Source organism: Parasutterella muris (genome assembly GCF_009767915.1).
GTDB classification, from domain to species: domain Bacteria; phylum Pseudomonadota; class Gammaproteobacteria; order Burkholderiales; family Burkholderiaceae_F; genus Parasutterella; species Parasutterella muris.
The window spans coordinates 1-42,273 of the sequence record NZ_WSRP01000026.1; the positions used below are offsets into that span (position 1 = coordinate 1).

Below are 42,273 nucleotides of genomic sequence, written 5' to 3' on the forward strand. Positions count from 1 at the left end.
CAGGGATTACTCTTTAAACAGTAAACTTTAACTAGGTTTAACAACATCAAGTAGTCAACCGATTTCAGGAAATGACAACACTGAAAATTAGCTCCGTTCGAACGCTGAGAATCGTCGTTCGAACCATTGAGAATACCGTTCGAATCGTTGAGAGAAATCATGCTCAATTTGAAATGATCCACCCATTTCTGGACGGCAATGGAAGAATGGGAAGATTATTAATTACTTTGTTTTTAGCAGATAAAAAGATTTTAAGCACACCTTGTTTCTATATGAGCGCATACCTTCAATCTCATAGTGACAGGTATTACGAAACCATAGGAATGATTTCTAAAGATGGCGATTGGAATCCCTGGATAGAATTTTTCTTGAACGGTGTTATAGAACACTGCACAGCGAATGTTAACCTGTTAATTAACATGACAAGATTGTACGAAGAATCAAAAGAAAAGTTTGTAAATGCCACGAACTCCTCATTTGCGATAAATTCGTTAGATTACATTTTCGCTAATCCAATATTTTCCATCCCAGGTCTCAGGAAAAAATATAAACAGAATCTATCGCAGCAAGTTGCCTCTCACTTAGTAAATAAATTCACTGCTGTCCAAAATAATTTGATTTTAAAACTTGCCATCTGAATTTATCGGGGTTTACCGTCGCCGGAGTCTAAATGGTGAAATCAACCCCCTCTCCAAGAAAATAGACAGCCCTGTGACGATTCCGGAGGACTCTCCCATTCCTTTATATCCGGCTTGTTAAGCCTATGTTCTAGCGATTTACAGGTCATAAGGTTTAACTTGAAGTATCTGGCTAATCTGCAAAACGTCCAGTTATACTTGGAACGGCGCCTCAATAGCTCCAGCAGAAGTATGGCTATGGCAGCTGTCCAAATCTGTGTCATAACTGCGTTCTCTGTTGTCCCTACGAACGATTTAATGACCAGATTCTGTTTTATGCGTTTAAAGAACAACTCAATTTGCCAACGGTCCTTATACAAGTCGGCAACTTCGGGAGCAGTTAACTCCTTGCTGTTGGTGAGGAACTCAAACCAACGATCGGTTTTTTCGTCATACCATTGGACCACTCTGAATCGCATATCTTCGCAATGCTTTCGTGCTTGAGTACCGGTAAAGCTCATCTTGTAGAGTCCCCATTTCTTATCAGGATCCTCTTGTATAAGACCTTTCCTCAAAGGTGTATGTACGGCATTATCTTTAAGGCGAGTTACAAAAGTTACGCCTTTTTCACTGAGCCTTTTAAACAGGCTGTAATCGTTGTAGCCTCGATCCATCACTACGATGGATCCCTTTGGAATATTTTCCAGAATGCTCTTTGCACCTTTAATGTCGCTTACTTTGGCCGGGGTCTCAACAATGACCTCCGGTAAGCATAGGTCGTTGTTCAAAAGCGTATGCAGCTTTATTCCGCCTTTTCTTCTGCGATGGTGCGCCCACTCAAACAAACGCAGACACAAGCTTATTGTCGTTGAATCCAGCGAATAAACGGGCTTTGTAAAACGTTCGCTAAGGCGCCCTTGGATTTCATGACGGAATTTATCCGGTAATACGTAATAGAAGTCCTCGTAAAGCTTGTAAGGGCGATTCTGGTTAGCGTAGCCTAAAGTAGAGCGGCATGCCGCTTTTGCTCCGATATGATTAAGTTTGCCTAGACTCGAAAAAAGACCGTCAGAAATTTCCCTAAGTGACTCTGCCCCCGTCAGTTGGCAAAAAAGCATTGCAATAAATTGACTCCAGCTTGAGAAGCCTTTGGATGCCTTGTCTGACTGATGCTTGTTGACTAAATGTTGAAATTCAAGTTTGCAACCCATTGACTGGACAAGTTGCGCAAACATGGATATTGTTGCTCTTTGCATGCCGAATCCTTCGATTTTTTATTGCTGGGAACTTTAAATTTATCGAAGATTCGGCATCTTTGCATCTAGACGTTCCGAAAAAATTTATTTTGGACAGTAGTGAAATAAATTAGTTTCTGCGAACCTAATCGAAAAGGTATATTCGGGGGTTGGCAGGCGTCCGTCTGTCTATAGATTCCCCGCTTTGCTTAAATTGTTATCTTAAAATCTAAATTCGTCTTCATTTAAATCCTCGGAAAAATCCAAGGCTTTGCCTTTTCTGGCCGTCCACACAGTGGCTTTTTTATTTCAGGACGCAGCTAAAATTAGAGGTAGAGATTAACGGGTCAGAAGAGCTGATTTCGAGAACTTCCGGCTAGGCGTGCCCGACGGAAACCCTCAGCTGAAGGCCGAGTGCACTTAGAACCGGGAAAGGTGTTGCTATCATGGCGTCTATTGAAAGTTAAAACTTACACGAAAAGAAATTAGAATGTTCAGTGCTCCGCTCAGCGGATCAAAAAATTCAAATGTGCCAATAAATGTACCAATTTGATTTATGCGTACATTAACCTATTGATTTATTAGTGTCGTTCGAAGCCTGCCGCCCGAGCACTTTTTAAATTAGCTCGTTAAACGATCTTTTTAGTGCCAACATTTTTATAAATTATTTAAAATCAGATGGATAAATTGTTCTATCTTTCTGATTTCAAAATTTTCTCCAGAGTTGTTTCCCAAAGCAACGCTCATAACTGAAATACTCGGCCCGGAACGTGCTAGCCTCAAGCATCGTTTTGGAGGTATTCATGTCCTGCATTCTTTTCCCGTCGCCGATTTTTGGGCCGATTCATTCTAGAAGACTCGGACTGTCTTTAGGCGTTAATCTTCTTCCGCCGTCGGCAAAGGTCTGTTCCTTTGACTGTGTGTACTGCGAGTGCGGTTTAAACGCTAAGAATGAGACCAAGCCGAAGCTTCCGACCAGGGAAGAGGTCAAGACTGCGCTTGAAAAGAAACTGGCTGCACTCTTGTCAAAAAACATGATCCCGGATGTCATTACATTTGCCGGAAACGGTGAGCCGACCTCGCATCCGAAGTTCCTCGAGATCATCAGCGATACGATTGAACTCAGAGACAAATATGTACCGAACGCCAAAATATCGGTCCTATCGAATTCCACCTTTGTGAATCGCCCTTCGGTTATGGAGGCGCTTCAATTGGTCGACAATCCGATTATGAAGCTCGATACTGTGAATGAGGATTTCATTCATCTGGTGGATCGGCCTAATGCGAAGTATGACGTCGAGGAGATCATTCGATGCTTGGAAAACTTCAAAGGGGATGTGATCGTTCAGACCATGTTCCTCAAAGGCAGTGTCGACGGAAAAGAAATCAACAACACGACGGATGAATACGTTCAGCCGTGGCTGAAGGTTTTGGATCAAATCAAACCCCGCGAGGTGATGATCTATACGATCGATCGTGAGACACCGCTGAAAACTTTGAAAAAAGCTTCTCCGCAGGAGCTGGATCGGATTAAAGATATTTTGGAGTCAAAAGGTTACAAGACGTTGGTGGCCTATTAGCGTTTATGCTAAATGTCATAAAGCTGTCATAAAGCAAGTTTAAATTACCCTCATAGAATTTTTATGAGGTGTTTATGTCTGAATCGCTTCCAATTAAGACGAGACTCTTATTGGCGGGAGCTTCTTTGCAGCTGATCTCTCTGGCTAAAAAAGCCGAGAAATCGAAAAAAGAACAGGTCAAGCCGGCTATGTCGACAAATATGAAGCTCGCGAAAGCATAAAAGAAAGCGTTCAATACGCTGTTTCGATAAGTAAGCCGTAAGGTGTTGTTCCTTGCGGTTTGTTTTTTTCTGCGCACAAAAACACGGCTTCCGTATTGCGCCTAATAGAAATAAAGTGTTTTAGCGGTTAAAGTTATTCGAATGTGCGCCCCACAGGCGGACCGCAGCAATAATAAAATTCCGGGAGTATCCATGAATCCGCGAACGCTATACGAGAAACTGCTCGATACACACACTATCCGCAAATACGACGAAGACGGCAGCGAACGTCTGCTGTTTATCGATCGGACAGTGGTCAATGAATACACATCCCCTCAGGCCTTTACGTTGCTTCGGGAGAACAAACTTAAAGTTCGTCGGCCCTCTGCGACACTCGGCACGATTGATCACGTGAATCCTTCCGCTGCGGATCGCCCGATTTATCCGACCGAAGAAAACGCGAGAAAACAAGTACAGTACCTCGAGGAAAACGGTCAGACATTTGGCCTCGAGGTTTACAACAACGACAGTCCGAATCAGGGGATTGAGCACGTCGTCATGGTTGAGCAGGGCAGAGTACAGCCCGGCATGGTCATCGGCGCCGGCGACAGCCACACAGCGATGTACGGCGCGTTCGGATGTCTGGGCTTCGGCATCGGCACATCCGACATTTACCATTACCTTGCGACGTCCGCTCTGAATTACAAATGTCTAAAAAATATGCGCGTGCATCTGGTCGGTAAAAAGCCCTCAGATGTCAGTGCCAAGGATTTGATCATTCATGTCGTGCGCGAACTCGGTGCGGGAGGATGCGGCGGCTGCTGTGTGGAATTCACCGGCGAGGCGGTCCGTGAATTGAGTCCCGAAGGACGTCTGACGTTCTGCAATATGGCGGTTGAATGCGGAGCACGCTCTTCTTTGATCGCGCCCGATGAAAAGATTTTTGAATATCTTAAAGGTCGTCCGTACGCGCCAAAAGGCGAGAATTGGGACAAGGCGGTTGAATACTGGCGGACCTTGAAGTCTGACGAAGGCGCGGTGTTCGATAAAGAGGCTGTGATCGATGTCTCCGGCGCAAAACCGATGGTGACATGGGGAACCAGCCCTGATCAGGCTGTCTCGATCGACGAAGTGATCCCGGATCCGATGCTTGAACAAAATCCGGACAGAAGAGCCGATATGCAGCGAGCGCTCTCCTACATGGGACTGAAAGCCGGAGAAAAAATTGCCGGCATCCCGATCACCCACGCGTTTATCGGTTCCTGCACGAATTCCCGAATCGAAGATCTTCGCGCAGCGGCCTCCGTACTCAAAGGCAGAAAGGTACACCCCGGTGTCACCGCCGCGGTTGTGCCGGGTTCGATGCAGATTCGAAAGCAGGCCGAAGAAGAGGGCTTGGACCAAATCTTTAAAGACGCGGGATGGCAGTGGAGGAAATCCGGCTGTTCGCTCTGCCTGGCGATGAACGGCGATATCCTTCAGGCAAACGATCGCTGCGTGTCGGCGACCAACCGTAATTTTGAGGGCCGCCAGGGCGTCGGTACGCGTACGCACCTTGCCTCGCCTCAAATTGTGGCGAGCTCAAGTATTAACGGCTGCATCGCGGATTTCAGGAGCTAACCATGGATAAATTTATACAGCTGACGGCCGCGGCGGCTCCTATGCCTACGGCAAATATCGATACAGATGTGATAATGCCGAAGGCTTTTCTCAAAAGAATTGATAAGGACGGCGTCCTTGAAGGACTCTTTCATGACGTTCGTCTGAATCCTGACGGAACGGAAAATCCGGATTTTGTACTGAATCAGACTCCGTATCGACAGGCCGAAATTATCGTCACGGGACCGAACTTCGGATGCGGATCTTCTCGTGAACACGCGGTTTGGGGACTGAGAAAACGCGGCATCCGTGCGCTGATCGGCTCCTCTTTTGCCGGAATTTTCTTTGACAACTGCGCAAATAACGGACTGCTGTGCGTGGTGCTTCCGCAGGCGCAGGTCGATGAACTTCTGCGGGTTTTGGAAAACTCGGATAATAAGACGGTCTCAATCGATTTGGTTCATCAGACCGTGACGACTCCGGGCGGGAAAAATCTGAGTTTCGAGATAGAACCGCTTCGAAAAGATAAACTATTGAACGGATTGGACGCTGCGGCTGAAACGCTCAGACGCGAGAATGAAATTGAAGCGTTCGAAAAACAGTATTACAGCAGCTTCCCGTGGCTTGCAGAATCGGAGTAATTGCGAATGAACATTTTGATATCGAATGATGACGGATACTTGGCGCCGGGCATCCAGGAACTTGCCCGTCACATGAAACGCTTCGGACATGTGACGGTCGTGGCCCCGGAACAGAATCACAGCGGCGCAAGCAACTCTCTGACGCTAACCCGTCCTCTTTCGATTCGGCAGGTTCAGGACGATGTCTATTTCATTAACGGTACGCCAAGCGACTGCGTACATATTGCACTGACGGGGCTTTTGAAAGAAAAACCGGACCTGGTGCTGAGCGGCATTAACTGCGGTCAGAATATGGGCGACGATGTCCTGTACTCGGGAACTGTGGCCGCAGCCATGGAAGGTTATCTGTTCGGCTGCCCCTCGTTCGCGTTTTCTCAGGTGAAATCCGGCTGGTCTTACTTGGATTCGGCCGCTCAGACGGTAGAGCGGATTATTGAGAATTATCTGGATAATCCGCTTCCTGCGCCTTTCCTTTTGAATGTGAATATTCCCAACACGACGATTGATCGCTTAAACGGTGTTGTCGTAACGAGACTCGGACGCCGCCATTCGGCGCAGTCTGTGATTGAACAGATTAACCCGAGAGGAGAAAAAATCTATTGGCTCGGGGCGGCAGGAGATGCTAAGGATGACGCGCAGGGGACGGATTTCTGGGCGACGTCACACGGTTATATCAGTATGACGCCCCTGCAGGTCGATATGACAAATTATGCGACTTTAGACAGCGTTAAAAATTGGTGGAACAAATTCCCGGCGTAATGAAGGTAAACAGATCGCGCATTTGCGTTTAAACTTTATCTTTTTGCGGCGTGCATTAGAAGTTGGTTAATGGAGGAAGAATGAGTTGGTTGAAAGTTTTAGCCCCGGCTGCTGTAGCTCTTATTGCGGCGGGATGTTCCTTTACCGGGGGAAACGCTCCGATTTCAAACGGACCGACGACGACAACTGTATATACCGTAAAGCCCGGTGACACGCTCTACGCGGTGGCTCGCCGCTACTCTTTGGACCCGGTCGCGGTGGCCCGTGAAAATGGTCTGTCAGACCCAAGCAAACTGAGAGTGGGTCAGCAGATCAAACTCTCGATTTCTTCTGGCGTGCGGCAGGATATCGAAAGAATTCAGGCGCATCAGCAGGAAAAAACTTCCGCTTCGGCCTCAGCCGCGGCAGCGGCCTCCGCAGCAGCTAAACCTGTGACAGCTCAGAAGACAGAAACTCAAACGTCTTCTAATTCTTCAGCTGCGGAATCTTCCTCCTCATCTGCGTTTATCTGGCCGGTCAAGGGCAGAATCGTCCAGCCGTTCAGTACGCTTAATAAAGGCATCGATATTGCAGCCTCTGCCGGCACTCCGGTGAAAGCAGCCGCGGACGGCGATGTGGTCTTTGTCGGCAACGTCAAGGGCTACGGCAATCTCGTGATCCTTCGCCATACCAAAGAGCTCGTGACTGCATACGGACGCAACGGTACCATTACTGTGAAACAGGGTCAGAAAGTGACTAAGGGACAAAAGATTGCGGACGTGGGAGCATCTGATGACAAAGAGTCTCGTGTCCACTTCGAAGTACGTCGCAACGGAAAATCTCTGGATCCCACTACAATCCTCCCTAAACAGTAATTCGTCATTGGAAAGGATTGTCTGATGGTCCGCGCAAGAAAAGAAAGAGAAAAATTTACCGTCATTGTTGAAACACTCGATCAGGAAGGCAGAGGTGTTTCCCATCGCGACGGCAAGGTCGTTTTTATCGAGGGAGCCCTTCCGGGCGAAGAAGTGACTTACGAGCGGTATCGCAATAAGCCTTCTTTTGAACTCAGTTTCGCAACGGATCTTTTGACCGAGTCTCCGCTCAGAGTTACACCCAAGTGCCCTTATTTCGGCGTCAAGGACGGCAGCTGCGGCGGATGCGCTATGCAGCACATCGAGCCGCGCGCGCAAGTTGCGGTGAAACAGAAAGTTTTAATGGATGCGCTTTGGCATATCGGTCGAGTACGCCCTGAACAGGTGATCCCGCCGATCTTCGGACTGACCTGGCATTATCGACACCGCGCAAGACTCTCAGTGCGTGACGTCGCGAAAAAAGGTACGGTGCTCGTCGGTTTTCATGAAAAACGCTCCAGCTATATCGCGGATATGAAAAGCTGTGAGATCCTGCCGAAAAAAGTCAGTAATCTCCTTGTTCCTCTTCGTGATCTGATCGCCTCTTTAACCATTCGTCAGAAACTCGCGCAGATTGAGGTCGCCTGCACGGAAGACTGCACCGCTTTTGTGTTCCGTATTCTGGAGCAGCCAAGCGCGGAGGACGAGGCAAAAATCAAAGCCTTTGAAAAAGAGCACGACGTCGTTGTTTGGTATCAGCCTAAGGGCCCGGACAGTATTTATCCGCTTGAGCTGGAAAATGCGGATCGACTCAAGCTTCGCCACCGCGAAACGAATGTTGCCATTACATTCAAACCGACAGACTTCACTCAGGTGAATCACGTCCTCAACGAACTGATGGTTTCCCGTGCGCTGAGAATGCTGAAGCTGGATCATGACTGCAAGGTTGTCGATTTCTTCTGCGGACTGGGCAATTTCACACTGCCGATCGCGACAAAAGTCAAACAAGTCATCGGTATTGAAGGCAGTCAGGCGCTCGTTGATCGGGCTAAAGAGGGTGCTGAGCAAAACGGCCTCGCTGATAAGACAGACTTTGTCGCAAGAAACCTCTTTGACTGGAAGGACGAAGACTGGGACGCAATTTGGAAGTCTATAGGCGGAATTGATCGGGTGCTGATTGATCCGCCGCGAGAAGGCGCAATGGCAGTCTGTCAGTCCTTTGCTAATACCGAGCAGAGACCGAAACGCCTGGTCTACGTTTCCTGCAACCCCGCGACGCTTGCAAGAGATGCCGCGATCCTCGTCAGAGAGGGCGGATGGCATTTGAGAAGCGCTGGCGTCATGAATATGTTCCCGCATACGGCGCATGTAGAAAGCATTGCAGTCTTTGAACCCGGTCCTAAACCGGTACAGCAGGATCCCATCGAAGAAATGGAACTGCAGGAGATCAGCGAAGAAGCTCAGGCTGAAGACGCTCAGACCAACGGAAGTTGATCGGAATGTCTTTGTCGCTGTTTCTCTTACTGTTATGGCCGCTTATAAAGGCGATTCTGATTCTGCTCGCATGCGTTTTCACTATCGCTTGGCTGCTTAAGATCTCGAGCAAAGATCTGACATGGGGAATCAGCGCTGTAGTAACGGTTACGCTGATGCTTCTGCCGATTTGGTCCTACAGCATGAATCGGGATACAACCGAGATTCTGAAGCTTACGTTTTCAGGATGGTCGGTCCCGGGTATTCCTGTCTTTACGCAGATCAGCTGGGCTCTGACGGGCGGAGCAATCGCATCCTCACTGTTTGTGAGTCTGATGCTGTATTTTCTGCGTGACAGAACTGTTAAGCCGCTCTCGGTCCTGTTTCTTTGGATCGGTCTGGGACTGAATCTGCTTGCGCAGGCGGCTCTTCCGGTCCTCATATTCGGCTCCTACGGCTACACGATGATTTCGGACACTTTTGTACCGCTTCTCATGCAGCTGGTTATGACGATTGCCTGCACGATCGCACTGTGTTTCGATGAATCGATGAATCGCATCTACACTAAAACGCCACCCAAATAAAATGGAAGAAAGCAGTTTTTTTAATTATTGGTTTACATTTTTCTTTGCGCTCGGATTTTGTTTCTGGTTCCCAATGTACGTGGTTAAGACACGCGGAAAAGGATTGCCCGACTGGGGACTGGCCTGCTGTATCGTTCTGCTTTTTCTTTTCCTGCCGCTGCTCTCGCTGAGTTTTATCCGTGATGTGTTCCCGGCTTTATGGCTTGGAGTGGAAAACGGCGGCTTGGACGCCGTTAATACGGATATGCTCTCTGAGTCGCTTTCTCAAATGAGCACCCTTGAACAAACCTGTATCGGTCTGTCCGTTCTCGGCATCATCGGTTCAATGATTCTCAACGGGTTTTCGGCTTGGATGCTTTATACCCGAAGAGTCCGCCGCGGGCTCCTGACCGCGTTCCGACTGATGTGGATTTCCGCGCTGGTAATTGTTGTCTCAGTCGGGGTGCTTCCGCTTATTCTTCTCGGCGCTCAGGGCTTCGATTTGGTCCGGCAGAGCGCCCTTGCGCTTGCCGGATACGTTGTCCTCTTATTGGGTATCACTGCCTACTTAAAAACGAATAAAAATATAGCCTCTTACTATCCGTTGGAAAGAGACGATAAGTAGACGACATGGAATATTTTCTCAGTATGCGGGGCGCGGCCGCATTTCTATCAATGGGTCTTTTCAGCCTGTGGCTGGCGAGGACGCTGAAGATCAGAAGACCCGGAATGCCATCATGGGTCGCACTGGTGCTGGCTTTTATTCTGCTTTTTGAACCTTCGCAGCTTGCCTTTATCCTCTGGGACGTGCATGAGAAACTCACGGAAAACGGAGCGCTGATGATTAAGGCCTATACGTTCCTGAAGGCCGGCGCTCTTTTATACGTCCTCTTTATTGTCACGTCGATATTCTTTTCGTGGCAGTTCTACCTGAGACCAAGCCCTCTGACGCTGCGCTCTCTTCGATTCGGACTTTTTCTTCCTATCGCCTTTGCGGCAGTCACCTTCCTTGAAGCGCCGAAAATGATTTGGGGAGAACGCGCTTACTTGGTGGTTCTGGAGACGGATTGGATTGTTATCTGGGTAGCGGTTCTGAATTTAATTGTCCTGGCGCTCACTTTTATTCAGCCCGGAAAAAGTAAGTAAGAAGCCGTTTCCGTGAAAAATGCGGACTCGGTGGAAACTTTGAGCATGATAAAATTAAAAGATTGCCGTAAGGCAGAGACGGAGGGGAGGCGGATTGGTCCGCTTTTCCTTGTTTTATTTTTTTATAACTCTTTAAGAGATTGAAATGGCAGTTGAACGCACACTTTCTATTATCAAACCCGACGCAGTTGCGAAAAATGTAATCGGACAGATTTACAGCCGCTTTGAATCCAACAATCTGAAGATCGTTGCTTCCAAGATGAAATGGCTCTCCCGTCAGGAAGCCGAAGCTTTCTACGCTGTTCACCGCGAACGCCCCTTCTTCAAAGACCTCGTTGACTTCATGGTTTCCGGTCCTGTCCAGATTCAGGTTCTTGAAGGCGAAAACGCCATTATGAAAAACCGCGAACTGATGGGCGCAACCGATCCGAAGAAGGCTGCTAAGGGCACAATCCGCGCAGACTTCGCTCAGTCCATCGACGCCAACGCCGTTCACGGTTCCGACAGCCCCGAAACAGCCGCTGTTGAAATCGCGTTCTTCTTCCCGCAGATGGACATCTACGCAGGACGCTAATCCAAATGACAGTTTCGGAAAAGGATACGCAAAAGGTTAATCTGCTCAACTTTGATGCTGAGGGATTAAAGAAATTCTGCGAGGATTTGGGCGAAAAACCCTTCCGCGCAAAACAGCTTGAGCGATGGATTCATCGCCGGGGCGCCTCTGACTTTTCCGAAATGACGGACCTCGCAAAATCTTTTCGGGCAAAGCTCGAGAAGGTCGCCGAGGTCCGCGGCCCTGAAATCATCCGGGATAAAACGGCTTCTGACGGAACGCGCAAGTGGCTGCTTTCGGTCGGAAACGGCAATGCGGTGGAAATGGTGTACATCCCGCAGGACAATCGCGGAACGCTTTGTGTTTCTTCACAGGCCGGATGCGCGATGAACTGCCTCTTTTGTTCAACCGGAAAACAGGGTTTTAATCGTAATCTGAAAACGTCGGAAATCATTGGTCAGCTCTGGCACGCAGAACATACGCTGCGCAGAGATCTGGAAATTACCGATGAAAACGAACGAGTGATTTCCAACGTTGTCATGATGGGCATGGGAGAGCCGCTTCAGAATTTGGACGCGGTGATTCCGTCGCTGCGCCTGATGCTCGACGATAACGCCTACGGCTTGTCCCGCAGAAGAGTAACCGTTTCTACATCAGGCCTTGTCCGTCAAATCGACAAACTCGGCGAACTTTGTCCTGTCGCACTGGCTGTCAGCCTGCATGCGCCTAACGACGTGCTGCGCGACAAAATTATGCCGATCAATAGAAAACATAATATTGAATCTCTTCTGGAGGCTTGCAAGCGCTACTTAAAGGTCGCGCCAAGAGACTTTATAACGTTCGAGTACATCCTGATCGGCGGCGTTAACGATTCCGTCGCGCAGGCTAAAGAACTGATTACTCTGGTGCAGGATGTCCCGTGCAAGTTTAATCTGATCCCTTTTAATCCGTTCCCAGGGTCCGGACTGAAACGCAGTGAGCCGGAGGCGGTGCAGGCCTTTGCCGATCGATTGAACGGCGCCGGCATTGTCACAACCGTGAGAAAGGTGCGCGGAGACGATATCGACGCAGCCTGCGGACAGCTCGCGGGTGAGATTAAAGACCGCACAAGACTCGCCGAAAAGAGGGCAAACAGAGAGATAATTATCAAAGAGATTTCGCAAGAAAAGGAAAAAGAGGAGCATCATGCCCGAAGGAATCCAAAATCAGGAAACGAACGTCGGGAGTGATCTCCCTCCCGAAGCGACGACTTACGGCGGACTGCTGAGAATTGCCCGTGAGGGAAAAGGACTCACGGTTGATCAGGTCGCCTCTCAGCTTCGCATCTCTCCGGCTCAGATCGAAGGGCTGGAGGCAGATGACTATAAAGTTTTTCCGACCCCTGTTTATGCTCGGGCCCATTTGAGAAGCTATGCCCGCCTGCTCGGCGTAGATGACAATAAAGTCATCGATATGTTTAATGTTGCGTTGCGCCCGGAAGATCGTGATCCCCGCACGTTTATTCGTAAAACGACCCAGGATTTGGCGCCGTATCAGGACGCTCAGCCGAAAAATGTCGGCGGTAAGGTGGTCGCGGGACTTCTTTTCCTCGCCGTGCTGATCGCGGCGGGCTATTTCGGTTATCAGTACATCCCGTCCATGCTGGCCAACTCAGACTCGGAAACTCAGACAGCCGCGGCTCCTGCAGCTTCTGCGCCTGCGGCGCCCGAGGCCAAGGAGCAGGAGGTGCCGGCTGCAAAACAGGAAGTTAAGACAGAACCTGAAGCTGAAAAGAAGGCTGAAGTCGCTGCTCCGTCTTCCGAAGCTGCTGCGGCAGCCGCTCCTGAAGAAGCAAAAGCAAAGCAGGAAGCTGAGCTGAAAGAGCGTCTGCAGAAGGAAGCTGAAGAAAAAGCAAAACAGAAGGCTGAAGAAGAACGCAAGGCTGCTGAAGCTAAAGCTGCTGAAGAGAAGGAAGCCGCTGCTCAGACAGTTGACACTTCCGAGCCGATGAGACTTGAGTACAACAAGACGGAAGATCGCTGGGAACTTCCGTACTCTGCTAAGGGCGAAGTTAAGATTAAGCTCGAAGGCAAAAACGGCGAATGCTGGTTTGGTATCTATAAAGACAATAAGCTGGAATTCAACACTCAGCTCAAAGCCGGACAGAGCAGAGAGTACTCCGTTGCGCTTCCCTTTAAGGTCTCTGTAGGCAACCGCCAGAACGGCGCAGTGCATTTGGACGGCCGTGCGGTTAACCTCGATGCAAGACCGAACAGTACTTCTACTGTGTTTACGGCTTACCAGAAGTAATTAAATGAATACGGAAGCAAAAGAACCGATGAAGGTTCAGTGGCTCGGCAATGTCGTTGAAATCGGCGCCGGCCGCCCAGTCGTCGTTCAGTCTATGACCAACACGGATACGGCCGATGTTGAGCGTTCCGTCGCGCAGGTCCTGGAATTGGTCCGGGCCGGAAGTGAACTTGTCCGTCTGACGGTCAACACTCCGGCTGCTGCGAAGGCAATTCCCGAAATTCGCAGGCGTTTGGATGCGGCCGGATGCTTTGTTCCGCTTGTCGGTGATTTTCATTACAACGGACATAAGCTGCTGAGCGAATACCCTGAATGCGCTCAGGCCCTTTCGAAATACCGTATTAACCCGGGAAATGTCGGTAAAGGGGAGAAGCACGCTGAGAATTTCGAGACCATGATCCGGCTCGCGCTGAAGTATGATAAACCGATACGCATCGGCGTGAATTGGGGCTCTTTGGATCAGGATCTGCTCGCGCGCATGATGAGCGAAAACCAGAAATTGGAAAATCCTCTAAGCGCAAAGGCGGTTCTGCGTGAAGCGCTGGTTCAGAGTGCTGTTCAGAGCGCGGATGCTGCTGTGGCCCTCGGTATGAAACCGAGCCAAATCGCGATTTCTGCTAAAGTCAGCGGTGTCACGGATCTGATCGCGGTTTACCGCGAACTTAAAAAACGCTGCGGCTATATTCTGCACCTTGGCTTGACCGAGGCAGGAATGGGACTGAAGGGTACGGTCAGCAGTACCTCCGCGCTTTCCGTTCTTTTGCTTGAAGGTATCGGAGACACGATCAGAGTTTCTCTGACGCCGGAACCGGATCAGCCCCGAAGCGCTGAGGTTGAACTCGCCTGTGAAATTCTGCAGGCGCTCGGAATGCGCAGCTTCACGCCCCAGGTCGTTTCATGTCCCGGCTGCGGACGCACCAGCAGCTGTCTGTTTCAGGAACTTGCTAAACAGACTCAGACTTATATCAAGTCCCGTCTTCCGCAGTGGCGCAAGTCTTATCCGGGCGTAGAAAACATGACGGTTGCAGTAATGGGATGCGTGGTGAACGGCCCCGGCGAAAGCAGGCATGCCAATATCGGTATTTCGCTGCCGGGCGCAGGCGAGAGCCCTGTCTCGCCCGTCTATATGGACGGTAAGAAGTGGGGCTCGCTCAAAGGTCCGACGCTTTCTTCGGATTTCCACGCACTTCTGGAAGATTACGTTAAAAGAACTTACGGAAAAGAATAGAAATGGCACAAGAGAAAATTCAAGCGATCCGCGGTATGAGCGATATGCTCCCTTCGGACGCGCCGCTTTGGCACTTCTTTGAGAAAAAAGCGATCGGACTGGCTAATCTCTACGGTTATCAGCAGATCCGCACTCCGATTGTTGAACAGACTCGTCTGTTTAAACGCGGTATCGGCGAAGTGACCGATATCGTAGAAAAAGAGATGTATTCCTTTGTGGACTCTCTGAACGGAGATAACCTTTCGCTTCGTCCTGAGAACACCGCGTCCGTCGTGCGCGCCTGTATCGAACACAACCTGCTTTACGATGCACCGCGTCGTCTCTGGTACATGGGGCCGATGTTCCGTCACGAAAGACCTCAGAGAGGCCGCTATCGCCAGTTCCACCAGTTCGGTATGGAAGCGATGGGCTTTAAGGGTCCGGATACAGACGCTGAACAGCTTCTGATGCTGAACCGGCTTTGGAAAGAACTCGGTATCGCGCCGGTACGTCTTGAACTGAACTGCTTGGGTCAGCTTGAAGAAAGAAAGGCCTATCGTGAAATTCTGATTCGCTACTTTGAAGAACACAAGGAAATTCTTGACGAAGACGCGCAGCGCCGTCTTTACAGCAATCCGCTCAGAATTCTCGATACAAAGAATCCGGATATGCAGGATTTGGTCAATAACGCTCCGAAACTTTATGATTCGCTCGGCGAAGAATCCAAAGCGTTCCTTTCTTCTCTTGAAGATATTCTGAAAGCAGAAGGCGTGGACTACACAATTAATCCGCGCTTAGTCAGAGGTCTTGATTACTACAATCTGACCGTGTTCGAATGGGTAACCGATAAACTGGGCGCTCAGGGAACCATCTGCGGCGGCGGCCGTTACGACCCGCTGATCGGCATGCTCGGCGGCAGAGATGCGCCCGCCTGCGGCTTTGCGATGGGCATTGAACGCGTGCTCGAACTGATGAAAGAGTGCGGCGTACATCCCGAAGAAAGAGAATGCGATGTCTACATAGTTTGGGACAAGGCCCTCTATCTGAACGCGATCGGTGCAGCTGAAAAACTCAGAGACGCCGGAATCCGCGTGATCGTCCACTCGGGCAGCATGAAGTTTGCCAACCAGTTGAAGAGAGCTGACGCTTCAGGCGCGCTCTATGCGCTTGTCATCGGCAGCGACGAAGCCGCTGCCGGTAAGGTCGGCCTTAAAGCTTTGCGTGAAGGTATTGCCGGCTACGGTGAACAGAAAACGCTGACCATTGAAGAAGCTTTGGAATTTGTCAGCAAAAACATATAATTGCGTTGTTCTTCCGAATCCTTGTATTTGAGGGCTCGGAAGATTCGTATTGAAAATTAATAGACCCGGAGATACATCGATAATGGCCTATGATTTAGAAGAACAAGAGTCCCTTGCCGAGATTAAAGCGTGGTGGGATAAGTGGGGAACGCTGATCCTTTCAGTGGTTACCGCGGTTTGCTTAGCGGCTGCTGCGATGCAGGGCTGGAGATGGTATCAGGCCAAGGAATCGGCTGATGCCGGGACACTTTATGCCCAGATGATTCAGGCGGTGAACGCAAAGGACAACGGAAGAGCTCAGGCAATTAATGAGCGTCTTCATACGGACTACGCCTCCACGGCTTATGCCGGAATGGGCGCACTTCTTGCCGCCCGCTCCGCCGAAGAAGCCGGCAAGAAAGACGAAGCCGTTAAATCTCTGACTTGGATCACGGATTCCGATAAGTATCCCGAACTTAAGACGATTGCAGCGGTTCGTTTAGCCGGTGTTTACCTTGATGAAGGCAAATACGACGAAGGAATTAAGCTGCTTGACAGCCTGAAAGACCTGAAGGATGAAGCAGCGCTTGTTGCAGATCGTAAGGGAGATCTTCTGCTGGCAAAAGGCGATATCGCCGCGGCTCGTCAGAGCTGGGAAGACGGCCTCAAAAAGACAGCCGCTACAAATCCTCTCGTCAACGTTATTCAAACAAAACTTAGCGCTACGCTTCAGCCCAAAGAGTAATCATGGTCAGTAAATTAACAAAGTTTTTTGTTCTCACAGCAGCGGCGGCAGCCCTGGCAGGCTGTTCAACTTCAAAACATGAACCGATGCCGCTCGTGAAAATCACGCAGGCAATCTCCGCCGACACCGTTTGGTCTAAGAGTCTCTCTTCTGCGGACGGCTTCTTGGTTCCGGCCGTCTATGACGATGTCGTTTTTGCGGCAGGCGGCAAGACGCTTTCGCGTATGAATGCGCGCAGCGGCGAAGTGGAATGGTCCGTTTCTTTTGATTCTCCGATTACGGCAGGCGTCGGCAGCGACGGCTATGTCACCGCGGTGGGCCTTGAAGACGGAACACTTCAGGTCGTTGACGCTGAGGGCAAAGTGAGCTGGAGCAAGAAACTCACAACTGATTTGGCTTCTCCTCCGGTTGTCGCGCAAGGTCTCGTGATCGTCAGAACGCTCGATACGCGAGTTTCCGCATTTGAAGCGTCCAGCGGAGATGAAGAGTGGATTTATCAGAAGAATCAGCCCGCTTTGACAGTCAGACTGCCCACAGGCATGCTCGCGCATGATACGGTTCTTTTTGTCGGACAGCCTAACGGTCATGTCGTGATTCTGGATATTCCGACCGGTAAAGCGGTATTTGAATTCTCTATCGCTCAGTCCAAAGGCATTACGGAAGTCGAACGTTTGGTTGACGTAGTCGGATATCCGGCATTCAGCCAGGATCTGGTGTGCGCGGCGGCTTATCAGGGCGCAGTGACCTGCATCGACAGTCAGAACGGACAGACCCGCTGGTCTCAGCCGCTTGATGCGGTTGCAGGACCTGCCATTGACGAAGCCAATGTTTATGGAGTCGCGGTCAACGGCGAAGTCAAAGCGTTCTATCGCGAAAGCGGAGAGGAGCGCTGGACGAATAAGGAAATGCTCTACCGCGGACTTTCTGCCCCGGTCGTTGTGCCGGGTGCGGTTGCCGTCGGTGACGCCGAAGGCTATGTGCACCTGCTTTCTCCGAGAACCGGAGAAGAGATCGGAAGACTTCGTCTGAGCGGTCCGGTGGTTACCGCGGCGCAGCCGTTCAGCTCTGGCGCGATTTTCCAGACAAGTAAAGGAGATGTGGCGTATATCGCTACACGATAAAAGAATATGGTTCCTGTCATTGCTTTAGTTGGCAGACCGAATGTCGGCAAGTCAACATTATTTAACCGATTAACCCGTTCTCGTGACGCGTTGGTCGCGGATTTCCCCGGCCTGACGAGAGATCGTCACTACGGAGACGGCCGTATCGGAGATAAACCTTATCTGGTCATTGATACCGGCGGTTTTGAGCCGATCAGAACCGAGGGCATCGTTAAGGCGATGACTGGACAGGCTCAGCTTGCGATTACCGAAGCCGATGCCGTCCTCTTTCTGGTGGACGGCCGCACCGGTCTGACGCCTCAGGACAGCCGAATCGCGCAAAGTCTGCGAGAGTCCGGAAAAACAGTTTATTTGGTCGTGAATAAGGCCGAAGGCCTCTCTGAATCCATGAAGGCGGAGTTCTACGAACTTGCGCTCGGAGAGCCTTATCCGATTTCCGCTGCGCACGGCGAGGGGGTTCGCCCGCTCATGAACCTCGTTCTGGAACCTTTCCCGACCGAAGAGGAGATCGACGAAGAAGAGGATTTCCAGCATAAGATCAAAGTCGCGATCGTCGGACGCCCGAATGCCGGCAAGAGCACGCTGATCAACGCGCTGATCGGTGAAGACCGTTTGATCGCATACGATATGCCCGGTACAACGCGCGACGCGATTGAGGTTGAGTTCAATTACAAAGACCGCGAGTACACACTTATCGATACCGCCGGCCTGCGCAGAAAAGGCAAGGTGTTTGAAGCGATCGAGAAATTCTCGGTCGTTAAGACGCTGCAGGCGATTGAAAGCTCGAACGTTGTAGTGCTCCTTTTGGATGCGCATGCGGGAATTGCCGAACAGGATGCCAATATTGCGGGTTACGTTCTTGAGAGCGGACGAGCTTTGGTCGTCGGCGTCAATAAATGGGACGATCTGGACGACTACGAAAGAAGTCGGGTGAAAGAAGAGCTCGAACATAAGCTGCACTTCTTACGCTGGGCGAAGATTCTCTACATTTCCGCGCTTCATAAACGCGGACTTCATCATCTGCTCAACGCGGTCAATGAGGCGCACGCTGCGGCTTTCATGAAGCTTTCTACGCCGAAACTGACAAGAGCGCTGATCGAAGCCACGTCTCGGCAGCTTCCTCCGCGAGCCGGCGGAGGACGTCCCAAGATGCGCTATGCGCATCAGGGCGGTATGAATCCTCCGGTGATCGTGGTCCACGGCAACGCGCTCGAAGATGTGCCTGAGAGCTACCGACGTTACCTTGAAGGATGGTTCAGAACGAAATTTAATCTGGCGGGGACGCCGCTTCGCATCGAATTCAGAACCAATAAGAATCCGTACGTCCAAAAAAGTTAGATAGGACGCATCTCAAAACGGCAAACTTGTAAGCGTCGTTTGCCTGATTTTGGGATTGTCTGAAGTAAAATGTAAACGTAGCTGTGGAATAAAGTTAATTCCGTTTTTTGTTTTATTCCCTCTGCACAGTCGTTGCGGCGCATCGGATTTAAGCTAAGGCGCCCAAAATGATTGCATGGTATTTATTGTAGAGTTTTTCTTATCTACAATGCATTGAAGAGTATTTTGGCACTTTAGCCAGTTGGAGAAATATAATGACAAAGGGGCAACTTCTACAAGACCCGTTCTTGAACAGCCTTCGCAAAGGCCGTATTCCTGTATCGATTTACCTTGTAAACGGAATTAAACTTCAAGGCCAAATCGAATCCTTCGACCAGTATGTTGTTTTGCTTCGCAACACAGTGACTCAGATGGTTTACAAACATGCGATCAGCACGGTTGTGCCGGCTCGCGCAGTGCCGCTTGGAAACGAAGCTCAGACGCCTGAAGCTGAAGAATAAGTGACACTCGAAAATTATGAACAAAGGGACGAGCATGCCTTGAAGGTGTGGCTCGTCTCTGTTTTAATCGGACGTGATATTTATCGTGATGCGGCTCAGGAGCTTTCCGAACTGGCTTCCTCCTGCGGTTACGATGTGCTTGGTCTCACAGAAGCCAAGAGAGATCGTCCGGATCCTAAGACATTTCTCGGCAGCGGAAAAATTGAGGAGATAAAGGAGGAAGCGACCGCATGCGGCGCTCAGGCCCTGATCTTTGACGTTGCACTGTCTCCGGCCCAGCAGAGAAATATCGAAAAAGCCACCAATCTCCTCGTTTGGGATCGAACCAATTTAATTCTGGAAATTTTCCGCCAGCGTGCGAAAACCAGAGAAGGCCAATTGCAGGTTGAATTGGCTCGCCTGACGCACCTGTCCACCCGACTCGTCCGAGGCTGGAGCCATTTGGAGCGCCAAAGAGGCGGCCTGTCCAAGACCGGCGGCCCGGGTGAAAAACAGTTGGAACTTGACCGCCGAATGCTCGGTTCGCGAGTGAAGGCGCTTAAGGAACAGCTCAAGAAACTGGAAAAACAGCGAAACACCCAAAGAAAGTCACGTCAGAAAGGCGATCTTCTCACAGTGGCGCTAGTCGGCTATACCAATGCCGGTAAATCCACGCTGTTTAATCGCCTGACACGAAGCGGTGTGTATGCGGCTGACCAGTTGTTTGCCACATTGGATACAACAGCCCGGCGCTGCTACGTCGGAGAAGATACCGAGGTGGTTCTCAGCGATACGGTCGGATTTATTCGCGGTCTGCCTCACCAGCTGATCGAAGCCTTCAAGTCCACATTGGATGAGGCGGCTCAGGCGGATTTGCTTCTGCATGTGATTGACTCCTCGAATATCGCTCAGGAAGAACAAATCTCTGAAGTGAATAAAGTTCTGGAGGAAATCGGCGCAAAAGATATTCCGCGAATTCTGGTTTACAACAAGCTGGATGCGAGCGGTAAACCGCCGTTTCTGACATCCGATGACAGCGGTCGGCCGATCGCTGTAGGTGTCAGCGCGCAGACCGGGGAGGGTCTCGATTTGCTTAAAGACGCGATTCGTGAAATCGCAGTTGCCGAGCACGAAAAAGTTCAAACCGGGGAAGAGCCGGACAACGAGGACTGGCTTGCGGAATTCGAACGCTAAACGTCATACAGCTGAGAAGCGCTTCTGCTTCTCAGCTTTTTAACCAAAGAAAGCACGACTTGTGCTAAGGCCTTTAGAGAAACAGCCTACGGACTAAAGCCCGCTTTTCATTGCAGCGAGCTCATCGGCGCGCTTTTTCGTCCACTCCTTTAGACAGCTGACATGGTTCAGCTCTGCAGCCTGTCCTCCGTCCTCTTCAAGTTTGCAGTCCGCGTCACGGTCTTTAATCCATTTCCTTTGCACGGAACGAAGCTCTTTCTTCTGCTTTGCATCAAGTTTAGCCATGACGGCTTTGTACTCGGCGTTAAGACGCTTGTCCTGCGCTTCCAGTTCCATAGAGCTGCATTCTGTCATGCCGGGCATGTTGCCGATAGCGAAGGCTTCCTTGCAGTAGTCCTGACCGGCAGCGTGTGCGGCAGAAAGAATAAAGAGGGCGGTCAGTAATGTTGCAGACCCGGCAGACTTGATCATTTGATTTCTCCAAATAAGCAGTAGTGATGAAGATTGTAGAGACGGATACGTCAATGGATGTCGTACCGAAGTCGTCCTCTTGAAACTTCTGTTCGTCTTAGGCGCTTCAAGCTCTCCACTATGAGCGAAAAGAGAGGAAGCTTTGCATCTTAAACAATTACAATCCATCAGATATTAATTCAGATATGACTGAATGAGAGAACTATATGGCTGTACAACAAAAATTATCTCGTCGGGTTTCCGCTGCCCGGGACAAGATACTGTCCAAATTGACGCTTAATTCAGGCGCAATGCCGCTGGCGCAATTAAAAAAGCAACTCGTCGGGGATGACAAATCAATGACGGAACAAGCGTTCGACAGCGCGCTTGCCGAAATCACCAAAGCCAAAAAAGCGGTTACACAGAAGGACGGGACGGTTATGCTTAAAAAACGAGCTGAAGCGCACGTATATCGGGGCGTTGTTCAGGGACACCGGGACGGCTACGGATTTCTGATTTGCGACGAAGATGTTCCCGATCTCTTCATAACGGAAGAGGAAATGACTAAGGTTCTTCCCGGCGATGTTGTTGAGGCGATTTCCCTGTCCTCCGATGCGCGGGGAAGACAGATTGCGGAAATTCAGAAGCTGATCAAGCGCAGAATGAGCAAGATTGTGGGACGCCTAGCGCTGGGCCGCAATAAACTTGGCAGGATTATCAGCGCGGTTGTGACCGCGGAGGATATCCGCATCACACATCGCTTCACGCTTGAACCGAATACCGTCAGCAAAGAGATGGACGGCAAGATTGTCGTGGTAGAGCCGAATGAAACCGGGCTTTTCGAGGATGATGCCAAGTGGAGTGACATCAAGTCTAAACTCGTCGAAGTCCTCGGTGATATCGAAGATCCGGGAATGGAAATTGAAATTGCGGTGCGTAAATTCAATCTTCCTCATCAATTCTCGGAAGCCAACAAAGCGGAAATCGCCAAGTTCTCGGATCATGTGACAAAAGCCGATTTGCGCAATCGTGTGGACCTGCGCGACATTCCGTTTGTCACAATCGACGGCGCCGACGCGAGAGACTTTGATGATGCGGTATTCTGTCTGCCGGTCGAAAGAAAAAAGGGCTGGTACCGACTGCTCGTCGCGATCGCCGATGTCTCTCATTACGTGAAGCCGGGCAGCGCAATCGATAAGGATGCACAGCTGAGAACGACCAGCGTGTATTTCCCGCGCCGCGTCATCCCGATGCTCCCTGAAGAACTCTCTAACGGACTCTGCTCACTAAATCCGCACGTCGATCGCTGCACAATGGTTTGTGACTCGGTCATCAGTCCGGAAGGCGAGGTGACGGCCTATCAGTTCTATCCGGCAGTGATTCGCTCGGCAGCTCGTCTGATCTATGACGACGTTTGGGCGGCTCTGCAGGACCCGAACGGACCGGCTGCTGCCGCTATGGATCATGTGCTCGGTAATGTTCAGGATCTGTATGACCTGTTCAAGATTTTGTTAAAGAGCCGAACATTGCGCGGGGCTATGGATTTTGAAACGGTGGAAACCTACATCGTCGCAAATGAACAGGGCAAAATCGAAAAGATTCTTCCGCGAGAAAGAAACGACGCGCATCGACTGATCGAAGAGATGATGCTGGTCGCCAATACCTGCGCCGCCGATTTTCTCTTGAAGAACAAAGCGCCTTGTCTCTTCCGTATTCATGAACCGCCTTCTGAGGATCGCCTGGAGAAGGCCAGAGCGGCGCTCGCTCAGTTCAATGTCGGGCTCGGAGGCGGGAGCACCCCGTCGCCTTCTGATTACTGCGAAGCGCTCGATCAGATCCGTGATCGACCGGATAAGGCGGCGATCCAGATGATTCTTCTGCGCTCGATGCAGCAGGCGGTGTATTCGCCGCACAATGTCGGTCACTTCGGATTGGCCTACGAAGCGTATACGCACTTTACTTCTCCGATCCGCCGTTATCCGGATTTGCTCGTGCACCGCGCTATCAGAGGCGTGCTCAGAGGACGCAAGTACGTACCGAAGATCCTGCTCTCTCCCGACGAAGTGGATGTCCCGATCCAGACACGCGAACTGATTGTGAAAGAAGGCGAAGACAAACCCAAAGTGCCGCATATCGAAGTATGGGAAAAACTCGGACTTCTGTGCTCAGCCAATGAGCGCAGAGCTGATGAGGCAAGCTACGATGTGATGGGCTGGCTGAAAACTTATTACATGGAACAGCATATCGGCGAGGTTTACAAGGGTATTATCAGCGGAGTCAGCCCGTTCGGTATTTATGTCACGCTCGACGATCTTTATGTGGACGGCGCGATTCATGTCTCAAATCTCGGAAGAGAATATTTTGAATACAGCGAATCTGCAAACGCGTTGATCGGTCAGGATAGCGGCCAAAGATACAGCGTCGGAACGCCGGTTGTGGTTAAGGTAGTGCGCTGCGACTTGGATGCAAGACGAATCGAGTTCTCCATCGAAGAGGCTGTACGGGGAAGAAGAGTGAAAAAACAAAGGGCTTCGGGCAGAGAAACATTCGGCAGAGCGGCCGGTAAAAGGAAATCAAAGTGACGAAAAAAGACGTGGTACTGGCGGGTTTTCATTCGGTGATGAGCCGCCTCAAAAGAGATGCGGGATCGATTCGATCCGTCTATGTGGATCCGAAAAGACGGGATCAGAGAATGCGCAGAATGCTGGAAGCGCTGGAAAAAGAAGGCGTGCGCATTATGCAGGCGGACCATCGAAGACTGGAGGGCCTGGCGGGCGAAATCCCGCATCAGGGCATCGTCGCGCTTGCCGCTCCGGTGGATATCGGAATGAGCTTTGACGATTTGATGAATAATCTCTCCGGCAGTCCGCTTCTCCTGATTTTGGACGGTGTGACGGACCCGAGAAATTTCGGAGCTTGTCTGCGTGTCGCGGATGCCGCCGGTGTGGCCGCGATGGTTGTTCCTAAAGATCGCTCGGCGGATCTCACGCCTGCAGCGATTAAAGCGAGCGCGGGCGCGTCAGAAACCGTACCTGTGGTGCGTGTCACCAATCTTGCGGGCTCCATCGTCGAACTGGTGGATGCAGGAGTCCCGGTCGTAGGTACAGCGGGCGAGGCCCAGAAGTCCATCTATGAATTTGATCAGACCGGTCCCTTTGCCTGGGTGCTCGGCAACGAAGGCGACGGCCTGCGTCAGCTCACGCGCAGACGATGCTCGGATCTGGCAAAAATCCCGATGCTCGGCACGGTGGAAAGTCTGAATGTTTCCGTGGCCGCGGGCATTTGTCTATTTGAAACAGTGCGCCAAAGAATCGGCCGCTAAATCGTAATCTTGAGTGAAAAGCGCGGTAACTGCTTTCCAACATTGGAAATTTTCCAAAAAAGGGAGTAGAATCGCGCTCTTTCTAGTCCTTGTCACACCGGAAGACGCTCCGGGCGACTATTTCCCATAAGGAGGTTCAATGCGTCACTATGAGATTTGCTTCATCGTCCATCCTGATCAGAGCGAACAGGTCCCGGCGATGATTGAGCGTTACAAAGCTGCTGTGGAAAGCCACGGCGGAAAGATTCATCGTCTTGAAGACTGGGGTCGCCGCCAGCTCGCTTATCCGATCGAGAAACTGGTTAAGGCCCACTATGTTCTGATGAACATCGAATGCGGTCCTGAAGTTCTTGATGAACTCGAAAATAATTTCCGTTACAACGATGCCGTTCTTCGTCACCTCACAGTGAAGATGAAAAAGGCTGAAACAGAACCTTCTCCGATGATGAAGGCTGTTGAAAAGGAAGAAGCCCGTAAGGCCGCCAGCGCTGCAGCTGAAGCCGCTGCTGCACAGGCAGAGGAAAAAGCTCCGGCTTCTGCCGAGGCTTAATTCGGAATATTTGTGCTGAACTCGGTAGAGCTTGAGGGAGAACTGGAAAAGAAAGAGGCTTTGCGATATTCGCTGGCCGGCGTTCCGATCCTCGAATTCACGATCCGGTACAAGGGCATTGTTCAGGAAGGCGGTGCCGAGAGAGTTTTAAACTTCTCCGCCGCCGCTATGGCAGTCGGTGAGACTGCGAAAAAAGTCTCTGAACTTGAACTTGGCTCAGAAAGAATCTTCAAGGGTTTTGTCTCCACCACCTCCGCTCGTTCATCCAAATTAATCCTGCACATAACGGAATACATTTAAGGAGTTACATCATGGCTTTTGGTGCCAAAGGAAAGGGTCGCTCTCGCAACCCGAATCAGCAGAACGCTCTCTTCAAGCGTAAAAAATTCTGCCGCTTCACAGCTGATCATGTTGATCAGATCGATTACAAAGATATCGACACACTTCGTGATTTCATTCAGGAAAACGGCAAGATCATGCCGGCTCGCCTGACCGGAACGAAGGCTCACTACCAGCGTCAGCTCGACACAGCAATCAAGCGTGCCCGCTTCCTTGCTCTGCTTGCTTACACAGATAATCAGTAATCGGGGGAAACAACATGCAAATCATTCTGCTTGAATCCATTCCTCACGTTGGTCAGCTCGGCGATGTGGTTAAAGTTAAAGACGGTTTCGCCCGTAACTACCTCATCCCCACAAAGCGTGCTAAACGCGCTACTGAAGCTGCGATTGAAGAATTCAAAGCCCACAAGGCTGAACTCGAACGCGCTCAGGCTGAACGTCTTGCTAAGGCTCAGGAACTGAAGACTAAGATCGACGGTATCGTTCTTACAATCGCTTCCAAGGCCGGCGTTGACGGCCGTCTGTTCGGCTCTGTCACCAACATGGACGTTGCTGAGGCTCTGGCTAAACTTGGCTACGATATTCATAAGAGCCAGGTTCGCACCCCGCTCGGCGCGATCAAGGCTATCGGTGAATATCCGCTGCAGATCGACCTTCACCACGACATCGTCGCTGACGTCGTTGTTCAGGTCGTCGCTGAAGCCTAATCGACAGGAATGCGCGAGGGCCTCAGGCCCTCTGAAAATCCCAAAAGGTCTTCGGACTGTTTTGGGATTTTTTTTTCAGCAGCGAGCACTCGAATCCGCTATAGTTTTCTTTCCACTAGAGGAAAAAATGCCAGATAACTATTCAAAAAATGATGCTGAAATTCAGCAGTACCGTACCCCGCCTGCTGCTAAAGAAGCCGAAGACGCGGTCCTCGGCGCGCTCCTTCTCGACAATAAGGTCTTCGACCTGATCGGCGGCCGTATCGATGTTGAGGATTTTTATGATTACGGCAACCGCCTGATCTTTGAAAACATTAAAAAACTCATCGGAGAGGGCAGGCCCGCGGATATCCTGACCGTGCATGACCTGCTGCGCGAGGCGGGTCTGGAAACAGAAACCGGCGGTATGGAATACCTCAACCGCATCGCCGATTACAGCCCGGGCGCGGCCAATATCGTGCGTTACGCCGAAATTATCCGTGACCGCTCAACGAGACGCCGCCTCATTACCGCAGGCAACGAAATTGTCAGCGACGCTTTAAATCCCGGAGCTCGCGAAGCGAAAGATCTGCTTGATGAGGCTCAGGCAAAAATGCTCCGTATCAACGAAGAATTGGCTAAAAGCGGCAGCGGCTTCCAAAAGATTGACTCCGTGCTGGCCGATTACACGACACACCTGCGCGAGCTCTCCGAAATGGATAATCCGGGTATGGTCTACGGCGTCGGAACGGGTTTCCCGGACTTGGACCGCATGACCAACGGCATGCACGAAGGCGAACTGATTATCGTCGCCGGCCGTCCGGCGATGGGCAAGACCGCTTTTGCTCTGAATATCGCGCTGCACGTCGGCGCCAATCAGGCGCTGCCTGTCGGTATCTTTTCGATGGAAATGTCGGCTGAACAGATCGCGGGCCGACTGCTCAGCGCGCTCGGAGAAATCCCCGCCGGAGATCTGAAAACCGGTCAGCTCGGCAATAATTGGCGATCTTTCTATAACGCGGCCGAACAGCTCGAAAAATCTCCGATCTTTATCGATGACACCAGCGGACTCTCAATTCTCAGCCTGCGAAGCAGAGCGCGTCAGCTTTTAAACCGCGTCGGCGGCAAACTCGGACTGATCGTTGTGGATTACCTGCAGCTGATGTCGGGCGAAAGCTCTTCGCGCGGCGGAGATCAGAACCGAGCTTCCGAAATTGCGGAAATCTCGCGCGGTCTCAAAGGTCTCGCAAGAGAGCTGAAGGTTCCGATTATCGCGCTGTCTCAGATTAAGCGTGATGTGGACAATCGTCCTAATAAACGTCCTTTAATGAGTGACTTGAGAGAATCCGGTTCTATTGAGCAGGATGCGGACGTCATTATGTTCCTGTATCGGCCGGCCGCATACCAGCGCAAAGAAGATTCCGATGATCCGGATGCACCGGCACCGGCTGAGGAACCGGCCAACGCGTCGGAAGCCGAGCTGATTATCGGTAAACAGCGCAGCGGTCCGACCGGAACAATCCCTCTGATCTTCCAGGGGGCTTATACGAGATTTGTCAGTCGGGCAACCGACATGCAGATGCAGGCTGGATATTAACTAGATGCTGGATATTATTCTTTGGATCGCGGCAGTCCTTCTTATGGGTGTGGGAATACTCGGTACCGTCATTCCGATGATTCCCGGACTGCCGATGATCTTTGCCGGAGCTTGGCTCGCGGCCTTTATCGATCACTATGACAAGATCAATGTCTGGGTCGTCGTGCTTCTTGGGGTGCTGATGCTCTTCGGTCTGGCAGTCGACTGGATCGCACAAACGATGGGCGCAAAAAAGGCCGGGGCGACCAAGCTCGGGATTGTCGGCTCCCTGATCGGTACCTTTGTCGGTATCTTTACCGGACTCTGGGGTTTGATTTTTATGCCGCTCCTCGGAGCGGCGATCGGCGAGTTTATTGATCATCAGGACATGCTTCGCAGCGGTAAGGTCGGTTTTGCGACATGGCTCGGAATGATCATCGGCACCGTTGTTAAGCTTGCGCTCGCTTTTACCATGATCGGTGTTGTGATTGCCGATATTCTGATTTAGTCCGTGAAACGGACAGCGCAACAGAAATCGTAAGGATTTAAAAATATGCCATTACCAAAAATGCCTTCCGGCAAAGCAAGCAGATTGACGGATATCGCCGCCTCTCTGCCTCTCGAGGGCCCGACAGAGCAGGATAAAAAGACGGTTCGACGTGCCAGAAAAAATAAAACGACTGAACTGCCGAAAAAGGAAGCGGCCTTGCTGAAACCCGTCGCCGCAAAAGAAGCAGTCAGGGAAGTTAAAGCGGAGATGAGCAAAGAAGCCGCCGCGGCCAAGAAGGAAGCCTGCGCGCCCGTTTCGCATCGCCGAAACAAAAATATTCCGGACGACGGGAAAAAGCGCCTTTATGTGCTGGATACCAATGTCCTCATGCACGATCCGACAAGTATCTTCCGCTTTGAAGAGCACGACGTTTATCTGCCGATGATCACGCTTGAAGAGCTCGATAACCATAAGAGCGGCATGACCGATGTCGCAAGAAACGTGCGTCAGGTCAGCCGCACGCTCGATCAGATCATGCAGCATCTTGAGGGCAGCATCGAGCACGGTGTTCCTTTGAATGTGCTCGGCAATAAAGAGGCTTTGGGAAGACTCTTTATTCAGACAACTCCATACCCGAATGATTTGAATATGCTTGAGAGCGGAAAGGCGGACAACCGTATTCTTTCCGTGGTCAAGGGGTTGGAAAAACAGCGCTCGGACCGCACGGTCGTTTTAGTTTCCAAAGACATCAATATTCGATTGAAGGCGGCAGCGCTCGGTCTGCTCGCGGAGGATTACTACAACGACAAGATGATCGAGGACTGCGATCTTCTGTATACCGGCCTGCTTAAACTCCCGGCGAATTTCTGGGAACTGCACGGCAAGGATCTGAAATCCTGGCAGAAGGACGGCAGAACTTGGTACCAAATCAAGGGCCCGATGGTCAGGCAATTCCTCATCAATCAGTTCATTTGGTACGAAGCTCCCGACGCCACTCCGTTCTATGGGGAAGTCAAGTCGATCGAAGGCGATACCGCGGTCGTCCGTGTTATTGATGACTACACCAACCCGAAACATCAGGTTTGGGGCATCAATGCGAGAAACCGTGAGCAGAGTTTCGCTTTGAATCTTCTTCTGGATCCGGAAATTGATTTCGTGACGCTGCTCGGTCAGGCGGGCACCGGCAAGACGCTGCTGACGCTTGCCGCCGCTTTGACTCAGACAATGGAGATGCGCCGCTTTAATGAAATCATCATTACGCGCGCGACCATTTCCGTCGGCGAAGATATCGGCTTTTTGCCGGGCACTGAGGAAGAGAAGATGGCCCCGTGGCTTGGCGCGATTGACGACAACCTCGAGGTGCTGAATCGAGGCGGAAACGGAACCGAGTGGGGTAGAAGAGCCTCCGAGGATCTGATCCGTTCCAGAATCCGAATCAAGTCAATGAGCTTCATGCGCGGCCGCACGTTCCTGAATAAGTTCGTCATCATCGATGAGGCGCAGAACCTGACGCCGAAACAGATGAAAACGCTGATTACGCGCGCGGGTCCGGGCTCCAAGATCGTCTGCCTCGGCAATATCGCGCAGATCGATACGCCTTATCTGACGGAAGGCTCATCCGGTCTGACGTATGTCGTCGACCGATTTAAGAATTGGCTGCATTCCGGACATATCACAATGCAGCGAGGCGAACGCTCAAGACTCGCGGATTACGCAAGCGAAGCTCTTTAATCCTTATGCGCTCTCTGATCGGGAGCGCTTTTTCGTTTCCGACTGAAGATATTTGCGTTTCTGCCGCTGAAAGCGATAAAAAAGAACCTGTCTCACGTAAGGAGCGGGGAGAAATTTCGTAAAATCTTAAGTTAACTGTTTTTGAATTTACCTAGATAAAGGTTCCGTATGAATAACGATTTTCCTCGAATTAAACGTCTGCCGCCGTACGTCTTTAATATTACTAATGAACTTAAAATGGCAGCGCGTCACCGCGGAGAGGATATCATCGACTTGAGCATGGGCAATCCCGACGGGGATACTCCCAAGCACATTGTGGACAAAATGGTTGAAGTCGCAGAGAGAACAGGAACTCACGGCTATTCAGCCTCCAGAGGTATCCCGAGACTGCGCAAAGCGATCAGCGATTGGTACAAACGCCGCTGGGACGTGGATATCGATCCGGACAAAGAAGCGATCGTTACCATCGGCTCTAAGGAAGGTATCGCGCATCTGATGCTTGCAACGCTTGACCGAGGTGACACTATTCTCGTTCCGAATCCGAGCTACCCGATCCACATTTACGGCGCCATCATCGCCGGTGCCGACGTCCGCAGCGTTCGTATGGGCCCGGGCCTTGATTTCTTCGCAGAGTTCGAGCGCGCTGTTGTGGAAACAACACCTAAGCCCAAACTCATGATCCTGGGCTTCCCGAGCAATCCGACTGCTCAGTGCGTTGATCTGGAATTCTTCAAAAAGCTGGTTGATCTGGCTAAGAAACACGGTATTTATATCGTGCACGATTTGGCCTACGCCGACATCGTTTATGACGACTACAAAGCGCCTTCCATCATGGAAGTTCCGGGTGCCAAGGACGTTGCTGTTGAATTCTTCACTATGAGCAAGAGCTACAACATGGCCGGATGGCGTATCGGCTTCATGGTCGGAAATCAAGAGCTCGTGCATGCGCTGACTCGTATCAAGAGCTATCACGATTACGGCACCTTCACTCCGATTCAGGTCGGCGCGATTGAGGCGCTGAACGGACCTCAGGAGTGCGTGGAAGAAGTTCGCAAAGAATATCAGCACCGCCGCGACATTATGGTCAAAGGTTTGCATGACATTGGCTGGAATGTAGAAAATCCGAAGGCGAGTATGTACATCTGGGCCGAACTGCCCGAATTCTATAAGCCGATGGGCAGCGTGGAATTCTCCAAGCGTCTTCTGGAAGTCGCTAAGGTCGCGGTTTCTCCCGGTGTTGGTTTCGGTGAATACGGCGAAGGCTTTGTTCGTATTGCTCTGATCGAAAACGCCGATCGTATCCGTCAGGCGCTTCGCGGCATTCGCAAGATGTTCAAGGAAGACGGTCTGATTGAACCGAAGAGCAAGAAATTCCACCGTCACTGGAAGGGAGAACCGGCCCCTGCGCCGATTTCTGCAAAGAAAAAAGAAATTGAATTTAAAGGCGTCTCTAATCTGCCGACGAAAGCAAAACCTAAGGCAAAGTCCAAGGCTAAGCCTGCGAAAAAGAAAGCTTAATTTAAACGAGGGAGAATAATGGCAACACCGATCAAGGTTGGCCTGGCGGGCTTCGGCAACGTCGGCAGCGGAACATACAGCATCTTAAAACGCAACCACTCGCTGATTACTCAGCGAGCCGGTGCTCCGATTACCGTTAAACGCGTGGCCGTCCGCAATGTTGACCGCGTCAGAAAACTTGTGGATGAAGACGTGGCGGTCAGCAGCGACTGGCACGACTTGGTGACGGATCCCGAGATTAACGTGGTGGTCGAGGCGATCGGCGGTATTGAGCCCGCGAGATCTCTGATTCTTGCCGCAATCGACGCAGGCAAACACGTTGTTACGGCCAATAAGGCGCTGCTTGCCGAGCACGGTAATGAAATTTTTAAGGCGGCTGAAGAAAAAGGCGTAAACGTTGCGCTTGAAGCGGCAGTCGCCGGCTCTATTCCGATTGTGAAAGCGCTGCGTGAAGGCTTGGCCGCAAACCGCGTCTCAAGCATCGCGGGCATCATTAACGGAACCTGCAACTTTATTCTCTCGACAATGCGCGATACCGGCAGAAGCTTTGATGATGTGCTCGCTGAAGCGCAGCGTCTCGGTTACGCTGAAGCGGACCCGACGTTCGATATCGAAGGCATTGACTCCGCCCACAAGCTGGTGCTGCTTTCTTCGATTGCTTTCGGCGTGCCCGTCAATATGGATAAAGTGCATATCGAAGGCATCAGCCGTCTTGAAGCGAAAGACATTAAATTTGCCGAGGAGCTCGGCTATCGCATCAAGCTGCTCGGCATTACGAAATATACCGATTACGGTATTGAACTGCGCGTCCATCCGGCACTGGTGCCGATGCGCCGGCTGCTTGCCAACGTTGAGGGTGCGATGAATGCCGTCGTGGTGAAAGGCGATGCAGCGGAAAGCTCTCTTTACTACGGTAAAGGAGCGGGCTCTGAGCCGACCGGTTCCGCTGTTGTTGCCGACCTGATCGATATTGCCCGCACCGCCGACGCCAACGTCAGCGAAAGACCGAAAATGCCGACTACGCAGCATAATCCGGGCGCAAAGGATTTTGCCGATTTCGGCGACACCGTTTGCTCCTATTACCTGCGTATCCCGGTGGACGATCGCCCCGGTGTCTTAGCGGACCTCGCCCGTATCATCGCGGACAACAACATCTCTATCGAGTCGCTTATCCAGAGAGAAGCGCCGCAGAAAGAGGATTCCACTGAAGTTATTTTGATGACGCACAGCACAATTGAATCGCTTATGCAGCGTGCGATCCGCACTATGCAGCAGCTCAAGAGCGTTCGCGGACCGATTGTCGTGCTTCGCAAGGAAGAATTACAGTAATGCAGTACGTATCGACTCGAGGCGGCGTTCCTGCCGCTACATACAGTGAAATCGTTCTTCAGGGACTCGCAAAAGACGGCGGCCTCTTTGTCCCTAAAGAATATCCTCAGGTCTCACGCGAAACGCTCGAAAGCTGGCGCGGCCTCAATTACGCGCAGCTTGCGACCGCGGTTACTTCGCTTTTTGCGAAGGATATGAACCGCTCGACGATCGCGCATCTGTGCGAAAGCACATATACGTCCGAAGTCTACTGCCACGGCAGAGAAGGTACCGACTTTTCAAAGATCGTGCCGCTCGTTTGGCTTGAAAAAGATCTGGCGATTCTGGAACTTTCCAACGGTCCGACGCTCGCTTTTAAAGACATGGCGATGCAGTATTTGGGCGCACTCTTTGAGTACATTTTGTCCCGCAAAGAGAGCCGACTGAATATCCTCGGCGCGACAAGCGGCGATACGGGCAGCGCTGCGGAATACGCTATGCGCGGCCGCAAAGGCATTCAGGTGTTTATGCTTTCGCCGGCAGGCCGCATGAGCGCTTTCCAGAAAGCGCAGATGTACTCGATTGAAGACAAGAACATCTTCAATATCGCGGTCCGAGGCAGTTTCGATGACGCTCAGGACGTGGTCAAGGCGGTTTCGCGAGATCTGGACTTTAAGGCCGAGCATCATATCGGCGCCGTCAATTCGATTAACTGGGCGCGAATCGCCGCTCAGGTGGTCTATTACTTCAGTGCTTGGCTTCAGGCGACAGAAAGCCCTGACGAAGAAGTCGCTTTCTCGGTGCCGTCCGGCAACTTCGGCGACATTCTCGCAGGATGGATCGCTAAGAACATGGGTCTGCCCGTCAAACAGCTGATCGTCGCGACAAACGAGAACGATGTGCTCTATGAGTTCTTCCGTTCGGGCCGCTACCGCGTGCGTGACTCCGCGCATACTTTTGTGACCAGTTCGCCTTCGATGGATATCTCCAAGGCGTCGAATTTTGAACGCTATATCTACGATATCTGCGGCAAAAATCCGAACCGCGTGACAGAACTCTGGGACGAACTCGGACAGAAGGGAGAATTCCTTCTGGACAGCGACGAATGGAATCGCGTAAAAGAAAGCGGATTCACCGCGGCCCGCAGCACGCATGCTGATCGAATCCGCAGAATTCGTGAAACGTGGGAAAAGCATCAGTTCCTCGTCGATCCGCATACGGCTGACGGCCTCAACGCGGCTGAGCAGATGCGTCTTCCGGGCGTCAAGACGATTTGTCTGGAAACAGCGCTTCCGGCGAAGTTCGCAGCGACGATTAAAGAAGCCGTGGGCTTTGAGCCTCCGATTCCCGCGGGCTACGAAGCGCTGCTGTCGCTTCCTCAGCGAGTCACGGAAATGGATCCGAATGTCGAGGAAATTAAAGCCTTCCTCAGCAGCCGAGATCGGGACGCAGAGTAACTTAAACAGAATAGGCCCGCTGAGTCGGGCCGTATTTTTATCACATGAAGATTGTTAATTTTGTCGGCTATTCCGGAAGCGGCAAGACGACGCTCATAGAGAAGCTGATTCCTATTTTCTGCGCTCAGGGTCTGCGGGTTGCCGCAATTAAAAATGCGCACCATAACTTTGATATGGATAAGCCCGGAAAAGATTCTTACCGTTATCGCAGGGCAGGGGCCTCTCAGGTCATTGTCCGCAACGCAGACCGTTGGGCCATGTTTTCGGAAACGCCTCAGGGCGCTCCGCATTTGTCAGAATTGATTGCGCATCTTGATCCGGCGGATTTAATCGTGGTAGAAGGCTTTAAATCGGAAGACAGCGACGCGCTCAGATTGGAAGTCTTTAGAGAGATCGGCAGAGGCGAGCCTCCGATCTGTCAGAGTGACGAAAGTATCTGTGCCGTTGTCTCTGACAAAGCGCGAGAAGCGTTTTCCGCGCTGCCTGTGCTGGATATCAGTAGTCCGGAAAAAGTCGCAGCCTGGATTACAGAAAAACTTCAGATAAAAGGGATTGAGAAATGCTGACAGTTGAAGAAGCAAAAGAAAAAATTTTAGAAGGCGCCGAAGTAGCCTCCGATGTTGAAGAGGTGGTGACGCTTTATGCCCCCGGAAGGATTCTGGCTGAAGATATTGTTTCTCAGATTCAGGTCCCCCCGATGGACAATTCACAGATGGACGGCTATGCGGTACGCGCCGCGGAGCTCGCTGACGGCAGACGCGCCTTTTCGGTTTCGCAGAAGATTTTTGCAGGACACGTCGGCACAAAGCTTGAAAACGGTACCTGCGCCCGCATTTTTACCGGAGCGCCCATTCCCGAAGGGGCAGACGCGGTGATTCCTCAGGAAGAGGCGGTTGAACTCGAAGACGGAACGGTGGAATTCAAGAACGCGCCCAAAGCAGGTGACTGGATTCGTCGAGCCGGATGCGACATTGATATCGGCGACACAGTGCTTCGCAAAGGTGATCGTCTGACGCCGCCCGCACTTGGTGTGGCGGCAAGTATCGGCAGAGCGACGGTTAAGGTTTACCGTCCGATTCGTGTTTCCCTGTTTTTCACAGGCGACGAACTTGCGATGCCCGGTGAAGAGCGAGTCGAAGGCGGAATCTACAATTCCAACCGCTTTGTTCTGCGCGCGCTCTTGCATCAGCTCGGCTGCGATGTCGTGGACTACGGCAATATTCCGGACTCTTTCGAGGATACGCTTGAAGCGTTCCGCAAGGCTGCAAGAAAATCCGATCTGATCATTACCAGCGGCGGTATCAGCGTGGGAGAAGCCGATTACACGAAGAGAGCCGTGGACTCTTTAGGCAGCATGCAGATGTGGCGCATTGCTGTTAAGCCCGGAAAACCGGTAGGTAAGGGCAGCGTCCTTGGCGTACCTTTCATCGGCCTGCCCGGAAATCCCGTCTCCGGCTTTGTCACGTTCCTGCTTTTTGCTCAGCCTTTGATCCTGAGACTTTCGGGCAGAAATCAGGTGGACGTGAAAGGGTACATGCTCCCGCTGAACTTTGATCTTAAAGGCGGAAGCCGCAGAGAGTTTATCCGTGTCCGCCGCAACGCCGAGGGCTCCCTTGAGAACTACCGGACACAGAACTCTGCGGTTCTCTCCTCCTGTACCTGGGCGGACGGTCTCGCGGATATCCCGGCGGAAGCTCAGCTGAAGAAAGGAGATTTGGTGCGCTACATTCCTTTCAGCGAATTTAATCTGTAGGTCGTGTCATGAAGATATTGGTTCAGAAAGAAGACTTTGATTTGGATGCAGAAGTTCGCGAGCTTCGCAAAAATTCTTCCGTTGGCGCGGTCGTCACTTTCCTTGGCACGGTGCGCGATCTGAATGACGGAAAGGATGTGAGCGGCATGACGCTTGAGTATTATCCCGGCATGACGGAAAAAGCGCTGACAAAAATTGCTAAGCAGGCGCTTGAGCGCTGGGATATTGAAGATGTGACGGTGATTCATCGTGTTGGCGAACTGCGCGTCACCGATCAGATTGTGCTCGTTGGCGTCTCAGGTAAGCATCGCGGCGAAGCCTTTGACGCCTGCGAATTTGTGATTGATTACCTTAAGACGGAAGCGCCGTTTTGGAAGAAGGAAACGCTTCCCGAAGGCGAGCGCTGGGTTGAAGCGCGCGACAGTGACGAGACCGCTAAGGAGCGGTGGGACTAAATTTCCTATTCCCAAATTAAGGGCTCGGCAGAGCCCTTAATTTATTTTCTTGTCACAATACAAAGTCATGAGTTTGCCGGAGATTCATCGGCGAACTCTTGAAAAAAGGAGATTTAAACCTTTATGCGTCAAGACAAACTAACCACACGGTTTCAGGAGCTGTTAGCTCAAGCGCAGTCTATGGCGGCTGAGAATTCCCAGCAGTATATCGACCCGCTGCATGTGCTCCTTGCGGTTCTTCACGATGATGAGGGAACCGGCCGCACGCTTCTGGAACGATCGGGAGTTCGAGTTCAGCAGCTCGAACACAAGGTCAGGGAGGCGATCCGCAAGATTCCGGAGGTGTCCGGAGCGGCGAACAATATTCAGGTCAGCCGAGAGCTAATGTCGATCCTTAACGCGACAGAGCGTGAAGCGCAAAGACTCGGCGACGAGTACATCTCGACAGATCTGTTCCTTTTGGCTTTGTGTGACAGCAGCTGTGATGCTGCCCGTCTTGCGAAAGAAGAAGGCTTAAATAAGGAATCGCTTGAAAGAGCCATACTATCTGTTCGTGGAGGAGAGAAAGTGGACAATCCCGATGCTGAGAACAACCGCGAAGCTCTGAAAAAGTACACGGTTGATTTAACTGAAAGAGCGCGTCAGGGCAAGCTTGATCCGGTTATCGGACGCGATGATGAAATTCGTCGCGCGATGCAGATCCTGCAGCGCCGCAGCAAGAACAATCCCGTTTTAATCGGTGAGCCGGGCGTTGGTAAGACCGCAGTCGTTGAAGGTCTTGCTCAGCGTATTGTTAACGGTGAGGTTCCCGATACGCTGCGCAATAAACGCGTTTTAAGCCTTGATATGGCCGGCCTGGTCGCCGGTGCTAAATATCGCGGTGAATTTGAGGAGCGCCTGAAAGCGCTTCTGAAAGAAGTGGTCGCCGAAGAAGGGCGCATCATTCTCTTTATTGATGAAATTCACACAGTGGTCGGCGCCGGTAAAACCGAAGGCGCGATGGACGCGGGCAATATGCTCAAGCCTGCGCTCTCTCGCGGCGAGCTGCATGTCATCGGTGCAACAACGCTTGATGAATACCGCAAATACATTGAAAAAGATCCGGCTCTTGAGCGCCGCTTCCAGAAAGTGATCGTTGACGAACCGAGCGTTGAAGACACGATTGCGATTCTGCGCGGACTTCAGGAAAAGTATGAAGTCCACCATGGTGTCGAAATTACCGACCCGGCAATTGTTGCGGCGGCTGAACTTTCCGCACGCTACATAACGGATCGATTCCTCCCGGATAAAGCAATTGACCTGATTGATGAAGCGGCAGCCAGAATCAAGATGGAAATTGATTCCAAGCCGGAAGAGCTCGATAAGCTTGACCGTCGTCTGATCCAGCTGAAGATCGAAAGAGAAGCAGTCAAGAAAGAGAAGGACGAAGCAAGTCAGAAACGTCTCTCGGCTTTGGAAGACGAGATTCAGAAACTGAGCCGCGAATATTCCGATCTTGAAGAGATCTGGAAGAAAGAAAAGAACGCCGCAATCGGATCGAAAGAAATTCGTGACGAGATCGACCGTCTTAAGACAAAGATGGATGAACTTCGCCGTCAGGGTAAGTATGAAGAGCTCGCGGAGATTCAGTACGGCGAACTGCCCGAGCTTGAACGCCGCCTGATCAAAGAAGAGGATCGTGAGGAAAAAGTTCATGAAGAGAAACCGAAACTTCTGAGAACACAGGTTGGCGCAGAAGAAATTGCTGAAGTGGTGTCGAGAGCGACCGGAATTCCGGTTTCCAAGATGATGGAAGGTGAACGCCAGAAGCTCTTGGATATGTCCAAATACATCGGCAAGCGGGTTGTCGGCCAGAAAGAAGCGGTCAATAAGGTCGTTGACGCGATTCTGCGTTCACGCGCCGGATTGTCTGATCCGAACCGCCCCTACGGCTCATTCCTCTTCCTCGGCCCGACAGGCGTTGGTAAGACTGAGCTGACAAAGGCCTTGGCGGAATTCCTGTTTGATACGGAAGACGCGATGATTCGTATCGATATGAGCGAGTTCATGGAAAAGCACTCCGTAGCTCGTCTGATCGGTGCGCCTCCGGGATATGTCGGCTATGAAGAAGGCGGCTATCTGACAGAGGCCGTCCGCCGCAAACCTTACAGCGTTATTCTGCTTGATGAGGTCGAAAAGGCTCATCCGGACGTATTCAATATTCTTCTGCAGGTTCTTGACGACGGCCGTATGACCGACGGACAGGGCCGCACGGTGGACTTCAAGAATACGGTCATCATCATGACTTCGAACCTTGGCTCGCATGAAATTATGAATCGTCAGGGCGAAGATTCTGCGGTGATCAAGGACGCGGTCATGGAGCAGGTTAAACAGCACTTCCGTCCTGAATTCATTAATCGTATTGATGAAATCGTGGTCTTCAATGCACTGGACGAAAAGGCGATTCGTGAGATTGCAAGAATTCAGATTCGCAAACTCGCAAAACGCATGGAAGCTCAGAACATTGGTCTTGAAGTGACAGACGCGGCTCTGGATGAAATCGGCAAAGTCGGCTTTGATCCGCTCTTTGGCGCTCGCCCGCTCCGTCGCGCGGTTCAGGATTATCTTGAAAACAGCATCGCGGTCAACCTGCTCAAAGGCAAGTATGCGCCCGGAGATACGGTTTTCGTAGATTACAAGGACGATAAGTTCATTTTTGAGGACAAAAATGAACTGAGTTAAGTAACCATTAATTGATTGACGGGGCGCTTCGGCGCCCTAATTTTTATCGCTTGGGCGCTAGAATTGATAAAAACAAATTTTCGTCCCGAGAGATCATTTATGCAGGATCAAACCACCAGAGCGCACGACATTTTGGCCATATTTTTGGTTTCCATCGCGCATGCGAGCTCCCACTTTTATCATCTTGTCATTCCGTCTCTTTTCCCTTGGATACTTCCGCACTTTAATCTGAATTACCTTCAGGGCGGGACATTAGTTTCGACCTTCTTTGTCACTAGCGCGCTTGGGCAGTCCGCGACCGGTTTTTTGGTGGATAAAATCGGCCCTCGTCTGTCGATGTATCTCGGGCTGATTTGTTTGGCATCAAGCGCTTTTGTTTTAGGTCTTGCTGACAATGTGCCCATGCTGTTTGCGGCTTCGATTCTCGCCGGTCTCGGCAATTCCGTCTTTCATCCGGCCGATTACAGCCTGATGAATTACAACATTTCTCAGCGCTATCTCGGACATGCATTTGCTTGGCACAACATTACCGGTAATATCGGCTGGGCTATTTGTCCCTTCTTCATGGTTCTCATGGCTGAGAATGTCGGCTGGAGAGAGGCCGCTTTTGCGGCTTCGAGCGTGGCATTGATTGTTTTAGGGTTCCAGCTCTTTTTCAGGGATGTGTTCTCAATCGATCAGAGTTCCAAGAAATTCGTTTCTGAAGAAAAGGACAGCGGCGGCGCATTCAGCTTTCTTGCGGTTCCCTCCGTATGGATGTGCTTTTTCTTCTTTTTCTTTACTTCCGGTGCCTTTGGCGTACTGCAAAGTTTCTCGCAATCGATCTTTAGAAATGCTTACGGACTGAACTTGGCCGGAGCTTCGGCCGCGCTGATGGCGTACCTGATTGGTGCGGGCGCCGGAGCACTTGTGGGCGGCTTCATTGCCGGTCAGTCCCGCTTTTCTTCGAATCGTGTTGTCGCGGTCTGTATTGCTTTCTCTGCTCTGATGGCGGTGGTTTTGGCATCCGAGATTCTTGTCGGATACTGGGCTGTTGTTTTGATGTTCCTGATGGGTGCGGGCACAGGAGTTGCCGCGCCGAGTCGGGACATTATGATTCGATCGGCCACGGTGGCAAAGCTTGGTCAGCGATCATTCGGCCGTGTTTACGGATTTACTTACTGCGGAATGGATGTCGGGCAGTCTCTGTCGCCCTTAGTCTTCGGCCCGCTTCTTGATAAGGGCATGTTTTCTCTGGTTCTCTTTGGCGTGGCAGCGCTTCAGACAGCGGCTATTTTCACAGCGCTTCAGGTGTCAGACGGAGAAAAGAAAGCGGATGTTCCGAGTGGGGCCTAGAGCGGCAGTTCGGTTTGCTCTCCGATAGAAAGCGGGAGGAGTGTTTCCGGATTTTCTTCTTCTACCCGGTTTCCGATGGAAACGCCCAGGAGACGGACAGTTTGTCCGCCTCTATCCACGTTCTCGAGCAGTTTTTTCGCCAGTTCAAGGATATGAGGTTTATCGGCCAGAATCCTGTCGGTTGTTTCGGAGCGGGTTATGGTCTTGAAGTTATGGAATCTGACTTTCAGCGTCAGGGAGGTTCCGGAGAAGTTATTCTTTTCAAGCCGGGTTATCAGCCGATCGACGATGCCTTCGAGCGCTTCTTCGAGTTTCTGCAGATTTCCTTCGTCGTGGCTGAAAGTGACTTCGGCCGAGACTTGTTTACGGATTCGACTTGTCGTGACTTCTCGATTATCGATGCCCCGGGCAAAGTTGTAGAAAGAGATTCCAGCTTTTCCGAACTGCTGATTCAGAAAAGAGATATCTTGTTCTCGTAAGTCTTTTCCGGTTCTGATGCCGAGAGATTCCATTTTCTTTTGCGTCACCGGTCCGACGCCCCAGATGGCTTTAACCGGCAGGCGGTCAATAAAAGCGGCGGCGCGGTCGGGATGAATGACGCAGAGCCCGTCCGGTTTTCTCCAATCGCTGGCGATTTTGGCTAGGAATTTGTTGTAAGAAACACCGGCGGAAACGACCAATCCGACTTCTTCCCGAACATTTTTGCGAATCAGTTTAGCGATCTCCATGGCGTATGTGTATTCCTCATATACGCCGGTCACGTCAAGGAACGCCTCATCGATGGAGACCGGTTCGATGATGTCTGTGTATCTGGCGAAGATCGAAAAGATTTCCTGAGAGATTTTTTTGTACTCTTCCATTCTTCCCTTGACAAAGATCAGGTCAGGACAGAGTTTGAGTGCCTGAGAGGAGGGCATAGCGGATCGCACTCCGAACTTTCTGGCCTCGTATGAAGCAGACGCGACCACGCCTCTGACCGCGTTAAGGCCGACGGCGATAGGTTTGCCGCGTAATTCAGGGAAGTCCCGCTGTTCGACGGAAGCGAAGAAAGCGTCAACGTCGATATGGAGAATTCGGCGGTATCCGTCTTGGCTCATACGGTTTCGTTTCTATAGTTCAAGCGTAGCGACAGAATGGAGTACATCCTTCAATGTTAGGGGCAAGCTCTGTGTTCATCAATGGAGGAGTGAAATTTTTTCGTTAAGATTTTTCGCAGAGGAATCTGTGGTTCATTTAGTTCAGCAAAAAAATCGTTTTTAGATTAAAATTCAACTCCTGTCTGGCCCGATGGTGAAATTGGTAGACACAAGGGACTTAAAATCCCTCGGCGCAAGCTGTACCGGTTCAAGTCCGGTTCGGGCCACCAAGTTCATATTTTTCCTAGTTGTGAAAACAATGGAATTTAGAGGAAAAGAAAGTAAATTTCCCTGATGGACACGCTCTTCGGTCCAAACCTCCGCGACATGGCTCTACATTGACTTGAAGGTCATAGACGGTTTAGGGAGATCTAAAAGCTCAAGCATGTCCTGGGCTTTTTTCGATAGCGGCTCTACAACCCAAGTTGCTCTAGTTGGAGCCCTTACAGCTCTCACTCGCTTTAATGCGGATAATAATTTCTCCACCGAGTCATCGGGAAACTTTAATTCCGAGGCAGGTCGGACGCATCAGAAATTAAATAGAAGACCACGATAAGGGTTTCCTTTTGAAGGGAGACCTTAGCCCAGGGAG

The 42,273-nt window shown here is 51.2% G+C and carries 41 protein-coding genes and 1 tRNA gene; 39 read left to right on the forward strand and 3 right to left on the reverse strand.

Annotated elements, in window-relative coordinates:
- The first annotated feature begins 71 nt into the window (after positions 1 to 71).
- Entirely contained in the window at positions 72 to 638 is a 567-nt protein-coding gene (locus E5987_RS08585) for a Fic family protein (protein WP_160335682.1), read from the forward strand.
- A 41-nt stretch (positions 639 to 679) separates the two neighbouring features.
- Here the strand turns inward: E5987_RS08585 and E5987_RS08590 are convergent, their stop codons facing one another.
- A complete protein-coding gene (locus E5987_RS08590; RefSeq protein WP_160335683.1) occupies positions 680 to 1,873 on the reverse strand; it encodes an IS4 family transposase in 1,194 nt (397 codons plus the stop codon).
- A 782-nt stretch (positions 1,874 to 2,655) separates the two neighbouring features.
- Here E5987_RS08590 and E5987_RS08595 point away from each other — a divergent pair.
- The 20 genes from E5987_RS08595 (at position 2,656) to hflX (ending at position 20,852) form a co-directional block, all read left to right on the forward strand.
- Positions 2,656 to 3,432 carry a radical SAM protein gene (locus E5987_RS08595; RefSeq protein ID WP_160335684.1) on the forward strand — a complete coding sequence of 259 codons (777 nt, stop codon included), beginning with the start codon at positions 2,656 to 2,658 and terminating at the stop codon, positions 3,430 to 3,432.
- Between the two features lie 74 nt (positions 3,433 to 3,506).
- A complete protein-coding gene (locus tag E5987_RS12950; RefSeq protein WP_202074597.1) occupies positions 3,507 to 3,653 on the forward strand; it encodes a hypothetical protein in 147 nt (48 codons plus the stop codon).
- Positions 3,654 to 3,845: 192 nt separating this feature from the next.
- Positions 3,846 to 5,252 carry a 3-isopropylmalate dehydratase large subunit gene (gene leuC, locus E5987_RS08600; RefSeq protein WP_160335685.1) on the forward strand — a complete coding sequence of 469 codons (1,407 nt, stop codon included), beginning with the start codon at positions 3,846 to 3,848 and terminating at the stop codon, positions 5,250 to 5,252.
- Between the two features lie 2 nt (positions 5,253 to 5,254).
- Positions 5,255 to 5,872: a 3-isopropylmalate dehydratase small subunit gene (leuD, locus tag E5987_RS08605; protein ID WP_160335686.1), complete on the forward strand. Its 618-nt coding sequence runs from the start codon at positions 5,255 to 5,257 to the stop codon at positions 5,870 to 5,872.
- Positions 5,873 to 5,878: 6 nt separating this feature from the next.
- Positions 5,879 to 6,631 (forward strand): 5'/3'-nucleotidase SurE, encoded by a 753-nt coding sequence (gene surE / locus E5987_RS08610; protein ID WP_160335687.1) that lies wholly within the window; start codon positions 5,879 to 5,881, stop codon positions 6,629 to 6,631.
- 80 nt (positions 6,632 to 6,711) lie between these two features.
- Positions 6,712 to 7,485, forward strand: coding sequence for a peptidoglycan DD-metalloendopeptidase family protein (locus tag E5987_RS08615; RefSeq protein ID WP_160335688.1), 774 nt, complete (start codon positions 6,712 to 6,714; stop codon positions 7,483 to 7,485).
- Positions 7,486 to 7,509: 24 nt separating this feature from the next.
- Entirely contained in the window at positions 7,510 to 8,958 is a 1,449-nt protein-coding gene (gene rlmD / locus E5987_RS08620) for a 23S rRNA (uracil(1939)-C(5))-methyltransferase RlmD (protein ID WP_160335689.1), read from the forward strand.
- Between the two features lie 5 nt (positions 8,959 to 8,963).
- Complete coding sequence (locus tag E5987_RS08625) at positions 8,964 to 9,521, forward strand: hypothetical protein (RefSeq protein WP_160335690.1); 558 nt, start codon at positions 8,964 to 8,966, stop codon at positions 9,519 to 9,521.
- 1 nt (position 9,522) lies between these two features.
- Positions 9,523 to 10,125 (forward strand): hypothetical protein, encoded by a 603-nt coding sequence (locus tag E5987_RS08630; protein WP_160335691.1) that lies wholly within the window; start codon positions 9,523 to 9,525, stop codon positions 10,123 to 10,125.
- 5 nt (positions 10,126 to 10,130) lie between these two features.
- The gene (locus E5987_RS08635) at positions 10,131 to 10,646 is read left to right on the forward strand and encodes a hypothetical protein (RefSeq protein ID WP_160335692.1); all 516 of its coding nucleotides are present in this window, start codon (positions 10,131 to 10,133) and stop codon (positions 10,644 to 10,646) included.
- A gap of 145 nt (positions 10,647 to 10,791) precedes the next feature.
- Positions 10,792 to 11,220: a nucleoside-diphosphate kinase gene (ndk, locus tag E5987_RS08640; RefSeq protein WP_160335693.1), complete on the forward strand. Its 429-nt coding sequence runs from the start codon at positions 10,792 to 10,794 to the stop codon at positions 11,218 to 11,220.
- A 5-nt stretch (positions 11,221 to 11,225) separates the two neighbouring features.
- The gene (gene rlmN / locus E5987_RS08645) at positions 11,226 to 12,428 is read left to right on the forward strand and encodes a dual-specificity RNA methyltransferase RlmN (protein ID WP_237178784.1); all 1,203 of its coding nucleotides are present in this window, start codon (positions 11,226 to 11,228) and stop codon (positions 12,426 to 12,428) included.
- On the forward strand, positions 12,385 to 13,488 hold the full coding sequence (locus E5987_RS08650; protein ID WP_160335694.1) for a helix-turn-helix domain-containing protein: 1,104 nt from the start codon (positions 12,385 to 12,387) through the stop codon (positions 13,486 to 13,488). The genes rlmN and E5987_RS08650 overlap by 44 nt, the downstream gene beginning before the upstream one ends.
- Before the next feature lie 4 nt (positions 13,489 to 13,492).
- Complete coding sequence (gene ispG, locus E5987_RS08655; RefSeq protein ID WP_160335695.1) at positions 13,493 to 14,716, forward strand: flavodoxin-dependent (E)-4-hydroxy-3-methylbut-2-enyl-diphosphate synthase; 1,224 nt, start codon at positions 13,493 to 13,495, stop codon at positions 14,714 to 14,716.
- A 2-nt stretch (positions 14,717 to 14,718) separates the two neighbouring features.
- Positions 14,719 to 15,996 carry a histidine--tRNA ligase gene (gene hisS, locus E5987_RS08660; RefSeq protein WP_160335696.1) on the forward strand — a complete coding sequence of 426 codons (1,278 nt, stop codon included), beginning with the start codon at positions 14,719 to 14,721 and terminating at the stop codon, positions 15,994 to 15,996.
- Positions 15,997 to 16,078: 82 nt separating this feature from the next.
- Positions 16,079 to 16,720: a YfgM family protein gene (locus E5987_RS08665; RefSeq protein WP_160335697.1), complete on the forward strand. Its 642-nt coding sequence runs from the start codon at positions 16,079 to 16,081 to the stop codon at positions 16,718 to 16,720.
- Between the two features lie 2 nt (positions 16,721 to 16,722).
- Complete coding sequence (gene bamB, locus E5987_RS08670) at positions 16,723 to 17,841, forward strand: outer membrane protein assembly factor BamB (protein ID WP_160335698.1); 1,119 nt, start codon at positions 16,723 to 16,725, stop codon at positions 17,839 to 17,841.
- 6 nt (positions 17,842 to 17,847) lie between these two features.
- Entirely contained in the window at positions 17,848 to 19,179 is a 1,332-nt protein-coding gene (gene der / locus E5987_RS08675; protein ID WP_160335699.1) for a ribosome biogenesis GTPase Der, read from the forward strand.
- A 251-nt stretch (positions 19,180 to 19,430) separates the two neighbouring features.
- Positions 19,431 to 19,679, forward strand: a complete 249-nt coding sequence (gene hfq / locus E5987_RS08680; protein ID WP_251452376.1) for an RNA chaperone Hfq — start codon at positions 19,431 to 19,433, stop codon at positions 19,677 to 19,679.
- Positions 19,680 to 20,852, forward strand: a complete 1,173-nt coding sequence (hflX, locus tag E5987_RS08685) for a GTPase HflX (RefSeq protein ID WP_288319601.1) — start codon at positions 19,680 to 19,682, stop codon at positions 20,850 to 20,852.
- Between the two features lie 93 nt (positions 20,853 to 20,945).
- Here the strand turns inward: hflX and E5987_RS08690 are convergent, their stop codons facing one another.
- A complete protein-coding gene (locus E5987_RS08690) occupies positions 20,946 to 21,323 on the reverse strand; it encodes a lysozyme inhibitor LprI family protein (protein WP_160335701.1) in 378 nt (125 codons plus the stop codon).
- 206 nt (positions 21,324 to 21,529) lie between these two features.
- On the opposite strand from E5987_RS08690, the gene rnr reads away from it, so the two are divergent.
- The 17 genes from rnr (at position 21,530) to E5987_RS08775 (ending at position 40,545) form a co-directional block, all read left to right on the forward strand.
- Positions 21,530 to 23,884 carry a ribonuclease R gene (gene rnr / locus E5987_RS08695; RefSeq protein WP_160335702.1) on the forward strand — a complete coding sequence of 785 codons (2,355 nt, stop codon included), beginning with the start codon at positions 21,530 to 21,532 and terminating at the stop codon, positions 23,882 to 23,884.
- The gene (gene rlmB, locus E5987_RS08700; protein ID WP_160335703.1) at positions 23,881 to 24,624 is read left to right on the forward strand and encodes a 23S rRNA (guanosine(2251)-2'-O)-methyltransferase RlmB; all 744 of its coding nucleotides are present in this window, start codon (positions 23,881 to 23,883) and stop codon (positions 24,622 to 24,624) included. Before rnr ends, rlmB begins: the two co-directional genes overlap by 4 nt.
- Before the next feature lie 139 nt (positions 24,625 to 24,763).
- On the forward strand, positions 24,764 to 25,174 hold the full coding sequence (rpsF, locus tag E5987_RS08705; RefSeq protein ID WP_160335704.1) for a 30S ribosomal protein S6: 411 nt from the start codon (positions 24,764 to 24,766) through the stop codon (positions 25,172 to 25,174).
- A gap of 12 nt (positions 25,175 to 25,186) precedes the next feature.
- Entirely contained in the window at positions 25,187 to 25,474 is a 288-nt protein-coding gene (locus tag E5987_RS08710; protein ID WP_251452366.1) for a single stranded DNA-binding domain-containing protein, read from the forward strand.
- Positions 25,475 to 25,485: 11 nt separating this feature from the next.
- Positions 25,486 to 25,758 (forward strand): 30S ribosomal protein S18, encoded by a 273-nt coding sequence (gene rpsR, locus E5987_RS08715; RefSeq protein WP_160335705.1) that lies wholly within the window; start codon positions 25,486 to 25,488, stop codon positions 25,756 to 25,758.
- Positions 25,759 to 25,772: 14 nt separating this feature from the next.
- Positions 25,773 to 26,222, forward strand: a complete 450-nt coding sequence (gene rplI / locus E5987_RS08720) for a 50S ribosomal protein L9 (RefSeq protein WP_160335706.1) — start codon at positions 25,773 to 25,775, stop codon at positions 26,220 to 26,222.
- Between the two features lie 127 nt (positions 26,223 to 26,349).
- Entirely contained in the window at positions 26,350 to 27,798 is a 1,449-nt protein-coding gene (gene dnaB / locus E5987_RS08725; protein WP_160335707.1) for a replicative DNA helicase, read from the forward strand.
- Between the two features lie 4 nt (positions 27,799 to 27,802).
- Complete coding sequence (locus E5987_RS08730) at positions 27,803 to 28,285, forward strand: DUF456 domain-containing protein (protein ID WP_160335708.1); 483 nt, start codon at positions 27,803 to 27,805, stop codon at positions 28,283 to 28,285.
- Positions 28,286 to 28,330: 45 nt separating this feature from the next.
- On the forward strand, positions 28,331 to 29,998 hold the full coding sequence (locus E5987_RS08735) for a PhoH family protein (protein WP_160335709.1): 1,668 nt from the start codon (positions 28,331 to 28,333) through the stop codon (positions 29,996 to 29,998).
- A gap of 168 nt (positions 29,999 to 30,166) precedes the next feature.
- A complete protein-coding gene (gene alaC / locus E5987_RS08740) occupies positions 30,167 to 31,516 on the forward strand; it encodes an alanine transaminase (protein WP_160335710.1) in 1,350 nt (449 codons plus the stop codon).
- An 18-nt stretch (positions 31,517 to 31,534) separates the two neighbouring features.
- Positions 31,535 to 32,845, forward strand: coding sequence for a homoserine dehydrogenase (locus E5987_RS08745; protein ID WP_160335711.1), 1,311 nt, complete (start codon positions 31,535 to 31,537; stop codon positions 32,843 to 32,845).
- Positions 32,845 to 34,281, forward strand: a complete 1,437-nt coding sequence (thrC, locus tag E5987_RS08750) for a threonine synthase (RefSeq protein ID WP_160335712.1) — start codon at positions 32,845 to 32,847, stop codon at positions 34,279 to 34,281. Before E5987_RS08745 ends, thrC begins: the two co-directional genes overlap by 1 nt.
- Positions 34,282 to 34,325: 44 nt before the next feature.
- Positions 34,326 to 34,847, forward strand: coding sequence for a molybdopterin-guanine dinucleotide biosynthesis protein B (gene mobB, locus E5987_RS08755; RefSeq protein ID WP_160335713.1), 522 nt, complete (start codon positions 34,326 to 34,328; stop codon positions 34,845 to 34,847).
- The gene (locus tag E5987_RS08760; RefSeq protein WP_160335714.1) at positions 34,841 to 36,034 is read left to right on the forward strand and encodes a molybdopterin molybdotransferase MoeA; all 1,194 of its coding nucleotides are present in this window, start codon (positions 34,841 to 34,843) and stop codon (positions 36,032 to 36,034) included. Before mobB ends, E5987_RS08760 begins: the two co-directional genes overlap by 7 nt.
- 8 nt (positions 36,035 to 36,042) lie before the next feature.
- Complete coding sequence (gene moaE / locus E5987_RS08765) at positions 36,043 to 36,489, forward strand: molybdopterin synthase catalytic subunit MoaE (RefSeq protein ID WP_160335715.1); 447 nt, start codon at positions 36,043 to 36,045, stop codon at positions 36,487 to 36,489.
- Positions 36,490 to 36,612: 123 nt separating this feature from the next.
- Positions 36,613 to 39,210: an ATP-dependent chaperone ClpB gene (gene clpB / locus E5987_RS08770; RefSeq protein ID WP_160335716.1), complete on the forward strand. Its 2,598-nt coding sequence runs from the start codon at positions 36,613 to 36,615 to the stop codon at positions 39,208 to 39,210.
- Between the two features lie 99 nt (positions 39,211 to 39,309).
- Positions 39,310 to 40,545: an MFS transporter gene (locus tag E5987_RS08775; protein ID WP_160335717.1), complete on the forward strand. Its 1,236-nt coding sequence runs from the start codon at positions 39,310 to 39,312 to the stop codon at positions 40,543 to 40,545.
- Here the strand turns inward: E5987_RS08775 and dinB are convergent.
- A complete protein-coding gene (dinB, locus tag E5987_RS08780; RefSeq protein WP_160335718.1) occupies positions 40,542 to 41,642 on the reverse strand; it encodes a DNA polymerase IV in 1,101 nt (366 codons plus the stop codon). The genes E5987_RS08775 and dinB overlap by 4 nt on opposite strands.
- Positions 41,643 to 41,826: 184 nt before the next feature.
- Here dinB and E5987_RS08785 point away from each other — a divergent pair.
- Positions 41,827 to 41,911, forward strand: a tRNA-Leu gene (locus E5987_RS08785).
- Positions 41,912 to 42,273: the final 362 nt, after the last annotated feature.

What these genes read in the sequence shown, in the direction of transcription:
- hisS (WP_160335696.1), top strand. Translation starts at nt 14,719, where the DNA reads ATGGCACAAGAGAAAATTCAAGCGATCCGCGGTATGAGCGATATGCTC.
- rlmD (WP_160335689.1), top strand. Translation starts at nt 7,510, where the DNA reads ATGGTCCGCGCAAGAAAAGAAAGAGAAAAATTTACCGTCATTGTTGAA.
- rlmN (WP_237178784.1), top strand. Translation starts at nt 11,226, where the DNA reads ATGACAGTTTCGGAAAAGGATACGCAAAAGGTTAATCTGCTCAACTTT.
- mobB (WP_160335713.1), top strand. Translation starts at nt 34,326, where the DNA reads ATGAAGATTGTTAATTTTGTCGGCTATTCCGGAAGCGGCAAGACGACG.
- E5987_RS08650 (WP_160335694.1), top strand. Translation starts at nt 12,385, where the DNA reads ATGCCCGAAGGAATCCAAAATCAGGAAACGAACGTCGGGAGTGATCTC.
- dinB (WP_160335718.1), bottom strand. Translation starts at nt 41,642, where the DNA reads ATGAGCCAAGACGGATACCGCCGAATTCTCCATATCGACGTTGACGCT.
- dnaB (WP_160335707.1), top strand. Translation starts at nt 26,350, where the DNA reads ATGCCAGATAACTATTCAAAAAATGATGCTGAAATTCAGCAGTACCGT.
- leuC (WP_160335685.1), top strand. Translation starts at nt 3,846, where the DNA reads ATGAATCCGCGAACGCTATACGAGAAACTGCTCGATACACACACTATC.
- rnr (WP_160335702.1), top strand. Translation starts at nt 21,530, where the DNA reads ATGGCTGTACAACAAAAATTATCTCGTCGGGTTTCCGCTGCCCGGGAC.
- clpB (WP_160335716.1), top strand. Translation starts at nt 36,613, where the DNA reads ATGCGTCAAGACAAACTAACCACACGGTTTCAGGAGCTGTTAGCTCAA.
- rplI (WP_160335706.1), top strand. Translation starts at nt 25,773, where the DNA reads ATGCAAATCATTCTGCTTGAATCCATTCCTCACGTTGGTCAGCTCGGC.
- moaE (WP_160335715.1), top strand. Translation starts at nt 36,043, where the DNA reads ATGAAGATATTGGTTCAGAAAGAAGACTTTGATTTGGATGCAGAAGTT.
- E5987_RS08585 (WP_160335682.1), top strand. Translation starts at nt 72, where the DNA reads ATGACAACACTGAAAATTAGCTCCGTTCGAACGCTGAGAATCGTCGTT.
- alaC (WP_160335710.1), top strand. Translation starts at nt 30,167, where the DNA reads ATGAATAACGATTTTCCTCGAATTAAACGTCTGCCGCCGTACGTCTTT.
- E5987_RS08630 (WP_160335691.1), top strand. Translation starts at nt 9,523, where the DNA reads ATGGAAGAAAGCAGTTTTTTTAATTATTGGTTTACATTTTTCTTTGCG.
- E5987_RS08775 (WP_160335717.1), top strand. Translation starts at nt 39,310, where the DNA reads ATGCAGGATCAAACCACCAGAGCGCACGACATTTTGGCCATATTTTTG.
- E5987_RS08745 (WP_160335711.1), top strand. Translation starts at nt 31,535, where the DNA reads ATGGCAACACCGATCAAGGTTGGCCTGGCGGGCTTCGGCAACGTCGGC.
- E5987_RS12950 (WP_202074597.1), top strand. Translation starts at nt 3,507, where the DNA reads ATGTCTGAATCGCTTCCAATTAAGACGAGACTCTTATTGGCGGGAGCT.
- E5987_RS08690 (WP_160335701.1), bottom strand. Translation starts at nt 21,323, where the DNA reads ATGATCAAGTCTGCCGGGTCTGCAACATTACTGACCGCCCTCTTTATT.
- rpsF (WP_160335704.1), top strand. Translation starts at nt 24,764, where the DNA reads ATGCGTCACTATGAGATTTGCTTCATCGTCCATCCTGATCAGAGCGAA.
- E5987_RS08665 (WP_160335697.1), top strand. Translation starts at nt 16,079, where the DNA reads ATGGCCTATGATTTAGAAGAACAAGAGTCCCTTGCCGAGATTAAAGCG.
- E5987_RS08730 (WP_160335708.1), top strand. Translation starts at nt 27,803, where the DNA reads ATGCTGGATATTATTCTTTGGATCGCGGCAGTCCTTCTTATGGGTGTG.
- E5987_RS08615 (WP_160335688.1), top strand. Translation starts at nt 6,712, where the DNA reads ATGAGTTGGTTGAAAGTTTTAGCCCCGGCTGCTGTAGCTCTTATTGCG.
- E5987_RS08595 (WP_160335684.1), top strand. Translation starts at nt 2,656, where the DNA reads ATGTCCTGCATTCTTTTCCCGTCGCCGATTTTTGGGCCGATTCATTCT.
- E5987_RS08625 (WP_160335690.1), top strand. Translation starts at nt 8,964, where the DNA reads ATGTCTTTGTCGCTGTTTCTCTTACTGTTATGGCCGCTTATAAAGGCG.
- E5987_RS08635 (WP_160335692.1), top strand. Translation starts at nt 10,131, where the DNA reads ATGGAATATTTTCTCAGTATGCGGGGCGCGGCCGCATTTCTATCAATG.
- der (WP_160335699.1), top strand. Translation starts at nt 17,848, where the DNA reads ATGGTTCCTGTCATTGCTTTAGTTGGCAGACCGAATGTCGGCAAGTCA.
- ispG (WP_160335695.1), top strand. Translation starts at nt 13,493, where the DNA reads ATGAATACGGAAGCAAAAGAACCGATGAAGGTTCAGTGGCTCGGCAAT.
- bamB (WP_160335698.1), top strand. Translation starts at nt 16,723, where the DNA reads ATGGTCAGTAAATTAACAAAGTTTTTTGTTCTCACAGCAGCGGCGGCA.
- thrC (WP_160335712.1), top strand. Translation starts at nt 32,845, where the DNA reads ATGCAGTACGTATCGACTCGAGGCGGCGTTCCTGCCGCTACATACAGT.
- leuD (WP_160335686.1), top strand. Translation starts at nt 5,255, where the DNA reads ATGGATAAATTTATACAGCTGACGGCCGCGGCGGCTCCTATGCCTACG.
- E5987_RS08735 (WP_160335709.1), top strand. Translation starts at nt 28,331, where the DNA reads ATGCCATTACCAAAAATGCCTTCCGGCAAAGCAAGCAGATTGACGGAT.
- ndk (WP_160335693.1), top strand. Translation starts at nt 10,792, where the DNA reads ATGGCAGTTGAACGCACACTTTCTATTATCAAACCCGACGCAGTTGCG.
- rpsR (WP_160335705.1), top strand. Translation starts at nt 25,486, where the DNA reads ATGGCTTTTGGTGCCAAAGGAAAGGGTCGCTCTCGCAACCCGAATCAG.
- E5987_RS08760 (WP_160335714.1), top strand. Translation starts at nt 34,841, where the DNA reads ATGCTGACAGTTGAAGAAGCAAAAGAAAAAATTTTAGAAGGCGCCGAA.
- E5987_RS08590 (WP_160335683.1), bottom strand. Translation starts at nt 1,873, where the DNA reads ATGCAAAGAGCAACAATATCCATGTTTGCGCAACTTGTCCAGTCAATG.
- surE (WP_160335687.1), top strand. Translation starts at nt 5,879, where the DNA reads ATGAACATTTTGATATCGAATGATGACGGATACTTGGCGCCGGGCATC.